This window comes from Natroniella sulfidigena (assembly GCF_023223645.1).
Classification (GTDB): domain Bacteria; phylum Bacillota; class Halanaerobiia; order Halobacteroidales; family Halobacteroidaceae; genus Natroniella; species Natroniella sulfidigena.
In genome coordinates, this window is sequence record NZ_JALKBY010000014.1 from 1 (window position 1) to 57,671 (window position 57,671).

A 57,671-nucleotide genomic window follows, 5' to 3' on the forward strand; every position below is an offset into this window, starting at 1 on the left:
CCAATATCAACCCCCATTATATTGGAATCATCACTTTCTTCATTTTCTATATTAATAGTTACAGCAAAAAACCAACTATTGTTTTTATAGAAAAGGCTAGCTTTACCTAGTTTACAATTATTTTTAATATGTTGTTGCAATTTCTTAAATCTTTCAGTTTGTTTGACAGGAAAAGCAAACCTTTGACAGCTAGTAGTATAAAGTGGAATAGAAATTATATGACCGTCAATTTTGTAGTTTTGATTATTATAACAAATAGGTTGACTCTTTTTGAAAGTGATATTTTCTTTATTTGAATCAGACTTTTTGAATTTCTTGTATAGTGCTTTAACTTCTCTAATATTTTGATTTTTAACTGCTGAAGGTAGATTATGTTCTTTAAAATCAGCAGTACTCAATTTAGTTTCCCCTGCTTTAAGTTTTTCAGCAATGGATTGACGATTTTTAACAACTTCTTCAATATTTTTATGAAACACATTTTGTTTTCTTTTAGTAGGTTTCAATAGTTCTAAGACATAGGTTATTTGCATATCAATCACCTTGCTTTTCAATATAATGTTGAATAGTTTCAGAACTTACATTACCTGCTGTAGCAACAAAATAAGCTCTAGTCCAGATTGAACCCTTAATATTTAGTTCTGGAAATTGCTTGGATATTCTTCTTCCAGTAGTGCCTTTAATGATATTCATTAGTTTACTGGGGGAATATTTAGGCAAAGCTGATATGAAAAGATGGATATGGTCAGACATTATTTCGGTATTCAATACTTCAAAATTGTGTTTATCAGCTAATTCATTTATAGTACCTAGAATTAACTTTTTAATTTCAGGATTATCTAAAATTGTTTTTCTATACTTTGGTATCCATACAAAATGATAGTTTAAAAGAAACTTTGCGTGTCTTGTGCTTTTATAGGTATTCATTAATATAACCCCCTTTATTTCAAGTGTTTATATCATCATAACATAAAAGGGGTTCATATACAAGAAGGAGGTGGGAACAATGCCGATTCATCCCCGCCGATTACATCAGCGAGGCTTTCTCGGCTGAACTTCGGTAATTGGTGATTGGTAAAATTAAAAGTTGAGATGAATTACAATTATGTGTAACTTCAATTGAAAATTGATAGTTGAAATTCTTTGAAATTCAAAATCCAATCTTTTAAAATCCTTTATAAGAAAGGGAGAATATGATTTTTATGTTTTATGGTTTTAACTATCCACTATCAATTATCAACTATAAACTATTGATATAAAGTGAAGCTTTATATCAATTAAGTTTCAGTAGATATTGACAGAAATTATCCAGTATGTTAAACTTATAATAATTGTAAAAAACATATAAGTTTGTGCATCAAGAGTAGTGGAGGGACAGGCCCTATGAAGCTCGGCAACCACCTTGAAAGAGGGAAAGGTGCTAATTCCTGCAAGGATATCCTTGGGAGATGTAGAGGTTAAAAATTATCTCTCCTATGAGGAGGGATTTTTTATTATATATTTTAAGATGAAGAGTTAAATATTGTTTAATTATCAAAGGAGGAATAACATATGTCTAAAAGATACTTATTAACATCTGAGTCAGTTACTGAGGGACATCCAGATAAGGTTGCTGATCAGATTTCGGATGCTATATTGGATGAAATTTTAGCTCAAGATCCTCAAGCGCGGGTAGCTTGTGAAACTAGTGTAACGACAGGAATGATTTTGATAGCAGGTGAGATATCTACAGATTGTTATGTAGATATTCCTAAGGTTGCTCGTAAAAAGGTAAAAGAAATTGGTTATACAAGGGCCAAATATGGATTTGATGGTGATACATGTGCTGTACTGACTTCAATTGATGAACAATCTCCTGATATTGCTCAAGGTGTAGATGAAGCATTAGAGGTTAAGCAAGGAGAAGAAAATGAAGAAATTGGGGCTGGAGATCAAGGGATTATGTTTGGGTATGCTACTAATGAGACAGAAGAGTTGATGCCTTTACCAATAACTTTAGCTCATAAATTAGCTCAGAGGTTGGCCCAGGTAAGAAAAGAAGGAATTTTGGAGTATATTAGACCTGATGGTAAGACCCAGGTAACTGTGGAGTATGAAGATGATAAACCTGTTAGAATTGATGCAGTTGTTGTATCTACTCAGCATGATCCTGAGGTTAGTTTAGAACAGATTAGAGAAGATCTAATTGAGCATGTGATTAAAGAAGTAATTAACTCTGAATTTTTAGACCAAGATACTACATATTATATTAATCCGACGGGACGTTTTGTAATTGGAGGTCCTCAAGGAGATGCAGGATTGACAGGAAGAAAGATAATTGTAGATACTTATGGAGGAGTAGCTCGCCATGGTGGAGGAGCTTTTTCGGGTAAAGATGCAACTAAAGTAGATCGTTCTGCAGCCTATGCTTCTCGTTATGTAGCTAAAAATGTTGTTGCAGCTGGTCTAGCTGATAAATGTGAGGTTCAGCTATCTTATGCAATTGGAGTAGCTCATCCTGTTTCAATTATGGTTGATACCTTCGGAACTGCTAAGATTGATGAAGTTAAAATTGAAGAATTAATTATGGAACATTTTGATTTACGGCCGAGTAAGATTATTGAGAATCTAGATTTATGTAAGCCTGGTTATAGTAAAGTAGCAGCTTATGGTCACTTTGGTAGAAATGATTTAGAACTTTCTTGGGAGCAAACTGATAAAGCTGATATTTTACGGCAAGAAGCAAGATTATAATTATAAATTAGACTTATTAAAGCAAGGATGATAATCATCCTTGCTTTTTTATTGTTTAGGAAATTATGTTTTTTAAAGGTTGTGGATGACTTTTTAATTTTAAGGTTTTTATGGTTTGCTTAACCTTAGACTTGGTCTTAGACTATGGCCGGAGGCCATTTTTTAATACGTTATCACTTTTTTGTATTAAAGTGTTGAAATGATGAAGATTTTGGGTTATAATAAGAACAAGTTTCTGATTATTAGATTGGAAATTTGAGCTTGACCTCCTTTTTAATTGTTAACATTTTATGCTAGGGTATTGTTTACCCTAGTTTTTTTTTGGTTAGTTAGGGAATTATGCTTTTAGAGGTTGTAGATAATTTTTATCAGTTTGTACTTGTTGTTTTACGTAAACTTAATCTTAGATTTAAGCTGAGTTGCCGGAGGCAACTTTTTATTATTTTAGTGGGAGTAAGATTATATTTGATTTAAATTTACTACTCAAGACTTTCTTGTTGAGTAAAATTATTGAGTTATTAGTAATTTAGATTTACACTGGAATAAATTATTGAATTTTAGTGGAAGAGGATTTATAATGTTAGTAATAGATAATTTATTAATTTGCTAAATTAATTTTACAGAGAAAGGAGGAGGGGTGTGGATAAGGTATTAGTTGTAAATGATTCTAAATTTGAACGGAAAGTTTTTAAATATGTTTTAAAGCAGTTAGATAAAGAAGTGAGTGAATCAAAAGAGTTTGAAGTTTTTGAAAAGATAGATGAAATAAAACCGAATGTGGTAATAATTAATTTAATTATGAAGGATATAAGAGGGGATGATTTAATTCAAAGGCTCAAGAAGAGATATCCTAAGATAAAATATATTTTATCTTCTTGTAGTCAGATAAATTTTAGGGATTATAGGGATAAAAAAGTAGATGCTGTTTTACAGACTCCTGTAGAAGAGAAGGAGCTAGCAGAAATTTTTGAATTTTTAGAGAGACAGCAAGAAATTGGTGAAGAAAAGATCGAGACAAAAAAAGATAATGAGTTCTCTTTTTGTTCCTATTGTGGAAAAGATTTTACAGAAGAGGTAGTTGGAGAAATATTATTTTGTCCTTATTGTGGTCAAAAGATATGATTTTTTTATAAATTAATTTTCAGGGTTATCTTTAAATTTATGAGGGATAAAGATGCTTGTTTTTGAGTTATCAAAGTTATTAGGTCAACATCTCCTCACTAAAGTAGGGAGCTTGCTAAATAATAGACAATGCTCAGCAAAGTCTGTTAGCAAGATTCGCACCTTCTTAAACGTACAAGTGGGTGATTCACGATTAAGAAAGTTACAGGATAGTTGACTAAATTATCCTATTCCTACTGTTAAAACAATAGGGGCTACAAGTTACCTTGTATGCTACACTTAGGTAGCTAATCAACACCTTGAATATTTTACAAATTGAAGGTATTAGTCAATTTAACCTCATATATTCACTTGTCCTTATTATTTCTTGTATTGAAAAATTTATTCATAAAGTCTTAATTTACATAGATTAATTTTAATTATGTTGTTAATAATAATAATGGAGGTGACCCCAATGGGAAATATTATGTCCGATGAAACCAAGTATGAGTTAGCAGAGGAGTTAGGATTTGCTGATAAGGTAAAGGAGGGCGATTGGGGAAATATAACCACCAGAGAAGCTGGGTCATTAGTTAAAAAAGCAGTAGAGAAGGCAGAAGAATCGTTGGCCCAGCAAGAAGAGTAGGGGATTAATTCCCTACTCTTTTTTCAAGTTAAAAGGCAATAATAATTTCAGGATAAAACAGGGATGAAATTAGTTATATTGAAATTAGTTAGTAGATTGATTTATTATTGTATATTATTCATAAATTTATGAAATAGAAAATCTATTTAAGAAGATATTATCTAATTTTATTAATACTATAGATACTTATATAAGTTATAAAAATTATTTTAGAGGGGGCTAAAATGAAAAAGAGAACTAAAATTTTGGTAATTGTATTTTTGGTTATGGGAGTTGGAATTTTAATTGTTAATTCATATCTAGGAAATGTTATAGCAGAGCAAATAGAAGCTAGAATAGAAGTGGAAGCAAAAGAAGCTGCTGTGCCTACAGAAGTTGAGTATGCTAATTTAGAAGTCAATCCTTTATTAAGCAAGGTTGTTTTTAATGAGTTTATAATCAAAGATGATCAAGAAGAAGTCAGTTTTGAGGAGTTACAGATTAAAATACCTAAAAGTGATCTAAGTAAAGCAATTCAAGCAGGCAGTTTAAATAATCCAAATTTTAAAGAAATCAGTTCGCTAGATTTTGAATTGGCTAATTTGAAAATTAATTCAACTATTGCAGAGTTTGAAAAGATGCTTATTGAGCAGTTGAATTTTAAATTTACAGGTCAGTTTATAGAAGAAGAATTGCAGAAGTTAGAGGCTTTAGATCTTGAGCTAGCTGAATTAGTAATTGATTTAGGAAGAGATGATGAACAACTAGTTTTAGGAGAATTTAAACTCCAATTTGATGGTTTGCTCAAGCAAAGAATGGAAGAGGAACCTGAATTATTAGTAGAATATGATCAAAGTTTGAAATTAGCTTCTGATGATTTTAAGATAGATGCTATTCGCTTATTTGAAGAGTTATTATTTTCTGCAGAGACCGGAGCCAAATTGACTACGATAGATAATTTAGTTATGGATATCAGTTATGATTCTAGCAAGCAAGAACTGAATTTTAGAGAGGCTAAGCTAGATACGCCTATTTTAACGACTGATTATTCTAATACTTATCAATTTAGTGGAGATTCGTTAGAGGAATTTGAATTGACTACTATAGCAGGTGAAGGTTATTTAGAACTTGAAACTGGAAGGTTAGAGTGGGGAGATTCTAACTTAACAGGAAAATATAGTGTTGATGATTTTTCTGTGATGGCAGAGTATGATGCAGTGACTGACTATTCTGGTTTATCAGATGGAGAATTTGATAATATTTTTGAGGGCCAAGGAGAGACGAATATTTTAGTAGAAGGATTTGAAGTGGAGCTTGCTGGTATGTTAAGAGAGCAATTAGAGCATCATCCTGCTGTCTTTATGTTTGGGCTTGACTTAGATGACTTTAGAATTGAGTTATTAGATTTAGCTTCTAGTTATCAAGAGCAGAATATGAAGTCTAGTACAAAGTTGAATAGTTCGTTATTAGATCTGGATGTTGCTGCTGATTTTGAGATAGCTAAAGATGATTTTGAGGAGTCAAATTTTAATAAGCTTAAAGCTGAGGTAAGTAATTTAGCTCCTAATCTGCAACTGTTAGTGATGGGACTTGAGGCGGAGTTAGGGACAATGTTGCCTCGAGAAGGAGATAATTTATTTTTTGAATATGTTGGCCCGTTGAAGGATTTACAAGTTGAAAATTTCAGAAATGAGGAAATATAAAATTATTAGATCGGGAAAAATAATTTATAAGAAAGCTAAACTTAATTACAATATTGTGTAACTTCAATTGATAATTGATAGTTTAAAATTGATAGTTAAAATTCAAAAGCTAACCCTTTTAAAGCCTTTATAACTAAGGGAGAATGTGTTTTTTATGTTTTATGGTTTTAACTATCCACTATCAATTATCAACTATAAACTATTGATATAAAGTGAAGCTTTATATCAATATAATGTTAATTTTAGAAATTGTAAACTGATATAACAGAGGTGATGAAAATCGATTTTAAAACAAAACGTGATAAATTAATTGCAGAAGGGCTTTGTGATCATTGTTTAGGAAGACAGTTTGCTAAATTAGGTTATGGACTTGAAAACTATGAACGGGGTGCAATCTTAAGGCAGAATGAAGAAGTTAGTAAGAAAGATTTTGCTAAAGATAATGTACCACAAGATGCTGAACTTGGTGGGGAGTGTTATTTATGCCAAGGGGTGTTTGAGAAAATAGAAAGCTATGTTGATCTGCTTAGTGAAGCATTAGAACCATATCAGTTTAATAGTCTCTTAGTTGGGGTTTCTTTACCACAACAGATTAAAGAAGATGAGAAGGAGTTATGGGCCAACTATGGCAGACAAGATGCTGAGTTGCTCAAGTCAGAATTAAATCGTTTGATCGGTAAACGAGTATTAAGAAAGCTTAGTGTAGGAGTTGATTTTGAGCGTCCTGATATTAGTCCAGTAATTAACATTGAGAATGAAAGGGTAGAATTGCAGATTAGTCCACTCTTAATTTATGGGAAGTATAATAAATATGTTCGTGGTGTATCTCAAACAAAGTGGTTCCATGATAGAAGTGTCAAGTCGGTCGAAGAGATTGTAGCTCAACCAGCGATTGAAGTTGCTGAGGCTGAAGGGGCCAAATTTCATGGGGCAGGAAGAGAAGATATTGATGTTAGATGTTTTGGGAAGAGAGAGTTTGTCTTAGAGTTGCTTAGAGCTAAGAAGAGAAATCTTAATTTGCAAGAGCTAGAGGAAAGAATTAACAATTATCAAGAGCAAGTTGAAGTCTTTGAGTTGAAGTTTGCTGCTAAGCAAAAGATCAAGGAATTAAAGAGCAAGAGGGTAGCTAAACTTTACAAAGCTTTAGTCAAAACTTCTCAAGAGATTGATGAAGATAAGTTAGCTAAATTAAAGCAGCTCAGTGGTACAATAAGACAGCGTACCCCACAGCGGGTCAACCATCGTAGGAAGGATATGGTTAGGAAGCGAGAAATCTATAAAGTACAAGCGGAGTTACTGACTGCTAATAAGCTAGAGTTAATGATTAAAGCTGAAGCAGGTGCTTATATCAAGGAGTTGATCTCTAGTGATGATGGTCGAACAGAGCCTAGTGTTGCTGAGTTATTAGATTGTTCAGCTGAATGTGAAAGATTAGATGTAATTGGAATAGATAATTAGAGTAATATTTTAAAGGTGGATTGGGGTAATATAAGAATAAGATCGATTATGATGAGGAGGGTTGAGATGGATAAGCAAGGTTTACCAACTAGAGATGAGATTGCAGAGGAGTTTAAGTGGGATTTAACAGCTATTTATGAAAGTGATCAGAAGTGGGAAGAAGAGTTTAATCAAGTAGCAAGTAGAATATCTGAAATTGAAGCTTTTCAAGGACAGCTGACAGAGTCAGCAGATAAACTACTAGCTGGTTTAGAATTAAGTACTGAGTTGAACCGCTCATTAGGGAAACTTTATACATATGCTAATCGCAAAAGTGATGAGGATACAGCTAATAGTGAGTATCAAGCTTTACTTGCTAAGGTACAGGGGTTACAAAACCAATTATCCAGTGCTACTTCATTTATGGTTCCTGAAATTTTACAGTTACCGACTGAAAAGTTAGAATCATTTATGGAGCAAGAGGAAGGGTTACAGCTTTATCAGCAGAATTTAGATGACATTATGAGAAGAAAGGAGCATTTTTTATCGCCAGAGGAAGAGCGGATTATTGCTTTGGCAGGAGAAGTAGCTCAAGGGCCAGAGAATATCTTTGGGATGCTCAATAATGCTGATCTAGATTTTCCAACTATTGAAGATGAGAATGGGGAGCCGGTTCAGGTTACCCATGGACGTTTTATTGAACTATTAAAGAGGGATGATAGGGAGGTAAGAAAATCAGCCTTTGAAGCTTATTATAATCTATATCAGGGCCAAGAAAATACTCTGGCAGAAACCTTAAGTACCAATATTAAAAAGGATCTCTTCTATATGAGAGCTAGGAATTATTCAAGTTCTTTAGAGGCGTCATTAGATGGGGATAATATTCCAGTTAAGGTGTATGATAATCTATTGCAGACTGTAGAGGATAATTTAGAGTATCTGCATGATTATATGGAGTTAAGAAAGAGAACATTACCTATAGATGAACTTCATATGTATGATTTATATACTCCCTTAGTTAAGGATGTGGAAATGAAGGTTGAATATGAAGAAGCTAAAGAGATTATTTTGAATGCTTTTGAGCCTTTAGGAGCAGATTATTTAGAGGTTGTTGAAGAATCTTTTGAAGAGAATTGGATCGATGTTTATGAGAATAAAGGGAAACGAAGTGGTGCTTATTCTGCTTCAGCTTATGATGCTCACCCTTATATCTTGTTAAATTATACTGATCAGATTGATGATCTCTTTACGTTGGCCCATGAGTTAGGGCATGCTTTACATTCTTATTACTCTAACCAAAATCAACCTTATATTTATGCTAATTATAGTATTTTTGTAGCAGAGGTTGCTTCGACAGTTAATGAAGCTTTATTAATGAATTATTTACTGGAGACCACTGAGGATGAAGAGAAGCGGAAGTATATTTTAAATCATTATTTAGAGCAATTTAGAGGCACAGTCTATCGCCAGACGATGTTTGCAGATTTTGAAAGATTGATTCATCAGCAAGCAGAAGAAGGTCAGGCCTTGACTTCAGATCTATTATCAGAATTATATTATGAGTTGAATCAGAAATATTATGGAGAACAGATTGTAGTAGACGATCAGATTGCTATTGAATGGGCTAGAATTCCTCACTTTTATTATAATTTCTATGTTTATCAGTATGCTACCGGTTTTTCTGCTGCAGTTGCGTTATCGCAACAGATTCTAGAGCAGGGAGAGGAAGCGGTTAATAGATATTTAGAATTTTTACAGGGTGGTAGTTCTGATTACCCTCTTAATCTATTACGGCAAGCTGGAGTCGATATGGAATCTTCCGAACCGATCGAGAAGTCATTAGCGGTCTTTTCGGAATTGATTGAAGAGATGGAACAATTAATTTAAGAGATTAAGGGCAGATCTAAAAAAAGATCTGTCCTTTTTTGTCTGTGAGGCAGGAAATTCTTTCTTTTTCTCTAATTATTAATAATAACTATTAATTGTTTATTATAATTAGAGTAATATCTTTATTAAATTCCATAAATTAAACCTTGAGGGGTTAAATTACTAGAGGATTTCCCTGTTAGTTCTAGAAGATTGCTATAACTAAACTAATTATATAGAACACTAATGGGGGAGAGATGATGAAAAAATTTGTAGTTATTATTGTAGTAATGGCTTTAGTAATTTTACCTACGCAAGCGTTGGCTAAAGGATTTGAGATGGTTGGTGGAAGTACTTATAATACCTTTCTTCTCTCTTTATCTGTTGATGGAGAGGATGTCTTGATTGGAGATGGGATTAAAGAAAGGTTGGAAGATGGAGTTGGTTTTTATGCTGGAGGGCGGTATTGGCTAAATGAGCAGTTAGGAATTGAGGTAGGAGTAGATCAAGCAACTAGTAGTTATGGGGATTCTAGTTCTGATTCTATCTTTGAGATTGAAGAGGAGTTGGTTGGCCCGTATGCGGGAGTGACCTATCGTTTAAATGATAAGTTTCAGATGGAAGCAGGAGCTGTTAATTATTCTTATAAACAAAGGCAAAGGGAGATTTATCAAGAGTCAGAGGAATTTAATGAAGTTTCTGCTAAAGGGGAAGGTTTAGGTTTGTTAGTAGGTGGACAATATAGTCATACAATCACAGATAATTTAGCTTTAGTTGGGAACCTTAATCATCGAATAATAATGATTGATATTAATGAAGCTTATGACTATGAAGAAGGTAGCTTAAGTACAGTAGAAGAAGAAAGGTTAAACATGAGTGGTTTAAGGGCTAGTGCTGGTATTAGTTATAATTTTTAAAGGCTCAGTAATTGAATATAAAATAAGAGAGGTTTGTACAAACCTCTCTTATTTTGAGCAAACAAGGATATTTTGGTATAATGGCTTTTATTAATCAAAAAGAGCAAATTAAACTTATATAGTTTAACCAATTTCAAGTAAATGGAAAAGGTGTTTTCCAAATAAGGCAACTATAGAGCAGACATTATAGAAATTCTTTTTAAAGTGAGAAAATTTAGAAAATTCATTATTCTGGAAATTGTGGAAAGAAATAATTTCTTTTTTAATGTGGGCATCGCTACCAAAAGTAATAAGCTTATTCTCTTTTGTACTCAATCTTTGAGCAATTAAATTTCTATTTTTCGGGATAGCATGGTTGTAGATCTCTAAAGCATCTACTTCTTGAAGAACTTTTTTGATATAAGGTTTGTTTTTAAGATAGTTTTTTTGAGCTACTCCTGCAATATGAGGAATTGAGATAAATGAATCATACTTTTTGGCTTCTTTGAGATAAAATTGATACATCTTTTCAGTTCTTGTAATTTTGTATCTGTTTTTAAATGGTTCCACACTATTGATATAAAAGTCTTCTAAGTCTTGAGGTGTATTGAAGTAGATTAAGAATTCAAAACTATCTTTACAGCCTACTTCTATTCCAGGAACAACATTTAAATCTGTAGTCGTACATAATTTAAGGTTATTGTTGATTGAGTTATGATCTGTAATCGATATTAAATGAGGGATATTTTGTAAAAAATCTTCTAGAAAGTCTGTTTTGATCAATCCGTCACTATCCTCTGTGTGAATATGCAGATCAGTATATTCTAAAGGTTGTTCAGTTGTAAATTTATTAAAATATTCAGGTAATTTACTAGCATTTATCATTAGAATGCTCCTTTACTTATTAGTTTGTAAAGTTATTATATCAATAAGTGAACCATTTTACAAATTTTTGCTGGGATTTTTAAGTAATGATTTATTATAATCTTGGGCTTAAAATCAAAATAACATAAATTAATGGAGGGATAAGAGATGATACTTGACTTTTTTACAAAATTAAAAAGTATTAAATTAAAGTTGATTGTAGTCAATTTATTAATTGTACTTGTGGTTTTAGTAGGGATTAATGCCGTTGTTTTGCCATTAATCAGACAAGAAATATATAGTGAAAAGGAGGAGCAAGTTAGAGAAATAACGAATGCTGTAATGGGTACGTTAGAGTATTATCATGAATTAGAGCAAGAAGGTGTTTTGACAAGAGAAGAAGCAGAAGATCAAGCTCAAGAGATAATTAGGAATGCAACTTATGGCTATCAATCACAAGATTATTTTTGGATCCAAGATTATGAACCTAGAATGATCATGCATCCTTTCACGCCTGAACTTGACGGAACCGATATTTCTGATTTTGAAGATCCGGATGGAATTAAATTATTTTCTGAGATGGCAGAGGTGGTTGAAAGAGAAGGAGATGGATTTGTTGAGTATAGTTGGCAATATTATGATGATGATGATCGAATAGAACCTAAGATTTCTTATGTTGCTGGATTTGAACCTTGGGAGTGGATTTTAGGAACAGGAATTTATATTGAAGATCTTAATGAAAGGGTACTAGGGGTATTTAGTCGAATTTTACTAGTAACAGGAGCAATTTTTGTTGTAGTAATTGGGATTATTATTATTGTAGCTAAAAACTTTACTAAACCAATTCATAAAATAGTAGAAGCGATGAAAAAGTTAGCTACAGGGGATTTGACCAGTCAGTTAGAGCTAGATAGAAATGATGAATTTGGAACTTTGGCTACTACCTTTAATCAAACAGTTGCTCAACAAAAAGAATTAATAAGAGAGTTATCAGATGATATTGAGGAATTATCAGCTCATAGTGAAGAATTATCTGCTTCTACTGAAGAAGGTAATGCTACAATCGAGACTACAAATCAGCTAATTGATCAAATTTCAGGAAGTATTCATGAAATATCAGGTAATATTCAGCAGGTAACTGGATTAGCTCAAGAGACTAATTCTCAAGCTCAAATAGGTGGAGATAACATTGAGGGAACATTGAGCAGTATGACTCAGATCAATCAGGCAGTTAAGAAGACAGTGGGAATAATTCAGAAATTGGATACTAATACTAAGGAGATTAGTGAGATAGTAAATTTAATTACTGATATAACAGAGCAGACTAATTTGTTGGCCCTTAATGCTTCAATTGAAGCAGCTAGAGCTGGTGAAGATGGTAAGGGCTTTTCAATAGTTGCTGAGGAAATTAGGCAGTTAGCTGAAAAAGCAGCTGATGCAACTGAGGATATTATTAAATTAATTGAGGAAACTCAAAAAAGATCAGAGGTTGGATTAGAAGCAGTTAAGGAAGTGGAAGAAACGGTTGAAAGTGGTAAGGAGGTTGCTGAAAAAACAGGACAAGTATTTGTTGAAATAGAGGATTATGTGATGACTACTTCAGAGCAAATTGAACAAACTGCTACTGCAACTGAAAATTTAGCTGAAAATAGTGAGCAGTTATTAAATGGGGCGGATAATATTGATAATATGTCTGAAGAGATAGCAAATTCTTCACAGGAGTTAGCAAGTATGGCCGAAAAATTACGGGATTTAGTAGAAAAATTCAAGATCTAAATAAAAAAGTTGCTTCCAGCAACTCAGTTTAAGTTTAAGATTGAGTTTAAGTAAAACTAACAAATAAAAACTTAAAAAATATGATTTCCTAAAACCAATTAAGGAGTCCCTTAGGGACTCCTTAATTAGTTAATTGTAAATTTTGTTTATTAACTTTTTTCACAAAATATTGATGGACTGCTAAATCATGATCTAATTCCGGATGAAAAGAGGTAATGATAAAACTCCAATTTTCATAAATAAATCACTCACTTTATATAGTTCTTAGTTGATTTTTTACCAACCGCGATGAGCTAGTTGTTCTTCTTTTGATAATGTATCAATATTGATTCCTACCATTGCTTCTCCAATATTTTCAGATGCTTCAGCAATGATATTAGGGTCATCATAATGAGCAGTAGCTTTAACGATAGCGTTGGCCCTTTCTTCTGGGTTACCAGATTTAAAGACACCAGAACCAACAAAGACACCATCGCAACCAAGTTGCATCATTAATGCAGCATCAGCAGGAGTAGCTACTCCTCCGGCAGCAAAGTTGACTACTGGTAATTTACCATGTTCAGCTACATATTGAACTAAATCAAAAGGAGCTCTCATATCTTTGGCAGCAGCCATCAATTCTCCACTATCCATAGTAGTTAATCTTCTAATTTGAGCATTAACCGTTCTCATATGTCGAACTGCTTCTACTACATTACCTGTACCAGCTTCACCTTTGGTTCTAATCATGCCAGCTCCTTCACCAATTCTACGTAAAGCTTCACCTAGATTTGTTGCTCCACAGACAAAAGGAACTTCAAATTCTGATTTATCAATGTGATTGTCTTCATCAGCAGGAGTTAATACTTCACTTTCATCTATGTAATCTACTCCTAATGCTTCTAATACTTGAGCTTCTACAAAGTGGCCAATTCTTACTTTGGCCATTACAGGGATAGAAACTGTTTTGATAATTTCCTTAATCATTGCTGGATCAGAGGCTCGAGATACACCACCTTCTTTACGAATATCAGCTGGTACTCTTTCTAAAGCCATTACTGCAACTGCTCCAGCGTCTTCAGCAATCTTTGCCTCCTCTGGATTAGTTACATCCATAATTACTCCACCTTTTAACATTTGTGCTAAGTTTTTGTTCAAGCCATATCTTTCAGTCATTAATTTTCCTCCTTTATAGTTTCTTTACAATTAATCTAGACTAAGTTATAATAATTGTATGGGTTTAATATTAAAAAATACATATTGTACCCATGTTCTATTATGCCAAATGAGAACTGTATTGTCAAGAGGGATACAATAATTTAGTGAATGGGTACGATTTGGGTTTGAGCTCAAGTCTAAGCCTGAGTATAGATGTCCAATTCTAAAGTAATAGTACAATTCAGTTTAAGTTTGAGTAAATGGTTTTTATTACGAAGGGTTTTTATAAACCCGGAGGTAAGTCTAAGTAAGAGCTAAGCCCTTATGTTTCTAGTGGTTGACTTAAACTTAAACTCAGCCTTAAACTTAAGCTTTATATCAATTAAGTTAAGACCAAAAAAAGGAGTGGAATTGATGATAGAATCGCTACACTTAGAAAAAGAAATAAAAAAACCATTATATCTACAATTATCTAGTCAACTTAAAAACTTGATTGAAGCAGGACAGTTACAACCTCATTCCAAATTACCTTCAATCAGACAGTTAGCTAAAAAGTTAAGTGTCAATAATGTGACAGTTGTTAATGCTTACAATGTATTAGAAGAAGAGGGGTTAGTCTATAAAAAGGTTGGTAGTGGAACTTTTGTCTTACCTAGTAAGCAGATTGAAGATGAAGTTATTTCTGGAGAGAATGGAGTGGATACTTTGCCTTCAGAAAGAAAGATGGATGTTATTAATTTTGGAACAGTGGCTCCTAGTCCTAGTTTGTTTCCAGTGCAAGTCTTTAAAAGGTTATTAAATCAGGTCCTTGATCGTGATCAAGGTTATGCGTTTGGTTATCAAAAGAGTCAAGGTTATCTACCATTACGTGAATCAATTGCTCAATATGTGGAAAATTATCAAATAGAGACTGATTCTGAGCAGATTCAAATTGTTTCAGGAGCTCAACAAGGGCTGGATGTATTGGCTAAGACTTTTTTAGACTATGGTGATACTGTTTTTGTAGAAAGACCTACTTATCCGGGGGCTATTTCAGCATTTAGATCAAGAAAGGTGGAGTTGATAGATATTCCGCTTGAAAAAGATGGTTTGGATTTAGAAAAGTTAGAGGTGATGTTAAAGCGTTATCAGCCTAAGTTTCTTTATTTGATGCCTAATTTTCAAAATCCAACAGGCTATAGTTATTCTTTAGCGAAGAAGAAAGAATTGTTAGAGTTGGCTACTCAATATGAACTGTTGATTATAGAAGATGATTGTGTAAGTGATTTAAATTATTTGGGCCAACCCCGTAAATCTCTTAAATCTTTAGATACAGAGGACAATGTCGTCTATTTAAAAAGTTTTTCTAAGATCTATATGCCGGGGTTGAGATTGGCTTTTATGATCATTCCGTCTAGTTATTGTGAAGATATTTTAGTGTCAAAGTATTTATCCGATATCTTTACTGATGGATTGGTGCAGCGAGTATTAGATCTTTATTTTCGTAATGAAGATTGGCAAGAACAGTTAAGTTGCCTTAAAGAAAAATATAGTCAGCGCTATCAAGTAATGGTTACAGCTTTAGAAGATTATTTACCGCAAAGTGTTGATTATATAGAGCCCCAAGGTGGACTTAATTTATGGTTGAAATTACCCCAACAGATTTCTGCTACTAAAATGTATGAAGTACTAAGAGAAGATGGAATTAACATAGCACCAGGAGCATTATTTTATCATACTAAGCCTCAGAAGAATAGAATTAGATTGAGTATTGCAGCAGTTACTTGTCAACAGATAGAACAAGGAGTAAAGCAGATAGGGCTAAGGCTTAAAGAAGAACTGAAGCAAGATAGAGATTATAGATTTGATGATTCATTAATGCCTTTAGTTTAGTTTTTGGGTTCTTCTTCAATTTTGAGTATAATATCAACTGCATCTTCTAATGTTTCTAAGGAATAGTCGGCTTCTGGACATTTGGCCCCTAGTTTGATTGTAGTACAGCCTGCTTGATTTCCGGCTATAATATCGGATTTACGATCTCCAACTAAATAGGAGTCTGTAAGCTCAATATTATATTTATCGGCAAGGTTAAGAATCATGCCTGGCTTTGGTTTGCGACACTCACAATCTGATTTGAAGTGAGGACAGTAAGCAATATCATCTATTGTTGCTTCTTTTTGTTGTAACTCATTGATCAGGTGTTGATGAATTTCATCTAAATCTTGGGCAGTAAAATAACCTGACTCAATTCCTCCTTGATTGGTAACAATATAAACCTTAAAATCAGCCTGGTTTAACTTCTTAATTGAATCGGCAGTCCAAGGATATAATATTAGATCTGTTGGTTTATTAACTGGTTGATCATATCTGTTAATCACTCCATCACGATCTAAAAAAACAGCTTTAGTCATCTATTTCCCTCCTCATGTTTAATATTTTCTTAATATTTATCTGTTATACTAATTAGTATAGAAAACATTTAGTATAAATGTTTTATTTTAAGATTAAATTACAAAATAGCCTAAGTTTAAGGCTGAGTTTAAGGTTAAGTTAAGTATTAAAACCATAGGGTCTTGGTTTTACTTAAACTTTAATATCAATTAAGTGAAAGAGGTGCTCTAAATGGGTCAAGAAAAGATATTGGTTGTTGATGATGATCAGAATGTAATAGAGATTTTAGAGTTATATTTAAGTAAAGAAGATTTTGTTGTTTTTAGTGCTCAAGATGGTCAAGAAGCAATTAAGGAGGCTAAGCAGAAGAATCCTGATTTAATTATTTTAGATATTATGATGCCTAAATTAGATGGATTAGAAGTTTGCAAGGAGTTAAGAAAGGATAACGAAGTACCAATTATCTTACTTTCAGCTAAAAGCGAAGAGTTTGATCGAGTTCTAGGTTTGGAATTAGGGGCAGACGATTATGTAACTAAGCCTTTTAGTCCTCGTGAGGTAGTAGCTAGAGTTAAAGCAATTTTGAAAAGAGTAAATAAAAGTAATCAACCTGAAAAAAATAGTGAGTTAATTAAACATCCCAATTTAACCATTAATCCTAAGGAGAGAAGGGTTGTAGTGGACGGAGAGGTAATTGAATTATCGCCTAAAGAATATGAGCTATTAGTCTTACTAGCAGAACACCCTAGCCAGGTATTTAAACGTGAACAGTTATGTGAGAAGGTTTGGGGATTAGATTATTATGGTGATTTAAGAACGGTAGATGTTCATATTAAATGGCTTAGAGATAAACTTAAGCAGGACTATATCAAAACGGTCTGGGGAGTAGGATATAAATTTGAGGTGGAGTAAAATGTTTAATAATTTATTCAGTAAAATAATGGGAAGTTATATTTTGATTCCAATTTTGATCTTACTAGTTTTGCTGATGATATTGCCTAATTATTTAGAAGATTATTTTATTCAAGCTAAAGAAAGTGAATTAGTTGAAAGGAGTCAATTGATTGCACGATTGCTTGGGCAAAGAGAGGGCCAACTTAGAGATGATGATATTGATAATTTATTGAGTATGGCAGAGGAGTTAGGAGATACTAGTCTCTTAATTATAGATGGCGAGGGGAGAATTGTTACGCAGGGAAGAAGAATGATGGACATGATGAGTGGTGGTGGATACCATCGAGGAAGAAACTCTCATTCTATGAGGGATAGGATGCATGATCATGATTATCATGATCATGATAATCATCTTGAACATCATGAAAAAATGGCAGAAGGGTTAGAGGAAGAATTAGAGTTGATCTTATCGGGAGAAGAATTAACTTTTAAAGGAGAAAATCCAATTTTTGAGCAGCAGATGGTAGGAGTAGCTCAACCAATTTCTACTGATTTAGCTTTGTTTTTACTATCTCCAATAGAAGAATTACAACAAACAGTAATTAAAGTTCGTAATTTGACTGTTCAAGTAATCTTAGCAGCTATTGCTTTGGCTTTAATTTTAGGTTACTTTATTTCAAAAGGAATTACTCGACCAGTTAAAAATATGCAAGAGAAAGTTAAGCGGATGGCAGCAGGCGACTTTAAAATTAAATTAACAGATCTCCCTCAAGATGAAATTGGTCAGTTAGGAAGAGCTTTTAATCATTTAGCAAAGAGATTAGAGAAATTAGATGAGATGAGAAGATTGTTTGTAGCAAATGCATCTCATGAATTAAAGACTCCTTTAACAGCAATTCAAGGTTATTTAGAAGCAATTTTGGATGGGATGGTTGAAGAAGAAAGAGTACAAGAGGAGTATTTAAAACGTGTTTTAGGTGAAACAAAGAGAATGAGTCGTTTAGTTGGTGATATTTTAAATTTATCTCGCTTACAATCAGATCAGATAGAGTTTAATTTAGAAGAAATTGAGTTAGTTTCCTTAATAAAATCGGTGCTTGTAAATTTAGAATCTAAGCTTGGTAATAAGACAGTTAAGGTGAATGGAGATAAAGAAGTTAAAATAAAAGGTGATTATGATCGTTTGAGGGAAGTAATTATAAATTTATTAAGTAATGCTATTAAATATACTGCTGATGATGGTCAAATTGAAATTCAAGTAACTGATCAAAAAGAGCAAGTAGAAGTTAGTGTCATTGATGATGGAATTGGGATTCCTGATGATGAGTTGCCTTATATTTGGGAAAGGTTTCATCAAGTAGATAGAGTAAGAAGCCCTGACTCTAAAGGTACAGGATTAGGACTGGCAATTGTCAAAGAGATTATAGAAGGATTAGGAGGAAAAATAAAGGTAGAGAGTCAAGAGGGGGTTGGTAGTAAGTTCAGTTTCAAATTGAATAAGTAAAAGATGACCTTGCGGGGTCGTTTTTTATTTATTTAAATTAATCTTTTTGATAATTTTGGGTAATATATTATAGTGATAGAAGAGAGGGGGATGGCATGCCTTTAGAGTTTGGTAGTGATTTTTTAGATGAATTGGTCACTAAAGAGCAGATTATTGGTCAGCCTACTCAAGTAACTGATATGCTGTTAGTTCCAGTTAGTGATTTGATTATTGGAGCAGGGGTAGGAACGGGAAGAAAGATAAAGTTAGAAGGAGGAGGCGGAGGAGTTTATTTAAGGCCTAAGGCGATTATTATAATCAAGTCTGACCAAGAGGTATCTTTATTACCTGTAAAATCTGATGAAGATAGTGCAGAAATTGAAGAGTTAGTACCTAAGGTGTTAGGAAAAGTTGAGGATTTAATTGAGAAGGAGTAAGATAAATCAGATAAATGGCTTATATGTGTTAGAATTAAGTTTGAGTTCAAGTTTAAGTCTGAGCAATAATCAAATCCTTATGTTTTTAATAGTTGGCTTAGCCTTAAACTTAAGCTAAATTAGAAGAAAGGATGATCGGTTATCTTTAAGTTAAAGGAGCAAGATGGAATCAAGTATTATATTATTGAGGAATTTGAAGAGACTGGCTTGGTAAAACATGCTTTCACAACAAGAACTGGAGGAGTCAGTAGTGGAGATTATAATAGTTTGAATTTAGGGCTGCATGTAGCAGATAACAAAGCGGATGTAATAGAGAATCGGAAACGAGTCTGTCAGGTGTTAGATTCAGATCATGAAGAATTAGTAGCAGCTAAACAGATGCATAATGATCGGGTTAAAATTGTAACAGCAGAGGATCAAGGAAAAGGGGCTTTAACCTATCAATCAGCTTTAGATAATGTTGATGCTTTATTGACAGATCAGCCCCAAATATTATTGACCTCTTATTATGCAGACTGTACTCCAATTTTAATTTTAGATCCTGTTCAAAAAGTAGTGGGCTTAGTTCATGCTGGTTGGAAAGGAACGGTTAAAAAGATTGCTCAGCAGACTGTCTTGAAGATGATTGATAGTTATGGGAGTCAAGCTGAAGATATTTTAGTGGGCGTTGGCCCGGTAATAGGTAGTTGCTGTTATGAAGTAGATCAACAAGTAATCACCCCCTTATCTAATAACTTTGCAAATTGGGATCAATTAGTTAAAAAATCAGGAAATGGGAATTGGAAGTTAGATTTAGCTTTAGCTAATCAAGTACAGTTGAAGGAAATTGGTCTTCAAGAAAAGAATATTATAACTAGTAATCTATGCACCTGTTGTAATTCGGACTTGTTTTTTTCTTATCGTAAAGACGGAGGGAAGACAGGTCGAATGGCAAGCTTAATCAAGTTAATTTAAAATTAAATTAGGAAGGGTGATTTAATTGTGCAAAATGAAAAAGTATTGATTATAGATGATGATAAAAATATTTGCCAAATTTTAAAGGAATATTTTGAATTTGAAAATTTTCAAGTTGTAATTGCTAACGATGGGGCAGAAGGTTTAAAAAAGGTTGAAGTAGAGAATCCAAGTTTGATTATACTGGATATTATGTTGCCTGAAATGAATGGTTGGGAGATTTGTCAAAACTTAAGACCTCAAAATGATATTCCAATTATTATGTTAAGTGCTAAAACTAAAGAAACAGACCGGATTACAGGTTTAGAATTAGGGGCGGATGATTATGTGACTAAACCTTTTAGTCCTAAAGAAGTAATAGCTAGGGCCAAAGCTGTTTTGAGAAGAACTGATCGAGATGAAACTGATGGTGATTTATTACAATACCCTAATCTAGAGATAAATAAGAGTTATAGAGTTGTTAAGGTGGATGGAGAACAAGTAAGTTTAACACCTAAAGAATTTGATGTACTATGGACTCTTGCGTTTTCTCCACGTCAAGTTTTTCCTCGTGAGAAATTATTAAAAAAGGTGTGGGGGTATGATTATTTTGGTGATATCAGAACGGTTGATACACATATAAAATCATTACGGAAAAAGCTAGGAGAGCAAGCTAACAAATATATTCAGACTGTTTGGGGAGTGGGGTATAAGTTTGAGGTGACTGAAGATTAAAGATAGCACTTTATTTAATAGGTTATTAATCCGCTTTTTGTTAATAGCTTTAATAATTATTATAGTATTAGGTTTTTCTATGATCTATTTTTTTAGAGGATTTTATTATGAAAAAAGAGAATCAGAAATTATAACCAATAATCGAACAATGATGAACTTTATTTCTCAATCATTAGCTGAAAGAAATATGAATCAGACTTTTAATTGGCTAAAAGTTGTAGCAGAATTAAATTCTGGACAAGCATGGATTATAAATGAAGAAGGTTACTTGTTATCCAGTTATCCTGCATTAACTGATAAAAGAGATAAGCAGATTAAGTTTTTAGAATTTGAAGATGTTCTAGCGGGGAATATTGTTTCAAGTAGAGTTGAATCGGCTCATTTTGAAAGGCCAATGTTGTTGGTAGGAATGCCAATCTATTATCAAGGAGACTTAGAAGGAGCATTGTTGCTTTTTACTTCAGTAGCTGGAATAAATTCTACTATCCGGCAAGTTCAAAAAATGATGATATATTCTTCTTTATTAGCAATTTTATTAGCAATGATAGTAGCTTATAGATGGTCAAAGTCACTATCTGCGCCTTTGCGACGGATGGGTGAAGTGGCTATTGAATTAAGTCAAGGTGCTTTTGGTAAGACTGTTGAAGTTGATGCTGAAGGAGAGATTGCTACTTTAGCTGATAGTATGAATTACTTATCAAAAAGGTTAGAAAAAACGATAGATGATTTAAGAGAGGAACGGAATAAACTTAAATATGTTTTGACGGGGATGGAAGAAGGTGTGTTAACTGTTGACCATCGTCAGGAAATAATTTTGATCAATCAATCTGCTGTTAAGTTATTGAATCTTAAGAATAAGGATAAAGTTATTAATCAAAAACTTGAACTTATAGGAAATAATAAAGTTAAGAATTTATTTCAGAAGGTATTAGAAGAAGAAGAGTCTTATCGAGAAGAACTATCTTTAGGAGAAAAGAATAAGCAAAAGAGAATTTTGCTTCATATTACTCCTATCTATAGTGAAGATAATCAACTTTGGGGGGTTGTAGGATTATTTCAGGATATTAGTCAAAGGTGGCGTTTTGAACAACTACAAAAAGATTTTGTAGCTAATGTTTCTCATGAATTAAAAGCACCTCTTGCTTCAATTAAAGGCTCGAGCGAAATTTTACTGGATGGAATTATAACTGACAAAGAGCAACAACAAAATTATTTACAGATTATTTTAGATGAAACTAATCGTTTAACTCAATTAGTAAATGAAATTCTTGACTTAGCAGAGGTAGATAATCAGGTTGTAAGTTTTGAGTTAGAAAGGGTAGCAGTTAATCAATTATTAGAGCAGATAGGTCTTGTTTTCAGCAAAGGTCTAAAATCGGAAGAAGATTGTTTAACTATAATCAAACCAGAAGAAGAATCCTATGTCTGGGCTAACAAAGAAAAGATCAAACAAGTATTATTAAATTTATTAAATAATGCTTATAAATTTTCTCCTGATCACGCTCAGATAACTTTAGGAGCAACTAAAGCAGATGAAAATAAAGTTAAATTTTGGGTTGAAGATAAGGGGATTGGTATTCCACAGGATGAACTAGAAAATGTTTGGGAGCGATTTTATAAAGTAGATAAAGCCCGCACCCCAGATCAAGGAGGGAGCGGTTTAGGGTTATCCATTGTAAAAGAGATAATCGAGCAACATCAAGGAGATGTTTTTGTTGACAGTGAATTAGAAACCGGTTCTGTTTTTGGGTTTTATTTGCTCGAAGATACTGATTAATTATTTTGATTATTGTTCAACCTTTTCTCATAAATTTATCACAAACCGTTTGTATACTTATAATTGCAATCAGGCTTGAGTAGATAGTCGACGTTATCTAAAATTAAATCAGGAGGGATTAATCAGTGTTTAGCAAGAAAGCTATTGTTTTAGGTTTAGTAGCACTATTCAGTTTTGTACTAATTGGTTGTGGAGAGCCACCTCAAGTTGAAGAGGAGGAGCCACTTGAACCAGGAGTAGAAGAAGAGTTTGAGGAGCCGGATCAAGAGCAGAATTTTGAAGATGATTTTGAAGGTGAAGATGATTTTGAAGACGAGTTTTAAGAAAAATAACGTAATTTTTAATTTAAATAATTAACAAATATCCTTGAGGAGGAATAAATTTGTCTAAAAAAAGAGTATTAATTGGAGCATTAGTCTTACTTTTAGCTGTAGGAAGTATCATGATCAATCTATCTAGTGAAGTTAGAGCAGAAGCAAGTAAAATTGGTTATGTTGACTTAGAAGAAGTTTATGAGGTACATCCTGAAGTAGCAAGATTACAACAAACATTGGAAGCAGAAGCCCAAGAATTACAAGCTGAGTTTCAACAAGAGATGGGAGAGTTAGACCCTGAACAAGACCAAGAAGAGATGCAGCAACTGCAACAACAATTTCAGCAACAATTTAATCAAATTCAAGAAGGGCAATGGGAAGAAATAGAACAGCAGATACAACCTGATCTTGACCAAGCTCGTAAAGAGTTAGGGTTAGATTTAATTGTCAATCAAGAAGTAGTAGTTAATGGTGGCCAAGATGTAACAGAAGAAATTAAAGATTATTTTGAAAACCTATAAATTATATAAATAATTAAGAAATACCAGGGAGTATTGCAATACTCCCTGGTATTTTTTTGTTTTTAAGTATTGAATTGATTTAGTTAACCTTAAATTAATTTTTAATCAATAGCCGGATAACCATTTAAACTATGGTGTCTTTTGACTTTAATTTAACTCTTTGTTATAATCGAAAGTAAAGTTTAGGTTTTTAAAATGAGGTCTGGCTGTTATATGATCAGATTTTAGAGAAGGGGAGTGTAAAGTTGAATATCAAAAGACAAATTATTGGAGGTTTAGCTGCAGTTTTAATTGTTACTGGATTAATTATGTTACCGTTACAAACAGTAGAAGCAACAGGAAGTAATATTGGTTATGTGAGTGAAGAGGTATATGAAGTACATCCTGCAGTTGTTGAATTTAATCAGGAAATGCAAGAGCAGATGAATATTTATCAGCAAGAGTTTAATGAGCAAACAAGTGGGTTGGATCAACAGGAGGATGCTCAACAGATTCAACAGATTCAGCAACAAATTCAACAGCAATTTCAGCATGAACAAGCAGAAAAGCAGGAAGAGCTACTTGAAAAGGTAGAAGCTGATTTAGAGCAAGTAAGGGAAGAATTAGGCTTAGAGCTTATCTTACATGAAGAGATGGTTGTCAGTGGTGGAGAAGATATAACAGAAGAAGTAAAAGATTATTTTGAAAACATGTAAAGTGATGACAAATTAAAGGAAAACCGTCAGTTGATACTGGCGGTTTTTTTTATAAACAACGCCAATTTTAACCAAAAAATTCTAGATAACAACAATGAACTAAATTACTTGACATCATCCTGAGAAAGAATTATAATTAATGTAGTATATTAGTAATATTAAGTAGGAGTAAGTTTAAATTATTAATTTAGTAGAGGAGTGAGAAGGATGGGACTTAATGATTTTGAAGAAAGAGAGAATTGGACATCAAAGCTTGGATTTATTTTAGCAGCAGCTGGTTCAGCTGTTGGCTTAGGTAACATTTGGCGGTTTCCTTATGTTACAGGAGAAAATGGTGGTGCAGCTTTTTTATTAGTTTATTTGATTGCTATTATTTTAATAGGTTATCCAGTAATGGTTGCAGAGATGTCTTTAGGTCGTAAGACTGAAAAGAATCCTGTTGGTGCTTTTAAAAGTTTAGCTCCAGATACACCTTGGTGGCTAGTAGGAGGATTAGGTGTTTTTACAGGATTTGTAATTTTAAGTTATTATTCAGTAGTAGCTGGTTGGTCAATGGCTTATGTTGTGCAGGCAGCAAATGGATTTACAAGTGCAATGGATTTTGAGGCATTATTTGGTGGTCATATTAGTAGTGTGGGGGAACCGCTTTTATGGCATGCAGTCTTTATGGGGGTAACTATTGGCATTATTAGTGCTGGTGTTGTAAAAGGAATTCAAAAGGCTGTTAAGATCTTAATGCCTATTTTATTTGTCTTATTAATAGTACTAGTTTTTCGTTCTGTTTCGCTAGAAGGAGCAGCAGAAGGGTTAGCATTTTATTTAGCACCTGATCTTAGCCAACTCAGTTGGCAGAGTCTTAATGAAGCAATTGCTCAGGCATTCTTTACTTTAAGTCTTGGTATGGGTGCAATGATTACTTACGGTAGTTATTTATCTCAAGATGATAATATTAGTGATAGTGCTGGATATGTACTTGGGCTTGATATGTTGATTGCGGTTTTATCTGGATTTGCTATCTTTCCTGCTGTATTTGCTTTGGGATTAGATCCAGCTGCAGGGCCAGGGTTAACTTTTATTACGTTACCGGCAGTTTTTGCTGAAATGCCGTTAGGTACTTTCTTTGGATTTTTATTCTTTGTATTATTAACAATTGCTGCTATAACTTCAGCTATTTCTTTACTTGAGGTTGTTGTAGCATATATGGTTGATGAGCATAAATGGGAACGTAAGAAAGCTGCTCAAGTAGTAGGAATAGTTATCTTTTTAGTAGGTATTCCACCGTTACTTGGCTATAGTGCACTATCTGATTTTGAGTTTTTAGGAATGGATGTACTAGATACTTATGATTGGTTTGCTAATGCTATCTTCTTACCGTTAGGTGGACTATTAACTTCTATTTTTGCTGGTTATGTTTGGGGAGCAAGAAATACTGCTGAAGAAGCAAATAAGGCAGACGGTATATTAAGTGTAGGTAGTTTATTTGTAGTATTACTTAAGTATATAGTGCCAATTGCTATCGGTGCGATTATGATTGTTGGTATTTGGCAAACTTTTGCTGGTTAATAAAATTCAACTATTTTTAAATCTAGCTAAAATCAACCCTTCTTTCTTTTGAGAGAAGGGTTTTTTAATATCATTATATTGACTAATTTTACATTATTCGATATAATATAGCTATATCATGTATGTAAATAGAGGAAAAATATTAAAAAAGTTTAACTATTACTATTAACAGGAGGGGTTTACTTTCAGGTCTGTTAGTAGAATCAAAAAAAGTAGAGTGGGGGTAATATGGTCAGATTAAAAGTTTGTGAGGTTATGTATCAAGATGGAGAAGGAAATAAAGTAACTGAATTGGCTTTGAAACCATTAGTTTTTTGGGATAGTTGGACAGAAGAAGAGATAAGAAAGTTTAATTTTATAAGGCATCACTTAGGAGTGCCAGGAGAAGGTAGCTATAATTGGAGTATGGAGAACTGTATTTCAGGAAGAAAATTAAATTTAAAAGTGGATCAAGAAGTTTTAATTACTGAACTATATGAGCTAGTTCAAAAAGAGATGTTTGATCAGTCTGTAGCTTTATAGAAATTCAAAACCCGCTGAAAAGCGGGTTTTATATATTTTGTATATATTATAGGGGATTATTTAAATAAGAATACTAATATAAGTATTAATTTAATTTCTTAGTTAATTCAATAATTTCTTCTTTAGATAGATTGTATTTTTGTTTATATTTTGATATTAATTCTTGTTTGAACTTCTTGACTTCAAAATCTTTATATTTACCTTTCATAAGTGTTAATGTTGCCTCCTTTGGTAAATATTTTAAAATATCTAACTATATTATACAAAAAAGGATACAATATGTCAAAACAACTAAAATTATTTTATTGTTTCACAAAAAAAGAGCGGGAATGATTTAACTGAGTTGCCAATTGGCAACTCAGTTTTTTTATCATTAAGGAAATTATGCTTTTTAGAGGTGTGGGTGAATTTTACTAGTTTGTATTTGTTGGTTTTACTTAAACTCATTCTTAGACTTTAACTGAGTTGCCGGAGGCAACTTTTTTATAGTTTAGTTCCGGCTGGAATTGGAGTAGCAGTTGGAACATCTATGACTAATGGTTCAGATGAATTTTTATTTTCTAATAAAATTTCTTTAAGTTGTTCAGGATTTTCTACTTTAAATCCTTTTACTCCACAAGCTTTTGCTAGTTTAACAAAATCAGGATTGTTCAAATTTACTTCAGTAGGTGCTAAGTCTGCAGTTACCATCTTATTATGTTCCATTGCTAGCATACCATTATTTAAAATGATGATGCGAACAGGAATATTATATTTGCTGGCAGTTAGCATTTCTCCTAAGAACATTGAGATGCCACCATCACCAATTATAGAAGTTACTGGAGTATCGGGATTGTTGATTTTGGCTGCTAAAGCTGCTGGTAGGCTAAAGCCCATTGTTCTCCAAGTTCCTGATAGGAGTAGTTCTTGACAGCGATTACCAAAAAACTTCCCAAACCAAATTGTGTTATCTCCGGAGTCAACAGAGATGATTTCATCTGGGCAAGCTTGCTCACTGATCACTCTAATCACTGCCTGAGGAGGTAGTGGATACCCTTCTTGATGGCTTTCTGCACTCAGTCTCTCAAACCAAGTTGTTCGAGCTTGATTTATTTTATCTGTCCAATTTTGATTTTCTTTCCCTGTAAGCTCAGTGAGTAATAGCTGGAGTGATTCTTTTATCTCACCAACAACCCCTACTTCGATTGGGTGTTTCATTCCGATATTTTCTTTGCAGAGGTCAAATTGAATGACTTTAGGTTCTCTAGGGACATAGTCCATTGGCCACCATGTTGCTCCTAGAGTAATTATTAGATCAGCTTGTTGTAGTATTTCAGTAGCTTCTGGACTTCCTGCATGGCCTAGCCCTCCTAGTGATTGAGGAATATCATATTCAATGATTCCTGTAGCAGGTAATGTATTGATCAATCCTGCCTTTATTTTAGAAGCAAGTTCTATTAATTCTTCTCGACAATTTCTAGCTCCTCTACCATAGAGAATAACAGGTTGCTTTGCTTGTTCAATCAATTGACTTGCTTGTTTAATTGTATCTTGTTCAGATCTCTCCGTTTTATCTAAGTGAGGAGGATATTTTCTAATTTGAGCATTGGTCTGTTGATCCCATAGATCCATAGGGATGACTAACTGGCTGACTCCCCCCTTGTTGATAGCTAAAGACATTGCTTTGACTAATAAGTCTACAATTGATTCTGGATTGGTTACTATATCCGAAAAGACAGTCAACGGTCTAATTAATTCTAATTGATCTAAATATTGTTTATAATTAGTACCTATGTTGTAGGTAGGAACCTGTCCAGTTATTAATAAAACTGGAGTTTTATCAGCATGAGCATCTGCAATTCCGTTAATAATATTTGCTGTTCCAGGTCCACTATGGGAAGCACAAACAGCTAACTCTCCTGTCAGTTTAGCTTCTGCAGAAGCCATAAATCCAGCAGTAGCTTCATGCTTAGTTGTATATAAATTCAATTCCGATTCTTCTAATTCAGCGAATAATTTTAGGATTGTATCACCAGCATAACTATAGATATTTTGGACTTTAAATTCTTGTAATTGCTCGATTAAGATTTGGCTTACCTTTTTTTGATTCATAATCGACCTCCTTCTAAAAATATGATACCTAGTTTGATTTGATGCTATTCATATAGTGATATTAAGTTTGAGTTTAAGGCTAAGTTTAAGTAAAAGCTCAACTTTAATCTCAAAGTTAAACTTAGCCTGTATATTTTTTGATAATAATTTCCATAATAGTTAATACTAGATGATATAAGGAGGTCATCGTATGGAAGATCTATCTAAAAACACAATGACAAACTATGAAGAATATGTCAACTCTGGGTTGGCTAGATTGTTTAAGTTTATGGGTTTAGATAAGGTTGAATGGGAAGCAGAAGGAGTAACTGTTAAGGATATAACAGGAGAGGAGTATCTAGATTGTTTAGGAGGTTATGGAACTTTTGTTTTAGGTCATAGGCCACCAAAGGTAGTGGAAGCTGTTAAGGAACAGTTGGACTTAATGCCTCTTTCCTCTAAGATATTGCTCAACCAGCCCTTGTCTCAGTTGGCTGAGGAGTTGGCCGAGATTACTCCGGGGGATTTAAAGTATTCATTTGTTTGTAATAGTGGAACTGAAGCAGTAGAAGGTGCTTTAAAGTTAGCTAGGTTAGCAACTGGAAAATCAAAAATAATTACTACTGAAAATTCATTTCATGGGAAATCATATGGAGCATTAAGTGTTACTGGGAGAAAGGTCTTTAGAAAGCCTTTTGAGCCATTATTATCTGAAATTGAATTTATTCCCTTTGGAGACTTAGAAGCATTAGAACATGAGATTGATCATCAAACAGCAGCGGTAATTCTTGAGCCGATTCAGGGGGAAGGTGGAATTATTCTTCCTCCTAAAGATTATTTGTCGCAAGCAAGAGAGTTATGTGATAAGTATGGAGCTTTATTAATTTTAGATGAAATTCAGACTGGGTTAGGAAGGACCGGAAGGATGTTTGCCTGTCAACATTATGGAGTTACCCCTGATATTTTAACTCTTGCTAAGGCATTAGGAGGCGGGGTAATGCCAGTAGGAGCGGTTGTGGCTACTGCTGATCTGTGGAAAGTCTTTAATCAAAACCCTTTCTTACATACATCTACTTTTGGAGGAAATCAGTTAGCTTGTAAAGCAGCTTTAACTACATTAAGGGAAGTACAAAATAGGAATTTAGTCAGCTCTGCTCAAAAATTAGGAGATTATTTATTAGAGAATTTAAAGCAGTTAGCAACAAAGTATTCTAGTGTTATTCAAGAAGTAAGGGGGAAAGGGTTAATGATTGGAGTTGAATTTAAAGATGAATCATACGGGGGGTTATTAATTTCTGAGTTAGTTAAAGAGAATATCTTAGTAGCTTATACTTTAAATCAACAGAAGGTAGTTCGTTTAGAACCACCTTTGATTATCAAAAGAGAAGAATTAGATTTGATTTTGACAAAATTTGAGCGAGCATTGAGTAAAGTGATTGAGTTGGCCAGTTAAGGAGAGGGGGAAAAGTATGCCTACGGTAAAAGAGAGTATAGTTGTTCAAGGAGATATTGAACAAGCTTATCAGTTAGCTAAAGATATGGAATCGTATCCTGATTTTATGCCCAATGTGATTAATGTTGATCTTGTAAAAGAGGCCAAGAATGAAACTATCACAAGTTGGATTACTGAGGTTGATGGGAAGAAGATTTGTTGGAAGGAGCGGGATATTTTTAATGATGCAGAGTATGAGATAATCTATCAACAGTTGAGTGGAGATTTAAAGGAGTTCAATGGAAGATGGAAATTAGAATCTCTTGCTCAGGGAACAAAGATTAGCCTGACAGTCAATTTTGAATTTGGAATTCCGATGTTGTCATCTTTGTTGCATCCTATTTTGAAGAAGAAGGTTGCTAATAATAGCCGAAGTATGTTGGAAGCAATTAAGAAACAGATTGAAAGTGATAGTAGACAGTGTTCTTAAGTAATCAGCTGTCAGTAATCAGTTATCAGTAAAATTATAAGATCAAGTTCGTTAAGAACTTTTGAATTAAATGGTTTTGAACTTGCTGATTACTGATTACTGGTTTCTGATAACCATTAATACAAATTACTATATTATACCAATCTAATCGGATATTTATAATAGTTTTGAATGAGAATAACTAGTAATTAGTTTTAAAATATGTTACAATTGTTTGATGTAGCTTTGATGATTTTAGGGTAATTGATTATATTTTGTATAGAATTGATAATCTTACTTTTAATTTAAATTAGTAGTTGTAAAAATATTAGTAGCAAGGGATAGGTGAAGTATGACATTAGAAAAATTTACTCAAGGGACGAAAGAGGAACTCTCTAATTGGTTTGAGGCTATAGTTGATTCGGTTTATAATGGAATTGTGGCTATAGATAATAAGCAACAGGTAATTTTTTTTAATCGGGCCAGTGAAAAATTATTAGGAATTAAGAAAGAAGAAGCTTTAGGTCAAAAGGTTATGGAGGTTATTCCTGAGACTGGATTAGTTAATGTTTTACAGACAGGGCTTAAGGAGACAGGACAGCAGTTAAAGGTAAATGGAAGAGAGATTTATTCTAATCGAACCCCTATTATATATGACGATAAGGTTATAGGGGCAATTGCTGTTTTTCAGGATATTACCGAGATTGTTGAGACTAAACAGAAGTTAGAAGAGACAGAAAATGATTTAGAGATTTTAGAAACGATTTTGGATAATGCTTATGAAGGAATTATTATTGTTGATCGAGATGGTTACATAACTAAATTTAATAAGGCTTATCAAAATTTTTTAGGACTTAAGGAAGAAGAAGTTTTAGGAGAACATGTTACGGATGTTATTGAGAATACTAGAATGCATATAGCAGTTAAGACTGGAGAAGCTGAAGAAGATCATGTACAAAGGATTCAAGGTCATGATATGATAGCTAGTAGAATTCCGATTAAAAAAGATGGCCAAGTAATTGGAGCAATAGGAAAAGTGTTGTTTCAAGATGTTAAGGAATTGGAGTCGTTGGCCCATAGAACAGGTAGTTTAAAAGATAGATTTGATTATTATAAAAATGAAATTAAGAGGATGCAAGAGGCTAAATATTCTTTTGATAATATAATTACTCAAAATAAGCAGATGAAATACCTAAAGAAGATAGCTATGAAGGCAGCAGAAAGTAGTTCGACAGTTTTAATTCAGGGAGAAAGTGGTACAGGAAAGGAGCTTTTTGCTCATGCGATCCATAAGGCCAGTTATCGAAAGTATGGAGCTTTTATTAGAGTTAATTGTGCTGCTATTCCAGAGTCGTTGTTGGAAGCAGAGTTGTTTGGTTATGAGAAGGGGGCTTTTACCGGAGCCAAAAAGCAAGGAAAGCCTGGAAAGTTTGAGCTTGCTAATGGTGGGACTATCTTTTTAGATGAAATAGGGACGATGCCGACAGAGATGCAGGCTAAGTTATTGCGAGTATTGCAGGAACGAGAGGTTGAACGAATAGGTGGCACAACGACGATTGATTTAGATGTTAGGGTTATAGCAGCTACTAATGAGAAGTTAGGGGAAGAGGTAAAAGAAGGTAACTTTAGGCAGGATCTATTTTATCGATTGAATGTAATTAGATTACAGATTCCTCCTTTACGAGAGCGGCTAGATGATATACCGATTTTGGCTAATGCTATTTTGAAAGAGTTAGTTAAGGAGTTGCAACTTGGCCCTAAAGAGTTGGCCCCACAAACGATTAATAGCTTGAGAAATTATAGTTGGCCCGGGAATGTTAGGGAATTGCATAATTTTATTGAACGAGCAATTAATATTTCTCCAGAGAAGATGATCTTACCTGAACATTTACCAGAGGTGATTCGACCAAGTGATAAATCAATCATGGCAAGGGATAGCTGGAATTTGAAACAGATAGTTGCTGAGGCTGAAACACGGGCAATTAAACAAGCTCTAAAGCAGACTGATGGGAATCGAACAGCAGCAGCTGAGCTATTAGGAATTCATAGAACTTCTTTATACAAAAAAATAGATCGTTATCAGATAGACATGTCTAAAGTTTAGGCATGTCTATTTTTTAATTAGATGGTTAATTGTTGATTGAAGAACATAAAAGGTGATGTATATAAAAATCAACACAATAAAATAGTGTATATTTTATGACACACCAAAGATAAACTTGATTAATGGTGATATAAGAGGAAAGATGTCGTGTTGCAGAGTATAGACTAATTTTTATGGACGATAGATGTATATTATTTTCTACAAAAGGTAGCTGATTGCTTTTTTTCATTATTATCAAATTCTGATTTGTCTTGCAATTGAAGATTTTTAAAAGGATAAATCCCTGATTTGATAGGTTTCAAATATTTTTTTTGGGAAAATTAAAACTTTGGCATTTAAATTGCATTGTATATTTAGCGGTTATGGATTCAGTTATGGTTTATTATAAGTAGTTAAGAGTATAAGAGTAGCTGAGAATAGTCAAGATTATAAGAGATAAACTAACCGAATTATAAAATTCTTGAGTTAGAAGTTTGTATCGGTAGAAAAAAACACTTTAGAATTTAATAAGGGGGCTATAATAAGATGGCTAAAAAGAGTAAGGTTACTGAAGTTGATGAAGCATTAAATTATATTAAAGATGATATGACTGTTGTTACAGGAGGTTTTGTAGGATTTGGTCACCCAGAAGAGATTACTGCTGCATTAGGAGAAAGATTTGTTGAAACTCAATCTCCTAAAGATTTAACTTTGGTATATGCAGCGGGCCAAGGGGATGGAAAGAAGAGAGGATTAAATCACTTGACCCATGAGGGCTTGATTAAGCGAGTAATCGGTGGACACTGGGGGTTAGCTCCTGGATTAGGAAAGTTAGCTAATGAAAATAAGATAGAAGGGTATAACTTTCCTCAAGGTGTAATTACTCATTTATTTAGAGATATTGCGGCTGGCAAACCGGGGACTATTACTCACGTTGGTTTGAAGACATTGGCTGATCCTAGAGTGCAAGGTGGAAAGGTAAATGAAGTTACAACAGAAGATTTAGTAGAGTTGATGGAAATTGATGGAGAAGAATGGTTGAGATATAAGCCTTTTTCAGTAGATGTAGCGATCTTGAGAGGAACAACTGCTGATGAAAAGGGTAATATCAGTATGGAAAAGGAAGCAATGCCTTTGACAGCTCTATCAATCGCTCAAGCAGCTAAAAATTCTGGCGGCAAGGTCATTGTACAGGTAGAACGGGTTGTGCAAAATGGAAGTTTAGATCCTAAGTTAGTTAAAGTACCAGGGATCTTAGTCGATGCTGTAGTTGTTGCAAAAGATGCTAAAAATCATATGCAGTCGTTTGCTGAAGATTATAATCCTGCTTATACAGGAGAGGTAAAAGTACCACTTGAATCAATAAAACCTTTAGCATTGAACGAAAGAAAGGTTATAGCTAGAAGAGCAGCAATGGAATTGACACCTAATGCTGTAGTTAATCTAGGGATTGGAGTACCAGAAGGTATTGCGTCTGTTGCTTCTGAGGAAGGTGTCAGTGATGAGATGAACTTAACAGTAGAGTCTGGGCCAATCGGTGGAATTCCTGTTGGAGGTTTGAGCTTTGGAGCTGCTGTTAACCCTGAGGCTATTGTAGATCAGCCTTATCAGTTTGATTTTTATGATGGTGGTGGTCTTGATGTTGCATTTTTAGGACTTGCTCAAGCTGATCAGACTGGAAATGTAAATGTCAGTAAGTTTGGCCCTAAGATAGCTGGTGTAGGTGGTTTTATTAATATTACTCAAAATGCAGAAAAGGTAGTTTATTGTGGAACTTTCACTGCTGGTGGATTAGAAGTAGAAGTAAAAGATAATAAGTTGAATATAGTCTCTGAAGGAAAGATCACAAAGTTTTTAGAAGAGGTTGAGCAGATCTCATTTAGTGGAGAGTATGCTACTGAAGAAGGTCAGGAAGTAATTTATATTACAGAACGAGCTGTCTTTGAATTAGCAGATGAAAAGATAATCTTAACAGAGATTGCTCCTGGAATTGACCTTGAAAAAGATATTTTAGGTCAAATGGATTTCAAACCTGAGATAGCAGATGATTTAAAAGAGATGAATTTAACTATTTTTAAAGATGATTTAATGGGATTAACTATTGAATAAATTTTTTACTAGCTTGTACAAATAATAAAATCAAGGGGGATAAACTAATGGATTTATCTTTAATTGGAATTATAATTGGATTAGCAGGATTGATGTATGCCTGTATGAAGGGTTTAAGTATTATCATTGCTGCACCTATATTCTCTTTAGTTGTTGCAGGAACTGGTGGATTACCATTATTAGAAGCATTTCTAGAAACATTTATGGGTGGAGCAGTTGGCTATATCCAATCTTTCTTCCCGATGTTCATGTTAGGAGCAGTTTTCGGTAAGATAATGGAAGATACTGGAGCAGCTTCAGCAGTTGGTAATTGGGTAATCGATAAAATTGGTTCTGATAAAGCCATCTTAGCAGTTGTTGCAGCTTGTGGTGTGTTGACTTATGGTGGTATTAGTTTATTTGTTGTGGTCTTTACGATGTATCCGCTAGCAATGGGAATCTTTAAAGAAGCTGACTTACCAAGGAGATTGATTCCAGGTTGTATTGCCTTAGGTGCATTTACTTTTACAATGACAGCGATTCCTGGTACTCCTCAAATTCAGAATATTATTCCGACTGAATTTTTTGGTACTGATGCGATGGCAGCACCGATTATTGGTTTAGTAGGTGCTCTAATCATGGCAGTTGGAGGAGTGATGTATCTAAATCGTGAGGCAAGAAAGGCTAAAGCAGCTGGAGAGTATTTTGAAGTAGGGGATGCTGAAGAGTTTGAGGAAGTTTCTGCAGATGAATTACCGAGTTTTGCTTTGTCAATCCTGCCGTTAATCAGTGTTGTCTTCTTATTAAATGTTTTTGGAATGGATATTAATGTTGCTTTATTCTGGGGTGTTATTATAGCTATTGTCCTATTATGGAATAAGTTAGAGACTTTAGATCAGCTTAAGGAGACAGTTAATACTGGTGCTACTGGTTCATTGACTGCAATAATGAATACAGGGCTTGCTGTAGGATTTGGTTCAGTAGTACAGGCAGTGCCAGGTTTTGATACTATGGTAGAAGGATTGACTCGGTTTACTTTTGGAAACCCATACCTTTATGGAGTAATTTCAACTAATGCATTGGCTGGAGCAACAGGTTCGGCTTCTGGTGGAATGAGTATCGCTTTAGAAGCTTTATCTGACTCTTTTCTGGCGATGGGTGGAAATCCTGAGATGCTTCACAGATCAATTGCTTTAGCATCTGGAGGATTAGATGTTTTACCTCACAATGGAGCAGTAGTTACTTTATTGATTGTTTGTGGCTTAACTCATAAAGATTCTTATAAAGATATTTTTGTAGTAGCATTAGCAATTCCAGTTCTTGCTGGATTGGTTGGAGTATTACTTGCTACGATGGGAATTGCGTAGGAAGTAGTGATTGGTGCCTGGGGACTAGTGATTAGTAATTGGTGACTAGTAATTAGTAAGTAAAACATGAATGATGAAAGTTAGTTATTTAAAGATAGAAAGTTGGTTATTATAAGAAAAATAAGACTAATAATGGAGGCGAAAATTATGAGATTAGAAGGAAAAGTTGCAATTATAACTGGAGCTGCGAAAGGGATTGGAGAGGAGACTGCCCTTACTTTTGCTCGAGAAGGAGCTAAGGTAGTTGTAGCAGATTATGATGCTGAAAGTGGTCAAAATACCGTAGATCAGATTACTGAAGCTGGCGGTGAAGCTATCTTTATTGAAGTAGATGTATCTGATGTTGAAGCTACTAAAGGAATGATTGATCAGACAGTTGAGGAATTCGGAAAGCTAGATGTTCTTGTTAATAATGCAGGAATAACTGCTGATGGATTCTTGATTAAGACGAGTGAAGAAGCTTGGGATAGAGTTATAGATATTAACTTAAAAGGTGTCTTTAACTGTACTAAGCCTGCAGCTAAGGTAATGATGAAGCAAAATTCTGGAGTAATTTTGAATGCTTCTTCTGTAGTAGGTCTTTATGGTAATATTGGACAGACTAATTATGCTGCTACTAAGTTTGGAGTAATCGGAATGACTAAGACTTGGGCCAAAGAATTAGCTCCAAAAGGTATTAGAGTTAATGCTGTGGCACCTGGTTTTATTCAAACTCCAATGACTGATGAAGTACCAGAGAAAGTATTGGGTGCGATGGAGAAGAAGACACCACTAAAGCAACTAGGAAAACCAGAGGATATTGCTAATGCTTATCTATATCTTGCTTCTGATGAAGCTTCCTTTGTTAATGGTGAAATTCTAAGTGTTGATGGTGGATTAGTTCTTGGGTAATTAAGTTTTAAGTATGAGCTATGAGTTATGAGCCTTGAGTTATAAACTCATTCTCTAAATTCATAGCTCAAAATAAAATGTCTTTCAAAAGTTATTTCCAATCTATTTTCTATAATTTTAATAAGGAGGAATAGTAATGAGAGAAGTTGTAGTTGCAAGTGCAGTTAGAACGGCTATTGGTAGTTTTGGTGGAACTTTAAAGAATGTAGAAGCTGTTGATTTAGGAGCAACAGTAATCGAAGAAGCATTAAAGAGGGCCAACGTAGCTGGAGAAGAAGTAAATGAAGTAATCTTCGGTAATGTATTACAAGCAGGCTTAGGTCAAAACCCAGCTCGTCAAGCATCAATCAAGGCAGGGTTACCGGTTGAAGTTCCAGCAGTAACGATCAATAAAGTTTGTGGTTCTGGTTTAAAGACAGTTAATATGGCTGCTCAAGCTATTAGAGCTGGTGATGGAGATATCTTTGTTGCTGGTGGAATGGAGAATATGAGCCAAGCTCCTTATGTCCACAAAAAAGCTCGTTGGGGAGAGAGAATGGGCAATGGAGAGCTAGTTGATGTCATGATTCAAGATGGATTATGGTGTGCATTCAATGATTATCATATGGGAATTACTGCTGAGAATGTAGCAGAAGAATACGGTTTGAGTCGAGAAGAACAAGATGAATTTGCAGCAATTAGTCAGCAGCGAGCAGAGAAAGCTCAAGCTGAAGATAGATTCCAAGATGAGATTGTACCAGTAGAGGTTCCTCAACGTAGAGGAGAGCCGATCACTTTTGCTAAGGATGAATATCCAAGAGCAGGGGTTACAGCAGAAGGCTTAGGTAAGTTACGTCCAGCCTTTAAGAAGGATGGTACAGTAACTGCAGCAAATGCTTCAGGACTTAATGATGGAGCAGCTGCATTGGTTATTATGTCTAAAGAAAAGGCAGAAGAGTTAGGGATCGAACCATTGGCTACAATTAAAGGTTATGCTTCAGCAGGAGTAGATCCTAAGATCATGGGAACTGGGCCAATCCCTTCTTCTCAAAAAGCATTGGAGAAGGCTGGATTGGAAGTAGATGATTTAGACTTGATCGAAGCTAATGAAGCTTTTGCATCTCAATCACTAGCGGTAGTTAGAGATTTAGGATTAGATACTGATATAGTAAATGTTAATGGTGGTTCTATCTCTTTAGGACACCCTATCGGTGCAAGTGGAGCAAGAATCTTTATTACGTTATTGCATGAGATGAAGAAGCGAGATTCTCAGTATGGACTAGCTACACTATGTATCGGTGGTGGACAAGGCGCTGCGACTGTCGTGAAGCGGTAAGAACACTACCTTTAAAGCATATATAACCGATATAGAAAATCATAATAAAAAATTAAATATTATCATCCGCTTACGGAGGGTTTCTGATTTTTGAAACCCGTAGGGAGCCTTTATGTGAAATGATAAAGATTCTAACTTACGAAAATTGAATTTTATTACAATTTAGGTTAAGTTTGAGTTTGAGTCTAAGTAAGAGCTAAGCCCTTATGTTTATAGTGGTTGACTTAAACTTAACCTCAGCCTTAAACTTAAGCTTTATATCAAGAAAAGCTTACCATAAAAAGATACAGCAACGGAGGGAGAACAAACAATGAGCGTTAGCGTAATAGGAACCTACCATTCTAAATTCGGTAAATCAGAAGATGACTTATATGATTTACTAGTTACAGCAGGAAAAGAAGCACTGAAAGATTCAGGTGTGGAAGCTAAGGATATAGGTGGAATTTGGATTGGAAACTATAGTGGTGGGGGGTTCAATAATCAAGAACATTTGGCCCCTTGTGCCCTTGATATTGATCCTGATTTAAGATTTACTCCTGCTACAAAAGTAGAGAATGCTTGTGCTTCTGGTGCAGCGGCTATCAAAGAAGCTAAAAATGCAATTGAAGCTGGTGAAGTGGATTATGCATTGGTAATTGGAGCAGAAAAGATGACGGATTTAGATACTAAAGGAGTTACTAAAACTCTTGCTAAAGCTTCTTATTGGCCCGAAGAAGGAGCAGAAGGAATGACATTCCCTGGTTTATTTGCTGAATTTGCTAAAGGATATAAGGAAAGACATGGCTTATCTGATCAAGATTTACGAACAATTTTGGCTAAGATAAGCGCTAAAAATCATACTAATGCACTGGTTAACCCTTTAGCTCAGATGCCGATGGAATGTAGTTATCAAGATATCTTAGATAAACCAGATGAGAAGAATCCAATGATTGCTTCACCATTACGATTACTTGATTGTTCTTTAGTTTCTGATGGTGCAGCAGCTGTTGTACTAACTACTGCTGACAAGGCCAAAGAGTTACAAGATGAAGTTGTAGAGCTATCAGCAATGGTTCAAGTTACAGATTATTTACCGATTAGTAAGAGATCTAATTCGGAGCTTGTGGGAACTAAAAAAGCAATTCAAGAAGTTTATGATCGAGCAGGGATTACTGTTGATGATCTAGATTTTGCTGAGGTTCATGACTGCTTTACGATTGCTGAGTTACTAGCTTATGAAGCAGTAGGAATTGCTGAAGATGGAGCAGGGCCAAAACTATTAGATAATGGAACGGTAATGGTTGATGGTGATCTGCCAGTAAATGCATCAGGTGGCTTGAAAGCCAAGGGACATCCAGTAGGAGCAACTGGGGTTTCGATGGCAGTCTTAGCTACTAGGCAGCTATTAGGAAATCCGATTGGTCATCAAGTAAAAGGAGCTGAGCTAGGGTTGGCCTTGAACTTTGGTGGTAGTGCAGTTAGTAATTATGCATCGGTCTTTAAACGGATAAGTTAGTTAGAAGATAAAGCAGACATTTTTATTTGAAATGTCTGCTTTATTCTTTGAGTTTTTATAAATAAATGATGGATAATGCCAAAAGATATTATTGTTTATTTAAGAAATAGCCTAAATATTAAGAATTATTCTTAAAAGGTTTACTTTTTATAGAAATATGTTAGAATAGGGATGATTGGTCTGATTGTTAGAATTGATTAAAAAATAAACTAAAAGATTTCAGGGGGAGAAAAATGAAAAAACTATTAAATAAGACACGGCAAATAAATAAGCTATTACAACGTTCTGTTAATCGAGAAATTGACTTTAATGAGGTAGCAAATATTTTAAAAAGGGTTATCAAAGCAAATGTTTATTTAGTTGATAAGCGAGGAAAAATTTTAGGGTTTAATTTACTTGCTAAGTTTGAATGTGAATTAATGCATCAAGAGGTTATTGATCGAGGAGAATTTCCTGAAGATTATAATGATTGGTTATTAGATCATTATGATACGCAAGCAAATTATAGGCAAACAAGTAGTAACTGTGTCTTTAAGGATGAGGTTTGTATCTTTAAAAATAAGCTGACAACAGTTGTTCCTATTAATGGTAGTGGAGAGAGGTTAGGGACTTTAGTTATAGCTAGATTTGATAATGAGTTTGAAAGTAGTGACTTATTATTAGCTGAATATGGTGCAGCAGTGGTAGGAATGGAAATTTTGAGGTTGAAAAATAAAAAGATGGAAAAGGAAGTTCGCCAACGGGCAGCTGCTAAGATTGCGATAGAGACTTTATCTTATTCTGAATTAGATGCTATTTATAATATTTTAAAGGAAGTAGAAGGAGAAGAAGGGTTATTAGTAGCAAGTAAGATTGCTGATAGAATTGGGATTACTCGCTCAGTAATTGTTAATGCTTTAAGGAAGTTTGAAAGTGCAGGAGTAATTAAATCAAGGTCTCTAGGAATGAAAGGAACACATATTAAGATCTTAAATAAACAGGTAGTTGATCATCTAGAGAAAGCACAGATTTAGATTTTATAAAGAAAATTTTAGAAATAATAGCAGGTAATCAAGTTAACTATAGAGAAATTAATTAATACATCTGCAAGTGAAGGATTACACAACAGTTGGGTTGCAAAACTCAACTGTATTTGTTATTATTTTATTTTAAGATAATCTTTTTAGAATAATTGCTTTGCAGAAAGGAAATTGAGATGAAAAATTCTAAAAAAACGATTAAATTAGTTAATGAATTAATGGGTTTTTGTTATCAAGTTGGGATTAAGCATATTGAGATTGATGTTAAAGATGAACCTTCTCAAATGATAATTATTATCAGGGGGATGACAAAGAAGCTTGACAATGAAAGGTTAGAGGAAGCAAAGAGGTTGTTAAATACTCCTAGAGAAACACAGGTTGAAGAGTATTATTGGGAATTAGCAGGAGAAGACAATCAAGCTCAAAAATTAGCATTAGTAGGGCAGATGGTTGATCAAGCCGAAATAAATTATGAAAATAATAATTTAGAAATCAAAGTCTACAGAAAGGATGATTGATCAGGGAGAATATTATTAAATGCTCAGGAGGTGAATTTAAAATTGATGGAGGAAGTACAAGCTTTGGAATCATTAGTAGCAGTAGCTCCACTGCTGAATAAGTTTTACTTAGAAGAAGTAGCTGTTTATGTGGCAGATACTGAAAAAGTAATAGCTACTTACCCTAGTCCTAAATTAGATTTAGGGGTTAAAAAAGGAGATGTAGTTGATCCTGATTGGGGACTGGCTAAAGCAATGAATAAAGGCAGACGAGTAGTAATTGAGCAAGACGATTCAGTTTTAGGAATATCCTATATTTCTATTGGTAATCCAATCTATAATAATCAAGGTGAAATTATAGGTGGAATCAGTATTAATCAATCGACAAAAAAGAAGGATGGATTACTTGAAATATCTAATGAGCTGTTGGGAACTACAGAAGTAGTAGATCAGCAAGTAGAAGAAATTAATTTAGATGTTGAGGATATAATCAATATGGGAACAAAGTTGAGTGATATTTCACAGCAGACTGAAGATAGAGTAAAAAATACAGATGATATTATTAATATTATTAAAAATATTGCTAAGAAAACAAAGATGATAGGTATTAATGCTGGAATAGAAGCTGCTAGGGTGGGGCAAGCAGGTCAAGGGTTTGTAGTGGTAGCAGAAGAAATACAAGATTTGGCTACAAAGACTGCACAATCGACTTCAGAAATAGAAGTAACTTTAGAAGGTTTGGAGAAGATTACTGCAAGTTTGGATGATGTTTCTAAAAGGATAAATGAGATCAGTAAAGAACAATCTGAAGTTGTAAGTAAGATTGATGCTGAAATTGAAAATTTAAGTGAATTAGGCAATGTTGTTATTGAAATGTCAAAATCATTAGCAGAAGATGAGTATCAGTATGAATAATTATCTCTAAATAGGAGGGGTTACATGGAAAAGATTAAACCTGGCTTAAGTGGGACAGCTTCTACAAAAGTAACAGATCTGAATACTGCTAAAGAGTATAACAGTGGTAAGGTTGATGTTTATGCAACTCCAGCTATGATTGCTTTAATGGAGCAAGCAGCAACTAAAGCAGTTGAAGATTATTTGCCAGTGGGTAAAGCAACAGTTGGTACTAATGTTGAGGTTAAACATTTGACAGCTACTCCATTAGAGATGAAGGTAACAGCTAAAGCTGAGTTGATCGAGGTTGATGGCAGAAAGTTGATCTTTAAAGTTGAAGCTGAAGATGAGGTAGAAAAGATTGGAGCAGGTCGCCATGAACGGTTTATAATTGATTTGGATAAATTTCATCAACGAGCCCAAAAAAAGTCTAATTAAAATTTAATATAATGATAAAAAGCTTATCTTTTTAAGATAAGCTTTTTTATTTTGGCCCTACAAATTAGCTGAAAGTAATTTTCACCTTATCTATTGCATAAATTATAATAGTTATTTGAAGAAAGGATAGATATCATGAAAGAGGTAGTGAAGAAGGTTAAGAAAATGACTAAAAGCTTTACTACTTCCTCAAGGCAAACGATTATTGTGGGAGGGAGTGAAGTAGGAGTTCAACTAGCAGAGCGATTGATTCAAATGGGCCAAGATGTTGTGATGATTGAAGAAGATGCTCGATTACGAAAACAGATTCAAGAAAGGATAGATGTACTAACCTTACAAGGAGAAGGAACAGATTTAGATGTCTTAACTAAAGCAGGGATTGATAAGACTAACCTTTTGATTGCTCTTACTGGAGATGACCGGAAAAATTTATTGACAGGAATTTATGCCCAGCAGTTAGGAGTTAAAGATATAATTGTGCAAGTTAAGCAGATTAAAAATCTTGCTCCTAAGTTGCAATTAGATAAATTAGAACTTGATTTGGTGGTTAATCCTTCGGAGATGGTGATTAAACGAGTTAAGAACTTAATTAAGCCGGGGATGAAATTAGAAGTTGATCAATATCTAAATAAGAAGGTTCAGATTTCTGAATTTAAGATTTCTCATCAGAGTAATTTTGCTTATAATACTGTCAATGAGTTAAATTTGCCTGATAATTCATTAATTTTGGTCATTGCGAGGAAAGGAAGAGTAATTATTCCCCAAGGGAAGGATAAAATTTATCCAGGGGATAGTCTCTATATTATCTGTCCTAAAGGATTTAAGAAAAAGTTTGGTAGATTGTTGACCAACTATGCAGATGATAAAGAAAAGATTGTCTTGGTGGGAGAAGGAGAGGTTAATTATCAATTAGCTAAATCTTTTGCTTCTCACGCAGTTGTAACTATTATTGAGGAGGATTTAAAAAAGTGTGAAAGGCTAGCTGATAGTTTAGAAGATGTATTAGTTTTGCAGGGGTCAGGAGCAGATGTTGATCTCTTAAAAGAAGAAGGGGTAGCTAAAGCTGATGCATTTGTAGCGGTTACTGATGATGATGATGCGAATTTGGTGATGGCAGTTTTGGCTAAGAAGTTAGGGGTCAAAAAGTCGATAGCTGTAGTAGATAAGATTAATTATAGTTATTTAACAGAATTTCTGAGGATTGATCATATTATCTGCCCATCATTAATCACTATTGATACTATTTTGGATTTTTTACATCAGGGACAAGTTGACGGAATGGTTACTTTTGGAGGTCAGGTTAAATTCTCTAAAGTGACTTATGATAGACAGGGGATTACTAAGATAAAGGATTTAAATTTACCTACTGATTTAATTGTCGGTTTAATTTATCGGGGAAAAAAGGTAATTATTCCTACAGGAACTACTAGACTAGAACCTAAAGATGACTTACTGGTTTTTTCTTTAGCGACTAAAGAGGAGATTGAGCACTACTTTAAATAGGGGGTAACTTAATGAGATTAAAAATTGTATTTAATATGTTAGGAACTTTGTTGTTGTTTATTGGAGTTAGTATGATACTCCCTATCTTAGTCTCTCTTTATTATCAGGAAGCAGATGGGATTGCTTTTATAGTGGCTACTGGTTTTACTATTAGTAGTGGGAGGTTATTGAAACGTTTTAGTGATGATGAAGAGGATATTAGACATCGAGAAGGTTTTGCTATTGTGACATTAGGTTGGATACTTATCTCTATCTTTGGAGCAGTACCATTTATGTTAGCTGGTGTCTTTGATAATTTTGTCGATGCTTTTTTTGAAAGTGTTAGTGGGTTTACTACTACTGGTGCTACGGTGATTATGTCTTTAGAGAGTCTATCACATACAATCTTGTTTTGGCGGAGTTTGATGCATTGGTTAGGTGGGATGGGGATTATTGTAATGTCGATTGTGATCTTACCTGAGTTGGCAGGTTCAATGCAGTTGTTTAAAGCAGAGGTTCCAGGGCCAGTCCATGAGCGATTGAAGCCTAGAATTAGAGAGACTGCCAAGACATTATGGGTTGTTTATATTGTCTTGACCTTTTTACAGATTGTTTTATTGACTATAAATGATATGCCTTTATTTGATGCGGTGATTCATTCTTTTGGTACGATGTCAACGGGAGGGTTTTCCTCACGAACATTGAGTGTTAAGGCTTATGATAGTATTATTATTGAAGCGATTATGGCAGTCTTTATGTTTATGTCAGGGATTAATTTGGTTTTACATTATCAGGTGTTGACGGGTAATTTTAAATCATTATTCAAGGATAAAGAGTTTAGGTTTTATACCTTTATAGTAGTGACAGCTATTTTACTAATTACACTTAATCTTCGTTTGCAAGTTTATAAGACCTTTCTTTCTTCATTAAAGTATGCTGCCTTTCAGGTTACTTCAATTATCAGTACAGCTGGGTTTGCGACGGTTGATTATGATATTTGGCCCCCTTTTTCTCGTGGGATACTATTGATTTTGATGTTTATTGGAGGTTGTGCAGGTTCTACTGCAGGGGGAATTAAGGTGATCAGGATTTATGCTTTAATGAAAAAGGGTTTTCAAGAATTATATAAGCTAATCCATCCTCGGGCTGTAACTTCATTAAAGATTGGTAATCAGGCTATTTCGGAAGAGGTTTCTACAAGTATTTTAGGGTTTTTCTTTTTATATATTATTGTTTTTGTGATTTCTACGATTACTTTAGCCTCTTTTGGGATTGATTTGATTAGTTCAATTTCAGCAGTAGCAGCTACTTTAGGAAATATTGGTCCAGGTTTAGGGTTGATTGGCCCTTTAAATACTTATGTTCCTTTACCGGTGGTAGGAAAGTTATTATTGAGTTTTGCTATGATTTTAGGTAGATTGGAAATCTATACAGTATTGGTATTTTTATTAGCCGGTTTTTGGCGTAAGTAGATTAAATTTTGACTTTATAATTTAAAAAAAGTCAGTTATAATTATGTATAGGTGTAACTTAAGTTAGAAAGTTCAGTTTAGGGGGGGGGGAAAGGTGGTTACTAAGATTTTAGTAGTTGATGATGATCAAAATCTTTGTAGATTAATGGAAGTCTATTTATCTAAGGAAGATTATCAGATTGCTATAGCTAATCAAGGTGAGGAAGCTTTGGATAAGTTTTATGAATTCAATCCTCATCTGGTAGTTTTGGATATTATGTTACCTAAGTTAGATGGTTGGGAAGTTTGTCAAAAGATTAGGGAGAAGTCTGATGTTCCAATTATAATGTTGACTGCGAAAGGAGAAAAGCAGGATAAGATTAAGGGGTTGGATTTAGGGGCAGATGACTATGTAACGAAACCATTTGATCCGGATGAATTGGTAGCTAGAGTGAAGGCTAATTTAAGACGAGCTATAGATACACGAGGAGATGAGCAAGTCTTATTTTTTCCTAACTTAACTATAGATAATAAGAAACATCAGGTCAAGGTCAAGGGTGAATTATTGGAAATAGCACCTAAAGAGTATGATTTGCTTTACTTTTTAGCTAAAAATGAAAAACAGGTCTTTAGTAGAGAACAGCTATTAGATCAAGTTTGGGGTTATAATTTTATAGGTGATATTAGAACTGTTGATACACATATTAAGCGTTTAAGAAATAAGATTGATACTTGTATTGAAGATTATAATTATTTCCATACAGTTTGGGGAGTGGGTTATAAATTTGAAGTCACTAAAGATTTTTAATACTATTTCTAGTAAATTAATGCTCAGATTTATTACAATAATTTTAGTAACCTTATTTGTTTTAGGAGTTTCTTTATCATATTTATTTCAAAATTACTATTATAATCACCAAGAAGAAATATTTATAGAGCAAGGGCAAGAGATTGCTAACTTAGTTCAGCAATCGATTTATGAAGGAAATTATGATGAAGCATTATCTTTTTTAAAGGGTTCACAGCGATTTTTTGAAGGAAATGTTTGGATAGTTAATTCTAGGGGGTTGGTATTAGCTACAACTAAACATGAAGAGTTGCAAGGGATTAGATTAGAAGAGATAGAAATGAAACAAGTTTTTGATGGACAAGTTATCAAAAAGAGTGGTTACTCTGATTATTTTGATGAGTCAGTTTTGTTTGTAGCAGTACCGATTATTGTTGAGGAAGAGGTGCTTGGAGCTGTTTTTGTCTATTCACCATTAGCAGGAATTAGTGAAACTTTAGATGATTTAAAGAGATTGATTATTTATGCAGCATTGATTGCTATCAGTTTAACTTTTATTTTGAGTTTTACCTTAACTAGAAGCTTTACTAAACCATTGCGTAAGATGAAACAGATAGCAGTGGATATGGCTCATGGGCAATTTAGTGAACGGTTGGGAGTAACGACTGATGATGAGGTAGGGCAGTTGGCCCATTCATTTAATTATTTGGCTGATACATTACAGGAAACTATCTACTCATTGCAGAAGAAAGAAGAACAACAACGGAGATTTGTAGCTGATGTTTCTCATGAATTACGGACTCCTTTAACTTCAATTCAGGGGTTTGTTAAAGCATTACGTGATGGAGTTTATGATTCTGAAGTCGATAAAAGTGAGTATTATTCAATTGTATTAGGTGAAGTCGAAAGGTTGATTAGATTAGTCAATGATTTATTAGGCTTATCACAAATTGAATTAGAACAGATCAAGATGGAGATTGAGGCTTTGGATTTAAGTTATTTGATCAATATCTCGATTAAGAATTTACAACCCAAAATTGCTGAAAAGGATTTAAATATAATAGCTGATTTACCAAAAGAGCTTTCTTTAGTGTTGGCTGACAGAGATAAGATTGAACAAGTATTAATTAATTTAATCAGTAATGCTATTGATTTTACTCCTGTAGGTAAGGAGATTAGGATCTTTGCTCAAGAAGAAGAAAGAAAAGTGAAGGTGGCTATAGAAGATCAAGGGCCAGGAATTCCTAGTGAAGATTTAGAAAATATCTGGAATAGATTTCATAAGGTTGATAAATCAAGAACCCGTAGCAAAGGTGGCACAGGTTTGGGTCTGTCAATTGTTAGAGAGATTATTAAACAGCATGATGGTGAAGTATGGGTTGATAGTGTAGAAGGTGAAGGTTCTAGGTTTGGTTTTAGCTTGATTAAGGCTAATGAGGAAGCAGTGAGAAGCTTTTAAAAGCAGTGAAGAGCCACTAGTAGGAAATTACAATTTTAAAACTATGATTTATCAGTGGCTCACGAAGAGTTTTTTGGTTTATAAAAACTCGGAGGTAGTGAATCTTTGTTAGAAATATAACAAAGGTTTTAACTGTAAACTGTCAACTGTACCTACGGGTCTTTATCAAGACCCTTCGTGAAACCCATAAAAACCATATCCACTGTAAACTTGCTAAGGGAGGGAGATGTAATGAGAAGATTTGAAGACAGAGTATTTAAGTATGGTTGTTTAATTTTATTTGGGATCTTAATTGGAAGCTTTTTGATGACAGGTATTAATGCTAATGCTTTCTGGGGAACAGAAGCAGAGGCGGGAGAAGAGCAGCAAGTTGAGCAGATAGTTGTTTCTCAAGAAGAAGCAGTTAAGAAAGCTGTACGTGAAGTTGGCCCGGCTGTGGTCAGTATTGTTACTAAGGATACTGAAGTTAAGCGTGATTTCTTTTTTAATCCTATTCCTGAAGAGAGAGAAGGAATTGGTTCAGGGGTTATTATTGATCAAGAGGGACATATTTTAACCAATCATCATGTGATTGGAGGAGTTGATGAGATAGAAGTCTTATTGCCAGATGGGAGAAATTTTTCAGCTGAGGTTGTAGGTGAAGATCCTCGAAATGATTTAGCTGTGATTCAAATTGAAGCTTCTGATTTGCCAGTAGCTCCTTTGGGAGATTCAAATGATTTGGAAGTAGGACAGTTAGCGATTGCTATTGGAAGTCCTTTTGGAGTTGAATTTAGTAATACAGTAACTACTGGTGTTATTAGTGCTTTAGGAAGAGAGATCAGACCTACTACTAGAAGAAGTAGAGGTTCTGTTGTACTTGATGGTTTGATTCAAACAGATGCTTCTATTAATCCAGGTAATAGTGGAGGGCCTTTACTAGATAGTCAAGGTCGAGTAGTAGGAATTAATACTGCTATTATTGGTAGTGCTGAAGGAATTGGCTTTGCGATACCGGTTAATCGGGCCAAAGAGATTATTGATGATCTGATTGAGTATGGTAAGGTAAGAAGGCCTTGGATTGGAATTTATGGAGCTGGAGTGACTGAGCAGGTAGCACAATATTATAACTTAAATCTATCAAATGGTATAATGATTATGCGTGCTGTCTCTAATAGTCCTGCTGCTCAAGCTGGTTTGTCACAAGGGGATATAATTATTGAAGCTGACCGTCAAGAGGTAGAAGATATGGATCAATTACAGGAGATTATTGCAAATAAAGAGATTGGTGAGAAGCTTGAATTATTGATTATGACCCAAGATGAGAATTTAAATTCAGTTGAAGTAACTCTTGGTGAAATGCCTACAGAATAAAATTACTAATTTATCAAGGCTAGGGTTAATCTTAAAGTTTAGATTAACTTTAGCCTTGATTTTTAATTAGGGAAGTAGAATTTAAAGATGTTTTCAAATATTTGGTTTTATTAGAAATTGTTTTATTGATTAAGAAGCACAAATGTGATATTCTAGGTAATACAATTTTATTAGAAGGAAACTAATAAAATTCAGGGGGAAAAGATAATAATGGAAAAAACCCGTCATGATGTGGGGGTTAAGGTAAGTACTATTAGTTTAATAGTTAATATTTTATTATCAGTTTTAAAGGTGGCTGTAGGGTTTTGGTTTGGTAGTAAAGCTTTAATTGCTGATGGTTTTCACTCTATATCAGATGTTATTTCTACCATAATAGTAGGTATGAGCTTTAAGGTTTCTAGTCAACCACCAGATGATTGTCATCCTTATGGGCATGGTAAAGCTGAATCGATTGCAACAAAATTATTGGGGATTATTTTAATTATTACCGGTTTGATGTTACTTAGAAGTACAGTGTTGGCGATTATTAATTATGAGATAAATATCCCTAGTAGTATAGTACTTTGGACGGCAGTAATATCTATTGCAATCAAAGAGGGGCTATGCCGTTATATTATAAAAATAGGTCGAGAGATTGATTCTAAAGGGTTGGTTGCAGATGCTTACCATCATCGTTCTGATGCATTATCTTCTATTGCAGTTTTAATTGGAGCTGGAGGAGCAAGGCTTGGTTATCCTTTATTGGATCCATTAGCAGGGTTAGTAGTGGCTTCATTTATTATTAAGGTTGGTGGAGAAGTAGTCTTAGATGCCATTGATGAGTTGATGGATGCTATTCCTAGCCAAGATAAGAAGAAACAAATAATAAAAGAGGCTGAGAAAGTAGATAGTGTAATCACAATTAAAGATGTAAAGTTAAGAGCTTATGGTTCACGCTTATTTATTGATCTAAAGGTTGTTGTAGCTAATGATTTAACGGTTATTGAAGGGCATCAAGTAGCTGATGATATTAAAGAAAAGATCAAAAGTTCTAATCCTAAAGTAGAAGAAGTTTTGGTTCATGTAGATCCTGAAGATGTGATAGAGCATTTAGTAGATGATGAAAATTGAGTAAATTTAGAGTAAGGGAGGAAGAGGCTTTGCAGATTAATTATAATAAGTTTTGTATTCTTTTTTTTCTAATCCTGATATTGAGCTTGACAGGATGTAGAGAGGAGTTAATTGTAGAAGATTTTAAGATTGATTCTGAATATTATCAGGAGACTGGTAGATTTTTAGGAAATACTGAAGTAGATTTTGAGATCAAGCTATCTGATGATGATGATGATCTAAATTATCATTGGACTGCTAATGGTGGAAGATTTTTATCACAGGTTGATAATAAAGCGACATATCGGGTTCCAACTGCACCTGGTGATTATAGAATTACAGTCTTTATTCAAGATGACCAGGGAGCTGAGACGATGTATGATTTTACTTTTACAGTTGAAGGAGATTATCCTGAACAGGTATCATTGACTGAAATTAGAAATGATTCTGTAACAGAAGGGGTTGAGATTGAGTGGTCTGCTTATCCTGATGATGATTTTTCTACATACCAAATATTACGGAGTGATAACTTTTATATTGATAATAATGCTGAGGTGGTAGCAGAGATAGATGAACAGACAAAGACCTATTATCTAGATCAAGATGTTGACCCTAATCAAAATTATACTTATCAAGTATTGGTATTTAATGAACGAGGTTATTTATCGGTTAGTAATGAGGAGATAATTAGAGTATTAGATCGGGGAATTAGAAAGGTTAGATTAGATAAGGGTGTTTCAGATCTTATATTTGATGAAGTACGTTCTCAATTGTACCTGTTGGATCAGCAAGCAAATCAAGTGGTGATTTTTGATACTCAAAAAGATGAGATTACTGGAAGGGTCGATGTTGGCCCGGCTCCTAATAACTTAAAATTGAGTAAAGATAATAAATATTTATTTTTAGTTACTAGAGGAGATAATTCGTTGGTACAGATAGATTTAGAAGAGTTAACAGTGAGTAATTATAATTTCAAACAGGAAATAAAGGATATAACTATAGGAGTTGATGAATTATACTTGAAAGTAGATGATAAGTCTAATTTAGTACAATTTAATATTGAAGAAGAAAAGGTTAAAGATAATTATCAATTGAAAAAAGGAAAATCAGTGGTTAGTGGTGAAAAGATTGAATTGGTTGGAGAAGAAGAGTTATTATTTGATGCGTATTTTGATAAGACACTGCTCTATAATCTAACTGATCTTTCAAACCCTTTAATGAAATTAGGAACAGGGGTAATTGATGATCTTGAAATCCATAATACTGATGAAGAGAATTATCTCTATATAGCAAGTAGTCAATTTAAATATGTTCAATCTTTTACTCTCAATCAATCAGGAAAGCTAGATGCAATGAAGAAATTTAAAACTGCTGGTTATCCACGAGGAATTACTGTTGCCCAAGAAGAGGGATGGTTGTTTGCTGCTTATAATGATACTGAAGTTAGTGTCTTTTCTTTAGAAGAACATAGCTTATTAGATAAAATTGATTTAAGGAATTATGCTTTTGATCTTGTTTTTGATTCTGAACAAAGTAAGCTTTATATTTTAACTTCATCTATTAATAAACATGAATATAACTTAGTAATAGTTGATTTAAAGGAGAGATTTGATCTTTAAAGCAGACTATATAGGGGTGAAAAAGTGAGATTGGAATTAATTAAACTAGTAGTAGGTACTTTAATAGTCATAGGAGTTGTTCTATTCTTTTATTTTTCGAGTGGAACTAAGCAGAGTTTAGATGATTATATATTATCTAAATTGATTAATTTTTGGGGGAAGGTAGTCAATCTAATAATTATGATAGTCAGCATTTGGTTTGGTATTAGAGTAGGCGGTCAATTTTTAAGGAGGGTCTTATATGAACTATGGTGGTAGGGGAAAGGTTTTGGAAAATATGATCGAAACTTCTAATCGGCAGTATTCTTTTCAAAATAGAGCAGTAATTCAAAAGATTCCTACCCCTGTTAAGGTATTAAATATAAACTCTAGAACTGGAAAAATTACTAATGCATTTTATGAACAAAAATCAACGGTTGATTATATTGGAACTTATAAAGGACGAGCAATTGCTTTTGATGCTAAGGAAACTAAAATAGAGACCCGTTTTGATTTGAGTAATGTAAAGAAGCATCAGTATCAATATTTAAAAAGTTGGGTTCAAAATGGTGGAGTTGCTTTTTTAATTATTTACTTTAAGACTTTAGATGAAGCTTATTATTTGCCATTTAGTTTATTAGAAGAGTATTGGCAAGGAAGATTGCAGGGGGGGAGAAAGAGTATTCCATATCAAAAAATTGCTAAAAAGAAGTATAAGATTGGTAGTCAAGGACTAGTTATTTTGGATTATTTAGAAATTATAGATCAAGCATTTGAACTGTAAGTTCTAAGAATAAATCTTGATTTTTTAGATGAAATATAATAAAATAGTAAAAGATGGTCTTAGTATTTAAGCTGTTATTTTGATAAATCAATGAATGTTTTGAGGAGGGAAAAGGAATGGCTAAGAAGATATTAATAACTGATGATGCTAATTTTATGAGGACGATGTTAGCTAAAATAATTGAGGAGCAAGGTTATCAGGTAGCTGGAATGGCTGAAAATGGCGAAAGAGCTATAGAACAATATAAAGAATTAGAACCTGATTTGGTAACAATGGATATTACTATGCCAGGAATGGACGGGATTGAGGCAACTAAAAAAATTATGGAATATGATCCAAGTGCTGATATAATTGTCTGTAGTGCAATGGGCCAAAAGCCGATGGTACTAGAAGCAATCGAAGCTGGAGCAAAGGATTTCATAGTAAAACCTATCAAACCAGAAAAAGTTAAAGAAACGCTAGAAAAGATATTGGGCTAGTAGAAATTAATTACAGAAAGTTTCTGTTAAACAATAATATTTCTGGGTCGTATAGTAGGAATAATTATACTTGTTCCTATTGTACGATTTTTTTATCATTAAGGAAATTATGCTTTTTAGAGGTTGTGGATAACTTTTACTAGTTTGTATTTGTTGGTTTTACTTAAACTCAAGCTTAGACTTAAACTGAGTTGCCGGAGGCAACTTTTTTATTGTCTAGGCTTTTACCAGGAAGATTTTTTGTCAAATAAAGAGGAAAATGCTCTCCAGTAAAGAAGTTTATTATGTGGAGTAAAATTAATTACTAGTTATTATTGATTAAAATTATATTTTATGGAAATAATAATTGTATAACAATACAAATAGGAGGATTATTATGACTAAGAAAGCAATTAAAGCTAATGTAAAAGGTAGAATTCAAGGAGTTGGATATCGGGCAAGTACACATCAAAAAGCTACTCGATTAGGGATTAAAGGATATGTAAAGAGTTCTTCGGGAAGTGAAATAGAAGTAGTGGCTGAAGGTGAGGAAGAAAAAATAGAAGAATTGATTCAGTATTTACAAGAAGGGCCAAATAAAGCTGAGGTAGAAGATTTTAGTTATGATTGGATTGAGCCGACAGAAGATTTCATTAGGTTTGCTATTAAATATGAAGTGTAACTTAAGAGCCAACTAAAATTTAATATTATAAGCTCTAGTGATTTATATATTTTATTATAGATTGCTGTGTATATTTATATAGTAGATAGTTGTGTTTTGAAATTAGTATTATTTTTGCTGGGTTCTTTGTTTCAGGAGATGGTTATGCTATTTAGGCTTATAATAAGAAGTAGAATGTTGATTGGGAGCGATTATGCTTCCAATTTATTTTTTATTAATAAAAATTATCTATTAGTAGACAAAGGTGATTTTTAAGGGAGGATAAATATGCCATCTACAATCACTGATGCAAGTTATGAGTTGTTAGATAAAGTTGGTTCACCGCTTACTCCTTCGCAAGTTGTTAATAGGATTGCTTATTTAGTAACTGTCAAGGATGCTGATTCAGTTCAAGCTAGTATTTATAATGACTCTAGGTTTGTTAAATTTTCCTCTGGTAAATTAGCTTTGAAAAAGTGGTTGCTAAATGGAGTTTCTTTTGTTCTTATTCCTTCGTTGGCCCAGATTAAACGAGGTTTTATAAATATTAATAGTTATCAATATTTATTTTCCCAACCAGAGATTAACTTAAGATATCAAGAACAAAATTATAATTTGAAACTAAAACAGAATCGGCTTACAGGCTTTTTAAAATTAGATGATCAATTTTCTTTAGATTGTAGTAATTTGTTATTAGAAATTATTGATTTAGAGCAGGGTGATTATATTTTAAAAGAACAAAATATTGGAGTTGTAGATACTACTGTTTATAAAGAGATAATTATAGAGGTTTTGGAAGAAAAAGGAGTTAAAAGATCTGAAAACTTATTAAAAGAGATCTTAGTAAAAGCTAAAGATACAGGAAGGTTGCAACAGTTACTTCCACTAGTACCGTTAGAAGAAGTGGTTAAAGATATGCCCCAGATTTATCAACCGGTAAAAGGGTTATTTAAAGTTAATAAGTTTTATTAATGTATAAATTGTTACCTCATAAGAAATGATAATTTATAGAATATCTGATTTATAGAGGAGGTAATTTGAGGAATGAAATCAAACAATTGGAATCCACTTAGAGAAATAAATACTTTACGAGAGCAGATGAATAGATTCCTAGATGAGAGATTACCAGAAGAAGAAAAAACATATCCAGCAGTTGATGTTTATGAAGATGGGGATAATTTAGTTGTTAAGGCAGATTTACCAGGGGTAAGGTCTGATGATCTTGAAATAATGGTTAGTGAAGAGACTGTTATTATTCAAGGTCAACACCAAGAGCAGGAGAGAACTAAAGTGAAGAACGGATATTATTATGAAGAAAGAAGCAGGAATGAATTTCAACGAAGAATAACATTACCACTCAAAGTTAAACACCAAGAGGCTAGAGCTGATATTGAACACGGGGTTATGGAGGTAATAATTCCGAAGGCGGAAGAGGAGTTAAACAAGGTGACTAGGTTAAAATTGAATAATGAGGAATGAATGATTATCAAAGGTCAAGCATATTAATATGCTTGACCTTTTTTTATGGTCTCTTACAAAAGCTTAAGTTTTTAGATCTCACTTAAACTTAGACTTAATATTGCTAGTATAGAACTTTAATCATCCATCAATTTACAACAAATTAATTATTTCCTTGACATTAGTTTTAAAAAAGTTTATAATATTAATACCCTCCCCAGAAGAGGGGGGGTATTAATAAAGGGGGTATTATAAATGATAGCTAATATTAAAAAATATTCATGGGTTTTAGTACCTACAATTGCTTTTGGAGGTTTGTTTTATCCGTTATTAGGTTTGGCTATGATTGGGATTATGCTTGGAATAATACTAATTGGATTATTTAATGGGAAGTATTGGTGTGGAAATTTATGTCCTCATGGAAGTTTATTTGATGTTTTAATCAGTAAGTTTTCTATTTCTAGAAAGATACCAGCTTTCTTTAAATCATCGTTTTTGAAGTGGGGTTTTTTCATCTTTTTTATGGGGATGTTCAGTAGACGTTTGATGAATGTGATGGCTACTTGGGGTAGTGAAGAGTTTCTTGATAATTTGGGTTTGATGTTTACGATGCAATACTTAATAATGCCTACAATTTTAGGAGTTAGTTTAGCGATCCTAATCAGTCCAAGAACCTGGTGTTCTTTCTGCCCGATGGGAGCAATGGGTCAAATCATGGGTAAACTTGGAAATGTCTTAGGGATTAATCGTACATTTGAACAGAGAATTACTATTAATCAACCTACAGAATGTCGAGAATGTGGTCTATGTGCTAATAATTGTCCGTTAGAGTTGGAGCCTTATACAAATTTTGATCAAGAAAATCGTTTTGATGATGATAGATGTATCAAGTGTGCTGAATGTGTTGAGGCTTGCCCTATCAATATTCTAGAATTGAAAAAGCGTGATGAAGTGACTAAAGATACTGTAAGGAGGGTATAAGATGGCTGATTGTGAACATATAACTAATTGTGCTTTCTTTAATGATAAAATGGATGAAAAAGCAGGATTGGCCAGTCTATATAAAAAGAGATATTGCCAAGGGGATAATTCTAATTGTGCTCGTTATTTGGTGAGTAAGACTGTAGGGAGTCAGTGTTTGCCGAGTGGTTTATTTCCTAATCAACATCAGAAAGCGGAGAAGATAATAAAAGAATGTAATTAAATAGGTTGTTCAAAATTCAGTCAGATCTTAACCGATCTGACTGAATTATTTTTGATTAATAGAGGTTGAGTTCTTGTTTGACAGGTGTTAGCTAATATAAGAGTATAATAATGCTCCTCTCCTGTGGCAGGGGCTTATCATTAGGAGGGATAGAGATGAAGGAAGTAGTAGTTATTTATTGGTCTAAGACAGGGAATACAGAGCAAGTAGCTAGATCAATTCAGAAAGGGGCTAAGAAAGCTCGGGCCAACGTTTCATTATTGAAGATTGAAGAGGCTAAGGAAATTGACTTTTATGATTATGATCTAGTTTGTCTGGGGGTTCCTTCTTACCATTGGCATCCTCCTAAGCCAGCTGATCGCTTTTTAAAGAATAAGTTTAAAGAGTATCGAAAGGAAGGGAAGGTTAAGTTGGGTGCTCCTAAGGTCGAAGGTAAGAATGCGTTAGTATTTTGTACTTATTCAGGGCCTCATACTGGTATTGATGAGGCTATACCAGTAGGGGATTATGTAGGTCAATTTTTTGCCCATTTTGGTTTTAATGTAGTTGATAAGTTATATATTCTCAGTGAGTTTAAGGCTAATGGTACTGAAGGTGTTAACCTTGAAGGTAGAATGGGAGATATAAGAGGTTTGCCTACTGCAGAGCAGTTAGAGAAGATTAGTCAAGATACTGAAGAACTAGTAAGCAATCTCTAAAAATTTACTTTGAGCTAAAGAGAATTTAATTTACAAGGAAGAAACCTCTGGGTAAATTGCCTAGAGGTTTAAATATTTGGTTTATTTTGAAAGATGCGTTATAGTTATTTAGAGAGGTGATTTTATGACTGATAAGTTTAGAGAAGAGATTGAATTTTTGCGAGAGAAAATGAATAAGAAAATTCAAAGTAATGATTTATTAGATAAAAATGTATTGGCTATTAGTCAAAAATTAGATCAGAAGATTGTCGAGTCAATGAAAAGAAAGAAGGGTCAATAATTAGTTATCAGAAAGTAATTTCTGCTTAAAGTAATTCAAGTATAACCAAGTTACCGTAACGTGCCATAAGGAATATAGAATAATAGGTACTATAATTCTACCATAATTAGATTTGAAAATTTTAAGGTTGATCAGTACATTAGCAAAGAGTGTACTATAAAAACCACCAGTCAATGCCAAAAGATAATTCCATGGTTTTGTAGTAGGTAAAAAGTATAAAAAGATGATAAAGTAGAAAGTCCAAGCTATCGGAGGAAAGAGAGGAATTCCCATAAATCCAAATGGTCCATAATTGATATGAGTACCTAAATCTAACAGTTGTCCGACTAAAAGAATAATTAATATATCAAATACTGCACCAAAGAGACCCCATAAATACCAAGTTGACCGATTACTTTTTTGGGGACTATAGCTACTAAAACTATAAATAATATTACAGTATAGATTGGATAGATAAAATAAGTTGGCATTT

General features: G+C 33.7%; 55 protein-coding genes and 1 riboswitch. Of the genes, 49 read left to right on the plus strand and 6 right to left on the minus strand.

Features of this window, described 5'->3' with window-relative positions; translation table 11 throughout:
• Window positions 1-530 (minus strand): nuclease/transposase family protein (locus MWH28_RS09665; protein WP_486867679.1); only part of this gene is annotated, 530 nt, incomplete at its 3' end.
• Between the two features lies 1 nt (window position 531).
• On the minus strand, window positions 532-924 hold the full coding sequence (tnpA, locus tag MWH28_RS09670) for an IS200/IS605 family transposase (RefSeq protein WP_248619161.1): 393 nt from the start codon (window positions 922-924) through the stop codon (window positions 532-534).
• A gap of 424 nt (window positions 925-1,348) precedes the next feature.
• Window positions 1,349-1,452, plus strand: a riboswitch (SAM riboswitch).
• A 96-nt stretch (window positions 1,453-1,548) separates the two neighbouring features.
• Here tnpA and metK point away from each other — a divergent pair.
• The 7 genes from metK to MWH28_RS09705 all read left to right on the plus strand — a co-directional run bounded on the left by metK (window position 1,549) and on the right by MWH28_RS09705 (window position 10,379).
• The gene (metK, locus tag MWH28_RS09675; RefSeq protein WP_248619162.1) at window positions 1,549-2,730 is read left to right on the plus strand and encodes a methionine adenosyltransferase; all 1,182 of its coding nucleotides are present in this window, start codon (window positions 1,549-1,551) and stop codon (window positions 2,728-2,730) included.
• A 639-nt stretch (window positions 2,731-3,369) separates the two neighbouring features.
• Window positions 3,370-3,852: a response regulator gene (locus MWH28_RS09680; RefSeq protein ID WP_248619163.1), complete on the plus strand. Its 483-nt coding sequence runs from the start codon at window positions 3,370-3,372 to the stop codon at window positions 3,850-3,852.
• 454 nt (window positions 3,853-4,306) lie between these two features.
• Window positions 4,307-4,477, plus strand: coding sequence for a small, acid-soluble spore protein, alpha/beta type (locus tag MWH28_RS09685; protein WP_248619164.1), 171 nt, complete (start codon window positions 4,307-4,309; stop codon window positions 4,475-4,477).
• 224 nt (window positions 4,478-4,701) lie between these two features.
• Entirely contained in the window at window positions 4,702-6,159 is a 1,458-nt protein-coding gene (locus MWH28_RS09690; protein ID WP_248619165.1) for a hypothetical protein, read from the plus strand.
• A 273-nt stretch (window positions 6,160-6,432) separates the two neighbouring features.
• On the plus strand, window positions 6,433-7,617 hold the full coding sequence (locus tag MWH28_RS09695; RefSeq protein ID WP_248619166.1) for a tRNA pseudouridine(54/55) synthase Pus10: 1,185 nt from the start codon (window positions 6,433-6,435) through the stop codon (window positions 7,615-7,617).
• Between the two features lie 66 nt (window positions 7,618-7,683).
• Entirely contained in the window at window positions 7,684-9,483 is a 1,800-nt protein-coding gene (pepF, locus tag MWH28_RS09700; protein ID WP_248619167.1) for an oligoendopeptidase F, read from the plus strand.
• A 239-nt stretch (window positions 9,484-9,722) separates the two neighbouring features.
• On the plus strand, window positions 9,723-10,379 hold the full coding sequence (locus MWH28_RS09705) for an outer membrane beta-barrel protein (protein ID WP_248619168.1): 657 nt from the start codon (window positions 9,723-9,725) through the stop codon (window positions 10,377-10,379).
• Window positions 10,380-10,502: 123 nt separating this feature from the next.
• On the opposite strand, the gene MWH28_RS09710 is transcribed toward MWH28_RS09705, so the two are convergent.
• Window positions 10,503-11,243: a PHP domain-containing protein gene (locus MWH28_RS09710; protein ID WP_248619169.1), complete on the minus strand. Its 741-nt coding sequence runs from the start codon at window positions 11,241-11,243 to the stop codon at window positions 10,503-10,505.
• Window positions 11,244-11,390: 147 nt separating this feature from the next.
• Here MWH28_RS09710 and MWH28_RS09715 point away from each other — a divergent pair, with 147 nt between their 5' ends.
• On the plus strand, window positions 11,391-12,998 hold the full coding sequence (locus MWH28_RS09715; protein WP_248619170.1) for a methyl-accepting chemotaxis protein: 1,608 nt from the start codon (window positions 11,391-11,393) through the stop codon (window positions 12,996-12,998).
• A gap of 276 nt (window positions 12,999-13,274) precedes the next feature.
• Here the strand turns inward: MWH28_RS09715 and pdxS are convergent, their stop codons facing one another.
• Window positions 13,275-14,153 carry a pyridoxal 5'-phosphate synthase lyase subunit PdxS gene (gene pdxS, locus MWH28_RS09720; protein ID WP_248619171.1) on the minus strand — a complete coding sequence of 293 codons (879 nt, stop codon included), beginning with the start codon at window positions 14,151-14,153 and terminating at the stop codon, window positions 13,275-13,277.
• A gap of 396 nt (window positions 14,154-14,549) precedes the next feature.
• Here pdxS and pdxR point away from each other — a divergent pair, with 396 nt between their 5' ends.
• Window positions 14,550-16,007, plus strand: a complete 1,458-nt coding sequence (gene pdxR, locus MWH28_RS09725; RefSeq protein WP_248619172.1) for a MocR-like pyridoxine biosynthesis transcription factor PdxR — start codon at window positions 14,550-14,552, stop codon at window positions 16,005-16,007.
• Here the strand turns inward: pdxR and MWH28_RS09730 are convergent.
• The gene (locus MWH28_RS09730; RefSeq protein ID WP_248619173.1) at window positions 16,004-16,525 is read right to left on the minus strand and encodes a D-glycero-alpha-D-manno-heptose-1,7-bisphosphate 7-phosphatase; all 522 of its coding nucleotides are present in this window, start codon (window positions 16,523-16,525) and stop codon (window positions 16,004-16,006) included. The genes pdxR and MWH28_RS09730 overlap by 4 nt on opposite strands.
• Before the next feature lie 211 nt (window positions 16,526-16,736).
• Between MWH28_RS09730 and MWH28_RS09735 the strand changes: the two genes are divergently transcribed.
• The 11 genes from MWH28_RS09735 (at window position 16,737) to MWH28_RS09785 (ending at window position 26,379) form a co-directional block, all read left to right on the plus strand.
• Entirely contained in the window at window positions 16,737-17,417 is a 681-nt protein-coding gene (locus MWH28_RS09735) for a response regulator transcription factor (protein ID WP_248619174.1), read from the plus strand.
• A 1-nt stretch (window position 17,418) separates the two neighbouring features.
• Window positions 17,419-18,903, plus strand: a complete 1,485-nt coding sequence (locus tag MWH28_RS09740) for a sensor histidine kinase (protein WP_248619175.1) — start codon at window positions 17,419-17,421, stop codon at window positions 18,901-18,903.
• Window positions 18,904-18,998: 95 nt separating this feature from the next.
• On the plus strand, window positions 18,999-19,319 hold the full coding sequence (locus tag MWH28_RS09745; RefSeq protein ID WP_248619176.1) for a GerW family sporulation protein: 321 nt from the start codon (window positions 18,999-19,001) through the stop codon (window positions 19,317-19,319).
• A 207-nt stretch (window positions 19,320-19,526) separates the two neighbouring features.
• Complete coding sequence (gene pgeF, locus MWH28_RS09750; protein WP_248619177.1) at window positions 19,527-20,273, plus strand: peptidoglycan editing factor PgeF; 747 nt, start codon at window positions 19,527-19,529, stop codon at window positions 20,271-20,273.
• A gap of 27 nt (window positions 20,274-20,300) precedes the next feature.
• Window positions 20,301-20,987: a response regulator transcription factor gene (locus tag MWH28_RS09755; RefSeq protein ID WP_248619178.1), complete on the plus strand. Its 687-nt coding sequence runs from the start codon at window positions 20,301-20,303 to the stop codon at window positions 20,985-20,987.
• A gap of 79 nt (window positions 20,988-21,066) precedes the next feature.
• Window positions 21,067-22,764 carry a sensor histidine kinase gene (locus MWH28_RS09760; protein WP_248619179.1) on the plus strand — a complete coding sequence of 566 codons (1,698 nt, stop codon included), beginning with the start codon at window positions 21,067-21,069 and terminating at the stop codon, window positions 22,762-22,764.
• Between the two features lie 125 nt (window positions 22,765-22,889).
• Complete coding sequence (locus MWH28_RS09765; RefSeq protein WP_248619180.1) at window positions 22,890-23,087, plus strand: hypothetical protein; 198 nt, start codon at window positions 22,890-22,892, stop codon at window positions 23,085-23,087.
• Between the two features lie 59 nt (window positions 23,088-23,146).
• The gene (locus tag MWH28_RS09770; RefSeq protein WP_248619181.1) at window positions 23,147-23,599 is read left to right on the plus strand and encodes an OmpH/Skp family outer membrane protein; all 453 of its coding nucleotides are present in this window, start codon (window positions 23,147-23,149) and stop codon (window positions 23,597-23,599) included.
• 245 nt (window positions 23,600-23,844) lie between these two features.
• Window positions 23,845-24,294 (plus strand): OmpH family outer membrane protein, encoded by a 450-nt coding sequence (locus MWH28_RS09775; RefSeq protein ID WP_248619182.1) that lies wholly within the window; start codon window positions 23,845-23,847, stop codon window positions 24,292-24,294.
• A gap of 207 nt (window positions 24,295-24,501) precedes the next feature.
• Window positions 24,502-25,857, plus strand: a complete 1,356-nt coding sequence (locus MWH28_RS09780) for a sodium-dependent transporter (protein ID WP_248619183.1) — start codon at window positions 24,502-24,504, stop codon at window positions 25,855-25,857.
• A 228-nt stretch (window positions 25,858-26,085) separates the two neighbouring features.
• Window positions 26,086-26,379 (plus strand): hypothetical protein, encoded by a 294-nt coding sequence (locus MWH28_RS09785; RefSeq protein WP_248619184.1) that lies wholly within the window; start codon window positions 26,086-26,088, stop codon window positions 26,377-26,379.
• A 483-nt stretch (window positions 26,380-26,862) separates the two neighbouring features.
• On the opposite strand, the gene MWH28_RS09790 is transcribed toward MWH28_RS09785, so the two are convergent.
• Window positions 26,863-28,470, minus strand: a complete 1,608-nt coding sequence (locus MWH28_RS09790; RefSeq protein WP_248619185.1) for a thiamine pyrophosphate-binding protein — start codon at window positions 28,468-28,470, stop codon at window positions 26,863-26,865.
• A 190-nt stretch (window positions 28,471-28,660) separates the two neighbouring features.
• Here MWH28_RS09790 and MWH28_RS09795 point away from each other — a divergent pair, with 190 nt between their 5' ends.
• The 29 genes from MWH28_RS09795 (at window position 28,661) to MWH28_RS09935 (ending at window position 57,199) form a co-directional block, all read left to right on the plus strand.
• Window positions 28,661-29,902, plus strand: coding sequence for an aspartate aminotransferase family protein (locus MWH28_RS09795; protein WP_248619186.1), 1,242 nt, complete (start codon window positions 28,661-28,663; stop codon window positions 29,900-29,902).
• A 16-nt stretch (window positions 29,903-29,918) separates the two neighbouring features.
• A complete protein-coding gene (locus tag MWH28_RS09800; protein WP_248619187.1) occupies window positions 29,919-30,371 on the plus strand; it encodes a type II toxin-antitoxin system RatA family toxin in 453 nt (150 codons plus the stop codon).
• A gap of 331 nt (window positions 30,372-30,702) precedes the next feature.
• Window positions 30,703-32,454, plus strand: coding sequence for a sigma-54 interaction domain-containing protein (locus MWH28_RS09805; protein ID WP_248619188.1), 1,752 nt, complete (start codon window positions 30,703-30,705; stop codon window positions 32,452-32,454).
• Between the two features lie 525 nt (window positions 32,455-32,979).
• Entirely contained in the window at window positions 32,980-34,542 is a 1,563-nt protein-coding gene (locus tag MWH28_RS09810) for an acyl CoA:acetate/3-ketoacid CoA transferase (protein ID WP_248619189.1), read from the plus strand.
• Window positions 34,543-34,589: 47 nt separating this feature from the next.
• Window positions 34,590-35,888, plus strand: coding sequence for a GntP family permease (locus tag MWH28_RS09815; protein WP_248619190.1), 1,299 nt, complete (start codon window positions 34,590-34,592; stop codon window positions 35,886-35,888).
• A 147-nt stretch (window positions 35,889-36,035) separates the two neighbouring features.
• The gene (gene fabG, locus MWH28_RS09820) at window positions 36,036-36,779 is read left to right on the plus strand and encodes a 3-oxoacyl-ACP reductase FabG (protein WP_248619191.1); all 744 of its coding nucleotides are present in this window, start codon (window positions 36,036-36,038) and stop codon (window positions 36,777-36,779) included.
• Window positions 36,780-36,915: 136 nt separating this feature from the next.
• On the plus strand, window positions 36,916-38,094 hold the full coding sequence (locus MWH28_RS09825; protein ID WP_248619192.1) for an acetyl-CoA C-acetyltransferase: 1,179 nt from the start codon (window positions 36,916-36,918) through the stop codon (window positions 38,092-38,094).
• 310 nt (window positions 38,095-38,404) lie between these two features.
• Window positions 38,405-39,589 carry a thiolase domain-containing protein gene (locus tag MWH28_RS09830; protein WP_248619193.1) on the plus strand — a complete coding sequence of 395 codons (1,185 nt, stop codon included), beginning with the start codon at window positions 38,405-38,407 and terminating at the stop codon, window positions 39,587-39,589.
• Window positions 39,590-39,822: 233 nt separating this feature from the next.
• Complete coding sequence (codY, locus tag MWH28_RS09835) at window positions 39,823-40,602, plus strand: GTP-sensing pleiotropic transcriptional regulator CodY (protein ID WP_248619194.1); 780 nt, start codon at window positions 39,823-39,825, stop codon at window positions 40,600-40,602.
• Window positions 40,603-40,784: 182 nt separating this feature from the next.
• Complete coding sequence (locus MWH28_RS09840; protein ID WP_248619195.1) at window positions 40,785-41,126, plus strand: hypothetical protein; 342 nt, start codon at window positions 40,785-40,787, stop codon at window positions 41,124-41,126.
• 45 nt (window positions 41,127-41,171) lie between these two features.
• Window positions 41,172-42,020: a methyl-accepting chemotaxis protein gene (locus tag MWH28_RS09845; protein WP_248619196.1), complete on the plus strand. Its 849-nt coding sequence runs from the start codon at window positions 41,172-41,174 to the stop codon at window positions 42,018-42,020.
• Window positions 42,021-42,044: 24 nt separating this feature from the next.
• On the plus strand, window positions 42,045-42,437 hold the full coding sequence (locus tag MWH28_RS09850; RefSeq protein ID WP_248619197.1) for a thioesterase family protein: 393 nt from the start codon (window positions 42,045-42,047) through the stop codon (window positions 42,435-42,437).
• A 135-nt stretch (window positions 42,438-42,572) separates the two neighbouring features.
• Window positions 42,573-43,940, plus strand: a complete 1,368-nt coding sequence (trkA, locus tag MWH28_RS09855; protein WP_248619198.1) for a Trk system potassium transporter TrkA — start codon at window positions 42,573-42,575, stop codon at window positions 43,938-43,940.
• 11 nt (window positions 43,941-43,951) lie between these two features.
• Window positions 43,952-45,391, plus strand: coding sequence for a TrkH family potassium uptake protein (locus MWH28_RS09860; RefSeq protein ID WP_248619199.1), 1,440 nt, complete (start codon window positions 43,952-43,954; stop codon window positions 45,389-45,391).
• A gap of 94 nt (window positions 45,392-45,485) precedes the next feature.
• Entirely contained in the window at window positions 45,486-46,178 is a 693-nt protein-coding gene (locus MWH28_RS09865; RefSeq protein ID WP_345894771.1) for a response regulator transcription factor, read from the plus strand.
• On the plus strand, window positions 46,156-47,616 hold the full coding sequence (locus tag MWH28_RS09870) for an ATP-binding protein (RefSeq protein ID WP_248619200.1): 1,461 nt from the start codon (window positions 46,156-46,158) through the stop codon (window positions 47,614-47,616). The genes MWH28_RS09865 and MWH28_RS09870 overlap by 23 nt, the downstream gene beginning before the upstream one ends.
• A 231-nt stretch (window positions 47,617-47,847) precedes the next feature.
• Window positions 47,848-48,969: a S1C family serine protease gene (locus MWH28_RS09875; RefSeq protein WP_248619201.1), complete on the plus strand. Its 1,122-nt coding sequence runs from the start codon at window positions 47,848-47,850 to the stop codon at window positions 48,967-48,969.
• Window positions 48,970-49,179: 210 nt separating this feature from the next.
• Entirely contained in the window at window positions 49,180-50,079 is a 900-nt protein-coding gene (locus tag MWH28_RS09880; RefSeq protein WP_248619202.1) for a cation diffusion facilitator family transporter, read from the plus strand.
• A 29-nt stretch (window positions 50,080-50,108) separates the two neighbouring features.
• Window positions 50,109-51,677, plus strand: a complete 1,569-nt coding sequence (locus tag MWH28_RS09885; RefSeq protein ID WP_248619203.1) for a PKD domain-containing protein — start codon at window positions 50,109-50,111, stop codon at window positions 51,675-51,677.
• A 24-nt stretch (window positions 51,678-51,701) separates the two neighbouring features.
• Entirely contained in the window at window positions 51,702-51,935 is a 234-nt protein-coding gene (locus tag MWH28_RS09890; protein WP_248619204.1) for a hypothetical protein, read from the plus strand.
• Window positions 51,919-52,440 carry a Holliday junction resolvase RecU gene (gene recU / locus MWH28_RS09895; protein WP_248619205.1) on the plus strand — a complete coding sequence of 174 codons (522 nt, stop codon included), beginning with the start codon at window positions 51,919-51,921 and terminating at the stop codon, window positions 52,438-52,440. The genes MWH28_RS09890 and recU overlap by 17 nt, the downstream gene beginning before the upstream one ends.
• A 116-nt stretch (window positions 52,441-52,556) precedes the next feature.
• Window positions 52,557-52,919 carry a response regulator gene (locus MWH28_RS09900; RefSeq protein ID WP_248619206.1) on the plus strand — a complete coding sequence of 121 codons (363 nt, stop codon included), beginning with the start codon at window positions 52,557-52,559 and terminating at the stop codon, window positions 52,917-52,919.
• Between the two features lie 376 nt (window positions 52,920-53,295).
• Entirely contained in the window at window positions 53,296-53,580 is a 285-nt protein-coding gene (locus MWH28_RS09905; RefSeq protein ID WP_248619207.1) for an acylphosphatase, read from the plus strand.
• A gap of 267 nt (window positions 53,581-53,847) precedes the next feature.
• On the plus strand, window positions 53,848-54,531 hold the full coding sequence (locus MWH28_RS09910; RefSeq protein ID WP_248619208.1) for a winged helix-turn-helix domain-containing protein: 684 nt from the start codon (window positions 53,848-53,850) through the stop codon (window positions 54,529-54,531).
• Window positions 54,532-54,603: 72 nt separating this feature from the next.
• Window positions 54,604-55,038, plus strand: coding sequence for an Hsp20/alpha crystallin family protein (locus tag MWH28_RS09915; protein WP_248619209.1), 435 nt, complete (start codon window positions 54,604-54,606; stop codon window positions 55,036-55,038).
• A gap of 234 nt (window positions 55,039-55,272) precedes the next feature.
• Window positions 55,273-55,998: a 4Fe-4S binding protein gene (locus MWH28_RS09920; RefSeq protein ID WP_248619210.1), complete on the plus strand. Its 726-nt coding sequence runs from the start codon at window positions 55,273-55,275 to the stop codon at window positions 55,996-55,998.
• A gap of 1 nt (window position 55,999) precedes the next feature.
• Window positions 56,000-56,221: a hypothetical protein gene (locus tag MWH28_RS09925; RefSeq protein ID WP_248619211.1), complete on the plus strand. Its 222-nt coding sequence runs from the start codon at window positions 56,000-56,002 to the stop codon at window positions 56,219-56,221.
• A 155-nt stretch (window positions 56,222-56,376) separates the two neighbouring features.
• Window positions 56,377-56,919 (plus strand): flavodoxin family protein, encoded by a 543-nt coding sequence (locus tag MWH28_RS09930; protein ID WP_248619212.1) that lies wholly within the window; start codon window positions 56,377-56,379, stop codon window positions 56,917-56,919.
• 124 nt (window positions 56,920-57,043) lie between these two features.
• On the plus strand, window positions 57,044-57,199 hold the full coding sequence (locus tag MWH28_RS09935; RefSeq protein ID WP_248619213.1) for an aspartyl-phosphate phosphatase Spo0E family protein: 156 nt from the start codon (window positions 57,044-57,046) through the stop codon (window positions 57,197-57,199).
• The last annotated feature ends 472 nt before the right edge of the window (window positions 57,200-57,671 follow it).

Bases quoted from the DNA above. Each gene is read 5' to 3' on its own strand.
- tnpA (WP_248619161.1), bottom strand. From the start codon at position 924: ATGAATACCTATAAAAGCACAAGACACGCAAAGTTTCTTTTAAACTAT.
- metK (WP_248619162.1), top strand. From the start codon at position 1,549: ATGTCTAAAAGATACTTATTAACATCTGAGTCAGTTACTGAGGGACAT.
- MWH28_RS09685 (WP_248619164.1), top strand. From the start codon at position 4,307: ATGGGAAATATTATGTCCGATGAAACCAAGTATGAGTTAGCAGAGGAG.
- MWH28_RS09690 (WP_248619165.1), top strand. From the start codon at position 4,702: ATGAAAAAGAGAACTAAAATTTTGGTAATTGTATTTTTGGTTATGGGA.
- MWH28_RS09695 (WP_248619166.1), top strand. From the start codon at position 6,433: ATGAAAATCGATTTTAAAACAAAACGTGATAAATTAATTGCAGAAGGG.
- pepF (WP_248619167.1), top strand. From the start codon at position 7,684: ATGGATAAGCAAGGTTTACCAACTAGAGATGAGATTGCAGAGGAGTTT.
- MWH28_RS09705 (WP_248619168.1), top strand. From the start codon at position 9,723: ATGAAAAAATTTGTAGTTATTATTGTAGTAATGGCTTTAGTAATTTTA.
- MWH28_RS09710 (WP_248619169.1), bottom strand. From the start codon at position 11,243: ATGATAAATGCTAGTAAATTACCTGAATATTTTAATAAATTTACAACT.
- MWH28_RS09715 (WP_248619170.1), top strand. From the start codon at position 11,391: ATGATACTTGACTTTTTTACAAAATTAAAAAGTATTAAATTAAAGTTG.
- pdxS (WP_248619171.1), bottom strand. From the start codon at position 14,153: ATGACTGAAAGATATGGCTTGAACAAAAACTTAGCACAAATGTTAAAA.
- pdxR (WP_248619172.1), top strand. From the start codon at position 14,550: ATGATAGAATCGCTACACTTAGAAAAAGAAATAAAAAAACCATTATAT.
- MWH28_RS09730 (WP_248619173.1), bottom strand. From the start codon at position 16,525: ATGACTAAAGCTGTTTTTTTAGATCGTGATGGAGTGATTAACAGATAT.
- MWH28_RS09735 (WP_248619174.1), top strand. From the start codon at position 16,737: ATGGGTCAAGAAAAGATATTGGTTGTTGATGATGATCAGAATGTAATA.
- MWH28_RS09740 (WP_248619175.1), top strand. From the start codon at position 17,419: ATGTTTAATAATTTATTCAGTAAAATAATGGGAAGTTATATTTTGATT.
- MWH28_RS09745 (WP_248619176.1), top strand. From the start codon at position 18,999: ATGCCTTTAGAGTTTGGTAGTGATTTTTTAGATGAATTGGTCACTAAA.
- MWH28_RS09760 (WP_248619179.1), top strand. From the start codon at position 21,067: ATGATCTATTTTTTTAGAGGATTTTATTATGAAAAAAGAGAATCAGAA.
- MWH28_RS09780 (WP_248619183.1), top strand. From the start codon at position 24,502: ATGGGACTTAATGATTTTGAAGAAAGAGAGAATTGGACATCAAAGCTT.
- MWH28_RS09785 (WP_248619184.1), top strand. From the start codon at position 26,086: ATGGTCAGATTAAAAGTTTGTGAGGTTATGTATCAAGATGGAGAAGGA.
- MWH28_RS09790 (WP_248619185.1), bottom strand. From the start codon at position 28,470: ATGAATCAAAAAAAGGTAAGCCAAATCTTAATCGAGCAATTACAAGAA.
- MWH28_RS09795 (WP_248619186.1), top strand. From the start codon at position 28,661: ATGGAAGATCTATCTAAAAACACAATGACAAACTATGAAGAATATGTC.
- MWH28_RS09800 (WP_248619187.1), top strand. From the start codon at position 29,919: ATGCCTACGGTAAAAGAGAGTATAGTTGTTCAAGGAGATATTGAACAA.
- MWH28_RS09805 (WP_248619188.1), top strand. From the start codon at position 30,703: ATGACATTAGAAAAATTTACTCAAGGGACGAAAGAGGAACTCTCTAAT.
- MWH28_RS09810 (WP_248619189.1), top strand. From the start codon at position 32,980: ATGGCTAAAAAGAGTAAGGTTACTGAAGTTGATGAAGCATTAAATTAT.
- MWH28_RS09815 (WP_248619190.1), top strand. From the start codon at position 34,590: ATGGATTTATCTTTAATTGGAATTATAATTGGATTAGCAGGATTGATG.
- fabG (WP_248619191.1), top strand. From the start codon at position 36,036: ATGAGATTAGAAGGAAAAGTTGCAATTATAACTGGAGCTGCGAAAGGG.
- MWH28_RS09825 (WP_248619192.1), top strand. From the start codon at position 36,916: ATGAGAGAAGTTGTAGTTGCAAGTGCAGTTAGAACGGCTATTGGTAGT.
- MWH28_RS09830 (WP_248619193.1), top strand. From the start codon at position 38,405: ATGAGCGTTAGCGTAATAGGAACCTACCATTCTAAATTCGGTAAATCA.
- codY (WP_248619194.1), top strand. From the start codon at position 39,823: ATGAAAAAACTATTAAATAAGACACGGCAAATAAATAAGCTATTACAA.
- MWH28_RS09840 (WP_248619195.1), top strand. From the start codon at position 40,785: ATGAAAAATTCTAAAAAAACGATTAAATTAGTTAATGAATTAATGGGT.
- MWH28_RS09845 (WP_248619196.1), top strand. From the start codon at position 41,172: ATGGAGGAAGTACAAGCTTTGGAATCATTAGTAGCAGTAGCTCCACTG.
- MWH28_RS09850 (WP_248619197.1), top strand. From the start codon at position 42,045: ATGGAAAAGATTAAACCTGGCTTAAGTGGGACAGCTTCTACAAAAGTA.
- trkA (WP_248619198.1), top strand. From the start codon at position 42,573: ATGAAAGAGGTAGTGAAGAAGGTTAAGAAAATGACTAAAAGCTTTACT.
- MWH28_RS09860 (WP_248619199.1), top strand. From the start codon at position 43,952: ATGAGATTAAAAATTGTATTTAATATGTTAGGAACTTTGTTGTTGTTT.
- MWH28_RS09875 (WP_248619201.1), top strand. From the start codon at position 47,848: ATGAGAAGATTTGAAGACAGAGTATTTAAGTATGGTTGTTTAATTTTA.
- MWH28_RS09880 (WP_248619202.1), top strand. From the start codon at position 49,180: ATGGAAAAAACCCGTCATGATGTGGGGGTTAAGGTAAGTACTATTAGT.
- recU (WP_248619205.1), top strand. From the start codon at position 51,919: ATGAACTATGGTGGTAGGGGAAAGGTTTTGGAAAATATGATCGAAACT.
- MWH28_RS09900 (WP_248619206.1), top strand. From the start codon at position 52,557: ATGGCTAAGAAGATATTAATAACTGATGATGCTAATTTTATGAGGACG.
- MWH28_RS09905 (WP_248619207.1), top strand. From the start codon at position 53,296: ATGACTAAGAAAGCAATTAAAGCTAATGTAAAAGGTAGAATTCAAGGA.
- MWH28_RS09910 (WP_248619208.1), top strand. From the start codon at position 53,848: ATGCCATCTACAATCACTGATGCAAGTTATGAGTTGTTAGATAAAGTT.
- MWH28_RS09915 (WP_248619209.1), top strand. From the start codon at position 54,604: ATGAAATCAAACAATTGGAATCCACTTAGAGAAATAAATACTTTACGA.
- MWH28_RS09920 (WP_248619210.1), top strand. From the start codon at position 55,273: ATGATAGCTAATATTAAAAAATATTCATGGGTTTTAGTACCTACAATT.
- MWH28_RS09925 (WP_248619211.1), top strand. From the start codon at position 56,000: ATGGCTGATTGTGAACATATAACTAATTGTGCTTTCTTTAATGATAAA.
- MWH28_RS09930 (WP_248619212.1), top strand. From the start codon at position 56,377: ATGAAGGAAGTAGTAGTTATTTATTGGTCTAAGACAGGGAATACAGAG.
- MWH28_RS09935 (WP_248619213.1), top strand. From the start codon at position 57,044: ATGACTGATAAGTTTAGAGAAGAGATTGAATTTTTGCGAGAGAAAATG.